The organism is Xanthomonas sp. GPE 39 (assembly GCF_000963005.1).
Taxonomy (GTDB): Bacteria; Pseudomonadota; Gammaproteobacteria; order Xanthomonadales; family Xanthomonadaceae; genus Xanthomonas_A.
This window is the reverse complement of record NZ_JZHZ01000007.1, coordinates 2,959,216-3,015,703: the sequence shown is the minus strand read 5'-3', so window position 1 is coordinate 3,015,703 and position 56,488 is coordinate 2,959,216. Positions and strand designations below refer to the sequence as shown.

Below are 56,488 nucleotides of genomic sequence, written 5' to 3'. Positions count from 1 at the left end.
TACGCTGCTGGCGCAAGCCGAAGCGGCGGTCGCCGCGGCCGAGCGGATCGCACCGCTGCGCTGGGACACCTTCGTGACGCCGCTGGACGATGCCACCGAGCGTCTGTCACGGGCCTGGGGTGTAGTGACCCACTTGCAGGCGGTGGTCAACACGCCGTCGTTGCGCGAGGCCTATAACGCCAATCTGCCCAAGGTGACGCGCTTTTCCAGTGCGCTAGGACAGAACCTGGCGCTGTTCGCACAGTACCGCGCGCTGGCGGATGCGCCAGCCGCCGAACTGGATCCGGCACAGCGCAAGGTGCTGGACAACGCGTTGCGTGATTTCCGCTTGGGCGGCGCGGAACTGGGCGAGGCCGATAAGCAACGCTTCGCCGCGATCCAGGAGGAATTGTCCGCGCTTTCGGCCACGTTCTCGGAGCATGTGCTCGATGCGACCGATGCCTGGTCGTTACTGATCGAGGATCCGGCACGCCTGGCTGGCTTGCCCGAAGAGGTCGTCATGGCCGCGCGCGCGGCTGCGGCGCAAGACGATGTGTCAGGCTGGAAACTCACCTTGCAGATGCCGTGCTATCTGCCGGTGCAGATGTACGCTGAAGATCGCGCATTGCGCGAGACCTTGTACCGAGCCAATGCGATCCGTGCCTCGGAATTAGGCGATCCGGCGCTGGATAACAGTGCGGCGATTGCCCGCATCCTGGCCTTGCGCAGTGAACTGGCCGCTCTGCTGGGGTTCGCCAGCTATGCCGAGTACTCGCTGGCGACCAAGATGGCGCGCACGCCGGAGGAAGTGCTGGGATTCCTGCACGATCTCGCTGCACGCGCCAAGCCCTACGCACAGCGCGACCGTGCCGAGCTGGAAGCTTTCGCACGCGAGCACCTGGGGCTGGAGACGCTGGAGGCTTGGGATCTGGCCTATGCCAGTGAGCAGCTCAAGCAGGCGCGCTACAGTTTTTCCGAGCAAGAAGTGAAGCGCTATTTCACCGAGCCGAAGGTGTTGGAAGGCTTGTTCGGCGTCATCCATGACCTCTACGGCTTGCGTGTGGAAGCCGACAGCGCGCCGCTGTGGCATCCGGATGTGCGCTTTTTCCGCATCAGTGATGCGCAGGGGCGTTTGGTTGGTCAGTTCTATCTGGACCTGTACGCGCGCGAAGGCAAGCGCGGCGGCGCCTGGATGGACGATGGCCGTAACCGTCGTGATCGCGCCGATGGTGTGCAGACGCCGTTGGTGTATCTGGTATGCAATTTCGGTCGCGGCAGCGACGGCAAGCCGGCGACGTTCACTCACAACGAGGTCGTCACTCTTTTTCACGAGATGGGGCATGGCTTGCACCAGTTACTGACCCAGGTCGGCGAACTGAGCGTTGCCGGCATCAACGGCGTGGAGTGGGATGCCGTGGAGCTTCCGAGCCAGTTCATGGAGAACTTCTGCTGGGAATGGTCGCGGGTACAGGCGATGAGCGCGCACGTGGATAGCGGCGCAGCGCTGCCGCGTGCGCTGTTCGACAAGATGTTGGCGGCAAAGAATTACCAAAGCGGTATGTTTGCCGTGCGCCAGTTGGAATTTGCGTTGTTCGACATGCAGTTGCACAACAGTGCTCCCGTCGATGCGGCCGGCGTGCTGCAACTGCTCGAACGCGTGCGTGATGCGGTGGCGGTGAATCGGCCGCCGGCGTGGAATCGTTTCCCGCATCACTTCAGCCATATCTTCGCTGGCGGCTATGCGGCGGGGTATTACAGCTACAAGTGGGCCGAAGTGCTCAGCGCCGATGCCTATGCCGCGTTCGAGGAGGCGCCGGATCAGTTGGCTGCGATCGGTGCGCGCTTTTTGCGCGAGATTCTGGCGCGTGGCGGCAGTCGTCCGGCGCTGGAGAACTTCACCGCGTTTCGCGGCCGTGCGCCAGAACTGGATGCGCTGCTGCGGCACAACGGGATGGCGGGCTGAGTGCGGCGTTCGCTTCGCAGGCATGTCATCGCCACGCCGATGTGTTGCTGCGGCGTTCGTTCCTGATGCTGGCTATTGCCGCTGGCGGTGCGGGAACGTGGAGGCAGCGGCAAGCGTGGCGAGGTCTGCCGCGAATCGGAAGAAAGACGGCGCAGCTTTCGTATCGTGTCCGCCAGCCGCCTCCGGGTTGCGCTGGGGTGGATCGAGTGATGCAGTCTTCCTCCATGCGCGGGGCTTGCGCGTATCATGCCGCCACCATCCGTAGGGGGAGGGTGTAGGGCCGATGCGCAAGATCATTCACGTGGACATGGATGCGTTCTACGCGTCCGTGGAGCAGCGTGACGATCCCGCATTGCGTGGCAAGCCGGTGGTGGTGGCGTGGCGCGGCATGCGCTCGGTGGTGTGCGCCGCATCCTACGAAGCCCGCGTATTTGGCGTGCGTTCGGCGATGCCGGCGCTGCGTGCAGAACGGTTATGTCCGGATGCGATTTTCGTGCCGCCGGATTTCGCTCGCTACAAGGCGGTGTCGCGCCAGGTGCGGGAGATCTTCCAGCGGCATACCGATCTGATCGAGCCGCTGTCGCTGGACGAGGCATATCTGGACGTGACCACGCCCAAGGACGGGCCTGCCGCCGCGACCGAGATCGCCCAGACCATCCGCGCACAGATTCGCGAAGAAACCGCATTGACCGCATCGGCGGGCATTGCACCGAACAAATTCCTGGCCAAGATCGCCTCTGACTGGCGTAAGCCCGATGGTCAGTTCGTGATTCAACCGCATCGCGTGGAAGCCTTCCTGACCCCACTGCCGGTGAACAAGGTGCCGGGCGTGGGCAAGGTCATGCAGAGCAAGTTGGCGGCGCTGGGGATCGTCACCGTTGGCGACCTGCGTGATTGCAGCGAAGCGGAACTGGAAGCGCGTTTCGGCAGTTTCGGCCTGCGCTTGTACCAGCGTGCGCGTGGCATCGACGAGCGTGCTGTGGAATCGGACCAGCCGGTGCAATCGATCTCTTCCGAGGACACCTTCGCCGAAGATCTGCCTCTTGAAGCGCTGGAGCCGGCGATCCGGCGTCTGGCGGAAAAAACCTGGAACGCCACCCGTCGCACCGACCGTGTTGCCCGCACCGTCGTGCTGAAACTCAAGACCGCGCAGTTTCGTATTCTCACCCGCAGTTTTACTCCGGAGCAGCCGCCAGAGTCGTTGCAGTCGCTGATCGATATCGCGCTGGCGCTGCGCCAGCGTGTGGACTTGCCCGCATCCACGCGCTATCGCCTGGTGGGAGTGGGATTATCCGGTTTCCATGAGCGTGAGCCGGGGCAGATGCAGGGGCAGTTGTTTGCCTGATCTGGGCGTGCGGTGTATTGCACGTCACCCGGCTGCCGATGTACAGGTGAGTGTCGGTCGCAACATGGCCACGCCTACAATGCCTGCCTTCTTCGCGAGCACAGCAACCAGATGACGTTTCCTTATGCAGTGGTGGTGTTCGATCTGGACGGTACCTTGGTGGACAGCGGCGCCGACATCGCCGAAGCGCTCAATCGCACGCTGAGCGCGTTCGGCCTGACGCGCGTGGCTGAGGCCAGCGTGCTCGGCTGGATCGGCGAAGGTGTGCGCACGTTGGTCGAGCGTGCATGGCGGCACGCCCACGATGCCACGCCGATTGATGTGGTGATGCCGGTTTTCATGCGTCACTACGCGGACTGTCTGTTGCGCAGTCCGCGTTTGTATCCGGGCGTGGCCGAGGCGCTGGCGCAGTTGCGCGCAGCCGGTATCACGCTAGCGCTGTGCACTAACAAGCCGGTTGCCTTGGTATCGCCGTTGCTGGGTCATCTCGGCCTGGCCGATGCGTTTGCAGCGGTGCTCGGCGGCGATAGCCTGTCCGAGCGCAAGCCCAGCCCGGCACCGTTACTGCACCTGGCGCGACAGTTCGCGCAGCCGCCGTCGCGCTGCCTGATGGTGGGCGATTCCGCCACCGATGTGCAGGCAGCGCATGCCGCCGGCATGCCTGTGGCGTTGGTGCGTTATGGCTATCGGCGCGACTTGGATTTAGCCACGGTCGATGTCGTGCTGTTGATGGACGACCTGCGCGAATTATTGCGCTTGCGCTGAACCGTGAGGTTCGAGCGCATGCCTATCTCGCTCAGTCGCCGCGCGCGCTGCGGCATGGGCCGCAGCGCGTGGTGAGCGCTCAGCGTGCCGCTGGCGCGTAGCGCAGGGTCAGGCCGTACTCGCGGCCTAGTTGGTTGTACCAATTCACGGTCTGGTAGCTGCGGTCGAACACGTTGCTGGCCTTGGCCTGTAGTGTCCAGTCCGGCGCGAAGGCGTATTCCACACGCAGATCGACCGTGCCGTAGCCGCTCAGGCGCACCTGGTTGGCCGCGTCGTCGTAGCGGTGACCACTGCCGAATGCGGTGATGCCGAACTTGATCGGCCCGACGCCACGATCCACATCCAGTCGGCCGGTATTCTGCGCGCGCCGCGCCAGCCAGTTGTCGCGGTTGTCGCTGTCGCTGCGATTGCGTGGATCGGTATGGCTCAGTTGCGCCGACAGTTCCCAGCCTGCCAGTGCCGCATAACCGGTCAGCTCGGCACCGCGGATGCGTGCCTTGTCCACGTTCACCGGCAGGAAGGTAGCGGCGTCGTAGGAAATCAAGTCATCGACGCGGGTTTCGTAGGCGTTGAAGGTCCAGTTCCAGGTGTCGGCGTACTGCGCCACGCCCAGATTGCCGCTCTTGGACTTCTCCGGTTTCAGTGCTGGATTGCCGGCGAAGGGGAAATACAGGTCGTTGAAGGTCGGCGCCTTGAAGCCGGTGCCGATGCTGGCGGTGAGCTTGACCCCGCCGCCCAGGCCCAGGCCCCAGCCGAGGCTACCGGTGGTGTGTTCGCCAAATTGTTGGTTGTCGTCGCTGCGCACGCTGGCCTGTAGCTGTTGTGCGCCGAAATGGCCTTGGTATTCGGCGAACACGCCGGTGTTGCGGCGGCTGTCGACGTCGAAGGCGGTGGTGCTGGTCACTTGTTCGCGCTGCCAGTCGCTGCCGACGCTGAGCAGGTGGCCTTCGCTCAGGGTGATGTCGCCCTGTGCCGCTGCGGTATCGCGGCGGCTGTCGAAGGTGCTGACGAAATCGCGCGTGCGGCTGCCCGGGGCGCGGTAGTAGCTGTGGGCATCGTCGACATTGCGGCCGAGTTGCGTGCTCAGGTGTAGGCGCTCGGATGGCGTCCAGTCCAGGGTGCCGCCGAACACCTGCTGAGTGTTGTCGGCCTCGTTGCCGGCGTATACCGGGTCGCCATCGTATTCATTGCGGCTGTCGATGTTCAGCGCCTGACCCGTGACTCGCAGCGTCTCGCTCAGCGCGTAGCCACCGCGTGCGCTCAGCGAGACGTTACGGTAGCCATCGCGGTCGGGCTGGTCGACGAAGCAGCCCGCGAACAGCGTGGCCGAGCCGTTGCAGGCGTTGATGCCGGTGGTCTTTTGGTAGCCGCTTTGTACGGCGAGCCAGCCGCGGTTGCCACGGTTGCTGAAGCCGGCGCTGGCTTCGCGTAGGCCATCGCTGCCGCCGCCCAGGCTCAGGTTCTGTTGGAAGCCTTGGCCGGCGTGGCGGGTGAAAATCTGGATGACACCGCCGATGGCGTCGGAGCCGTACAGGCTTGAACGCGGGCCGCGCACGATCTCGATGCGTTCGATCTGGCTCAGCGGCAAGTCCTGGAATGCAGCCAGGCCGGCGCTCGCCGAGCCGATGCGCACGCCGTCCACCAGCACCAGCACGTGGTCGGATTCGCTGCCGCGCAGGTTCAGGGTGGTCAACTTGCCCAGTCCGCCCTGGTTGGAGATGCCAATGCCGGCACGCCCCTGCAGCAACTGCGCCAGCGAATCGGCCTGGCTGCGTTCGATCTCGGCGCGGTCGATGACCTGTGCCGGCACCACGCTGTCTTCCACTGCGATCTGGGTGCGGGTGGCGGTGACTAGGACCTGATCGAGATCGTTGGCGGCATCGGCAGCAAGCGCCAGCGCAGGTAGGAACAGGGCGGACACGACCGCGACCGAAAGCAAGTGGGACGACATGGGCAGCAACTCCGGCGCGCGAGCACGCGCTGTGACAGCAAGGGAGTCACGAATCGGAGAGGCAAACGGACAGCGCCAAACACGGCGCGGCACGCGCGACGCCCCCCGCATCGCAACCAGTGAACTGCAAGGACGGTCTGCGGGCTGGCGATGGCGAACCTCCCGGCTGCGACGCTTGCCATGCCATGGCACAGCGGTGCGGGTCGTCGTCGGGGCGGGTCGTCAGCGCGGATCGCTTACCGTGGCGAGGACAGCGCCGATGTTGTCGCAAGACGCACCGGTTTCCCGTTTCAACCTGCGGGCCGGAGCCAGCGGGTTACCTTGAAGCGGCCCGATTGTACGCCATTGTGGCGCGGTTCAGTCGATCGCGCTGGTGCCAGCCTGGCATGTGGGGTCCTCGTCGTCCGCAGTGCTGTCGTGGGCGTCGTCGTCGTCGTGAGCGAAACCGGTGGTCGCCACTGGCGCGGCCATTGGTCGGCCATGGGCGGCCGGCAATGCGCTTGTGGCGGTTTCCAGCTCGCTCAGCAACTGCGTGCGCCGGGCTGCGGGCAGTTCCTGCCAATGGCAGTCGCGTAACGCGCCTTCCAGCGAGTACAGCAGGTTGAGGCTGGGTTTGAAGCCGGCACGCTTGACCTTGAGGAAGACACCAATCGCGCCGATCGCTGCCAGATCCTGCGGTGTATGCACGCCCACCTGACGCAGCCAGGCGGTGCTCTTGGGGCCGATGTTGCGCAGCTTGGTCGGACCCATCGCGACGTGCTTATCCCAGGCTGTCGACGAAGACTTGTGCGATGGCTTCCAGGCCGCATTGGTCGTCTGCGTCGAAGCGGGCCAAGTCTGGGCTATCCAGATCGAACACGCCGATCAGAGTGCCATGGCGTAGCAGCGGTACGACCAGTTCCGAGCGCGAGGCCGCATCGCAGGCGATGTGCCCGGGGAATGCTTCCACATCGTCGATGCGCTGAGTTTGCCCGCTGCTGGCGGCAGCCCCGCACACGCCCTTGTGCAATGGAATGCGCACGCACGCCGGCAGGCCCTGGAATGGCCCGACCACCAGCTCCTTGCCATCGTAGAGGTAGAAACCGACCCAGTTCAGTCGTGGCAACGCGTGGTACACCAGCGCTGCCAGATTGGCGGCATTGGCGATGCGATCGGGTTCGCCGGCGACCAGTGCACGCGCCTGAGCGAGTAACTGGGCGTACTGTTCCGGCTTGCTGCCGGTGAGCGAGGAGGACGCGAACATCCGCCGAGTCTAGCAGTGCGACCTGCCTCGGCAAGTCGTCGTCGCAGGGCTGACGCCGGCTGCGTTGCCGGCTATCCTGCGCGCCGCCGCGCGTTTTGCCGGTCAATCCACAGGCTTTCGTCATGCGTTTTCCCGCCTTCTACGTGACCGGCACCGATACCGGCATCGGCAAGACCATCGCCAGCACCGCGCTGCTGCATGCTTTGCGCGCGCGCGGTCAACGCGCGGTCGGCATGAAGCCGGTCGCCAGCGGCTGCGAGCCTCACGCCGACGGTTGGCGCAACGAAGATGCGTTGGCGCTGCAGGCGGCCAGTGTGCCGTGCCCGACGTATCACGACCTCAATCCCTACGCCTTGCCATTGCCGTTGGCGCCGGAACTCGCCGCTGCCGATGCCGGCGTGCAACTGTCATTGCAGCCGATCACCGAGGCCTTCGCCCGCCTGCGTGCCCTGGCGGATGTGGTGGTGGTGGAAGGCGTCGGTGGCTGGGCGGCGCCGCTATCGGCGACGTTGGACCAGGCTGACCTGGCGCGCGCGCTGGGGTTGCCGGTGGTGTTGGTGGTGGGTCTGCGCCTGGGCTGTCTCAATCACGCCCGACTGAGCGCTGCGGCGATTGCCGCCGATGGCCTGCAGTGCATCGGCTGGATCGGCAACGAGATCGACCCGGCGATGGAGCGTATCGACGACAACATGGCAATGCTGCGCGAACGGCTGCCGATGCCGTGCTGGGGACGTCTGCCGTATCGGCCGCAACCGCAGGCCGAACAACTGGCAACGTTCCTGCGGCCGTGGTCTGGTGAGCAGACGGGGCCGGGGTGAGGTCGCGTCGTCGCGCAATGGGCTGGTGACGAACGCGCTGTACTTGCAGCCGGACGGTACCCTTGCCAGAGAGGGGCTGAATCCGGCGCATAAAAAAGCCCGGTGGAGGGAGGGATCCACCGGGCCTGGGGTTGCATGGGGGGAGGGACCCATGCAGACCATCGGGTGCGCCGCGCGGCATGGCCGCAGCGACGTAGAGCGAGAGATTACTTGACGTTGGTTTTCGGCTTCGGCACGGCTTGTTCGGTGGCCGCTTCGAACTGATGCTTGGCCAACTGGCCGATGGCTTCGGAGGTCTTCAGGCCGAGGCCGAACACTTCCTGGTTGGCCGTGGCCAAGCGCTCGAAGCTGTCGCGGGCCAACTGCAAGCCCTTCGGCCACAGTGCCTGCATGCTGCCAAGATCGCGCGCTTCAGTCAGCTCGCTGAGGAAGCTGGCGGTGGCCGAGACGTTCTTCTCGAAGGTTTTCAATTGCACGCCGAACACGCCTTCTGCGCCTTCCAGCGCCAGACGATTGGCACGTGCTGCGGTAGCGGCGAACTGCTGGGTATAGCTGCTGAACTGATCGTTGAATTGGGCGGACATCATGCAACTCCGTTGGAATGCTGATTGGCTGTTGCAGCGCAACATACGCCGATCCTGTTGCATTGCAACATGATTTTTCTGAAGCCGCTCAGGCTTCGTTCAAGTTTATTTAAAATCAATGCGTTGGATTAAAATCGGACGCTTCCGATGCACTCGGGATGCGTTCGCGGGTTGGGGCGTCTGCGACGCCCCGTCGGACTCAGGCGGCAGGGCCGCGATAGCGGCAGCCGGAGGTGCAGGTCTCGTGCACCACCACTTCGCTGAGGATGGGCAGGACTGGCTTGAGCCGCTCCCAGATCCACACGGCCAGACGCTCGCTGGTCGGATTCTCCAGGCCCTCGATGTCGTTGAGGTAGTGGTGGTCGAGTTGCTCGTAGAGCGGCAGGAACGCGGCCTTGATGTCGCCGAAATCGACGAGCCACCCGGTTTCGGGATCGGGCTCTCCGCTGACGTGCAATTCGACCCGGAACGAATGTCCGTGCAGGCGCGCGCATTTGTGACCGGGCGGCACGTTGGGTAGGCGGTGTGCCGCTTCTAGGGTGAAAACTTTGAAGATATCCATCGTGGCATTTTACGAGGAGAAAGCGCGATGTCAGTGGCGTGATATCTGGCGCACTGGCTGCGGCGATGAAGGGATGGGCCAAGCCGTATGCCGCCCCGAAGGGCGGCATTGTTGGTGACGCCTGCGCTGGTTGGCAGGCTGTGCCCTGGCTCAGTGCGGAGCGCTGCTGGGTGGACGGTTGCCGCCATTGCCCTGACGGCGTCCCTGGCCCTGGCGGCGGGCACCGTCGGCGTGGTGGCCGCCGGGCTTCTTGCTGCCCGCGTGCGCGTGCGACGGCGCATCGCCGTGTCCGCGTCGTGCATGGCTGCCGCGGCGCGGTGGACGATTGCCGCCCGGACGCTCGTCCGGCGGGTTGTTGTTGCCCCAACGGATCGGTGTGGCTGGCTCGAAACCCGGCACGTCGCGAATGTCCATGTCGCGCTTGAGCAGGCGCGCAATCGCGCGCAGCAGCTTGGCTTCGTCCTGCGCCACCAGCGAGACTGCCTCGCCTTGGGCGCCGTTGCGGCCGGTACGGCCGATGCGGTGCACGTAGTCCTCGGCGACCATCGGCAGGTCGTAGTTGATGACTTGCGGCAACTGATCGATGTCGATGCCACGCGCGGCAATGTCGGTTGCCACCAGGACGGTGATCCTGTTGGATTTGAAGTCACCCAGCGCGCGCAGGCGCTGACCCTGGCTCTTGTTGCCGTGGATCGCCGCCGCTTTGATTCCGGACTTGTCCAGGAACGTCGTCAGCTTGTCTGCGCCGTGCTTGGTGCGTGCGAACACCAGTGTCTGCTTGCGCGAGTCGGCCGCCAGCAGGTGCAGCAGCAGTTCGCGCTTGCGCGCGCCATCGACCGGATGCACACGGTGGGTGATTGTGTCGGCGACGGTGTTGCTTGGAGTGGCCTGGATTTCCTGCGGGTTGTGCATGAACTCGCGGGCCAACTGCTTGATGCCCTCTTCGAAGGTGGCCGAGAACAACAGGGTCTGGCGGTTCTGCTTGGGCAGCTTGGTCAAGATGCGTTTGATCGACGGCAGGAAACCCATGTCGAGCATGCGGTCGGCCTCGTCTAGGACCAGGATCTCGATGCCGGATAGATCCACGCTGCGGCGTTCGAGATGGTCGAGCAGGCGGCCCGGGCAGGCGATCAGCAGGTCCACGCCCCGGCGCAGTGTGTCGAGCTGGTTGCCCATACCCACGCCGCCGTAGATGGTGGCGCTGGGAATGCGCAGATACTTGCTGTAGCCGCGCAGGCTGTCGTGGACCTGGGTGGCCAGTTCGCGGGTCGGGGTCAGGATCAGTGCGCGCGGCTTGCGTGGGCCAGCGCCCACTGTCTGCGGCGAGGTGCCCAGGTGTTGCAGCAGCGGCAGGCCGAACGCGGCGGTTTTGCCGGTGCCGGTCTGCGCGCCGGCCATCAGGTCGTGGCCTTGCAGTGCCACAGGAATTGCCTGCGACTGGATCGGGGTAGGGGTTTCATAGCCCTGCTCGGCCAGCGCACGCAGCAGGAAGGGCGCAAGGCCCAGGGATTCAAACGACATCAGGATGCTCCAGGTCACACGTCGACGCCGGGACCAGCCCGGCGCGCAGACGCAAGTAGGTGAGGCTCGGAGCGTTCCCGTGAACCGCGCTGCGAGATGGTGTGGATCAACCCGGAGCGCAAGGCTCGGATTTGTCGGCACCACGAAAGGCGTCGGGTGGAGCGGGCGAGCGGATTGGATGATCCTGGCCTCGCCGGCGGTCCTTAAGGGAAACGGACGACCGCATGCAGACTGACGTAGCATACTCTGAATTGGCGTTGCGCACAAAATGCGGTTTAAGTTTCCCATGAAACCAATTGGGCTTCTGGTCGTATACTTTGCCGATTAGCCCCCGCAATGGACGGACATGAAGCTAGGTTCACTAAAGGAAGGCGGTCGTGACGGCACCTTGATCGTCGTATCGCGCGACCTCACCCGCGCGGTGCGCGCCATTGGCATCGCACCGACCTTGCAGCGTGCGCTGGAGGACTGGAGCACGCTGGCCCCGCGGCTGAACGCGTTGTCCGAATCGCTCAATGCGGGCAGCGCCGATGGGCAGTTCGATCTGGATATGGTGGCGCTGGCCGCGCCGCTGCCCCGCGCCTACGAGTTCCTCGATGGAAGCGCGTATCTGCCGCACGTGGAGCGGGTGCGGCGCGCGCGTGGTGCCGAGGTGCCGGAAAGCTTCTACACCGATCCGCTGATGTACCAAGCGGTGAGTGCAGGTTTCTATGGCCCGCGCGATGCGGTCAAGGTCATCAGCGAGGAGCACGGCATCGATCTGGAGGCGGAGATCGTGGTGGTGACCGATGATGTGCCGATGGCGGTGGATGTGGCGCAAGCCGCCACGCACATCCAGTTGATCGGTCTGGTCAACGATATTTCGCTGCGCAATCTGATCCCGTCCGAGTTGGCCAAGGGCTTTGGTTTTGTGCAGTCCAAGCCGCGCTCGGCGCTGTCGCCGGTGTTCGTCACCCCGGACGAACTGGGTGAGGCCTGGCGCGACAGCAAAGTCCACCTGCCGCTGGTGACGCATATCAACGGCGACTGGTTCGGTGCGCCGGAAGCCGGCGAGGACATGCAATTCGACTTCGCTCAACTGCTCGCGCATGCGGCCAGGACCCGGCCGTTGTCGGCGGGCACGGTGATCGGCTCGGGCACCATCGCCAACCACGACACCACGCGCGGCGCGTCCTGTCTGGCCGAGCAGCGCACCGTGGAAACCTTGCGCGACGGCAAGCCAAGCACGCCCTATATGTCCTTCGGTGACATCGTGCGGATCGAGATGCTGGATCGTGACGGCGGCAGCATCTTCGGTGCGATCCAGCAGCGCATCCAGCAGGCCCCGCGGCCCTGAGCCGGCCAGCGGCGCTGTCCGGGCGACCGGTGGCGTCGCGGCGAGCGTGTGCATCGGTATCGTTGTCGCCTGTGCAGACGAAGGGTGGACATGGAAGAGGCATTGCAGCTTTACACCTACTGGCGTTCCAGTGCCGCTTACCGGGTGCGCATCGGGTTGCAACTCAAACGGCTGAGCTACCAGACGCTGCCGGTTCATCTGTTGCGCGACGGTGGCCAGCAGCATTGCTCGGAATATGCGCGGCTTAACCCGCAGGAGCTGGTGCCGACGCTGTGCCACGATGGTCAGCCGATCCGTCAGTCGCTGGCGATTCTGGAATACCTGGATGAGCGCTGGCCGGAGCCGCCGCTGTTGCCCGATGCGCCGATCGACCGCGCACGCGTGCGCGGGTTGGCGCAACTAATCGCCTGCGATATCCATCCGCTCAATAACCTGCGCGTGAGCCAGTTCTTCGAGCGCGGCTGGAATGTGCCGCAGCCCGAGCGCGAAGAATGGACACGGCATTGGATCATGTGCGGATTCGATGCGTTGGAGCAGTTGCTCGCCGAGTCGACCGACACCGGTACCTTCTGCCACGGTGAGCAACCTGGGCTGGCTGACTGCTGTCTGGTGCCGCAGCTCTACAATGCGCGTCGCTTTGGGGTGGATATGCAGGCGTATCCCACGCTGCAACGGATCGAGCGCGCATGCCTTGCGCTGCCGGCTTTCGACGCCGCCCGGCCGGAGCGCCAGCCGGACGCGCAAGGCTGAGCGCGTCCGGTTGGTGCCGTTGTGTGGCGTCGGCCGGCGCTGGCCGAGGTTCAGATGAAGCCGTGTGTGATCTGCGACGAGGCGTCGGTGTCGTTTTCGTAGTCGGCGTAGGGATTGTGCTCGCCGCTGCTTCCCTCGGACAGGCGGAATTTCAGTGCCAGGCCGTCGCGCGAGTCGGCCGCGCGCAGTGCCGCTTCCTGATCGATCTTGTCTTCCTTGACCATCCGGAACAAGCACTGATCGAAGGTCTCCATGCCTTCTTCAAGTGACTCCTCCATCGCCTGCTTGATCTCGTGGACCTGGCCGCGGCGCAGCAGATCGCGAATCATCGGGGTGTTCAGCAGCACTTCCGAGGCAGGGCGACGACGCCCCTCTTTGTCCTTGACCAGCCGTTGCGAGATCACGGCGCGTAGATTCAGCGACAGGTTCATCAGTACGTTCTTATGCGCGCTCTCGGGGAAGAAATTGAGAATGCGTTCGATCGTCTGGTCGGCGTTGTTGGAGTGTAAGGTCGCCAGGCACAGGTGGCCGGTCTCGGCGAAGGCGATGGCCGCCTCCATCGTCTCAGCGTCCAGAATTTCGCCGATCAGGATCACATCCGGCGCTTCGCGCATCGCATTCTTCAACGCGTTCTGGAAGGCATGGGTGTCCAGGCCGACCTCGCGCTGATTGACGATGGATAGCTTGTGTTTGTGCAGGTACTCGATCGGGTCCTCGATGGTGAGGATATGCCCGGTGGTGGTGCTGTTGCGGAAATCGATCATCGATGCCAGCGAGGTGGACTTGCCCGAGCCGGTCGAGCCAACCACCAGGACCAACCCGCGCGGGGTCATGATGACGTCCTTCAGGACCTGCGGCAGGTGCAGCTCCTCGATGCTGGGAATCTTGCTGCGAATGGCCCGGATCACCATGCCGACCTCGCCACGCTGCTTGAAGGCGTTGACGCGGAAGCGTCCTGCGTCCTGTACGGCGACGGCCATATTGAGTTCCAGATCGCGTTCGAACTGGGGTACCTGTCCCTCGTCCATCAGCGAGTAGGCGATTTTTTTGACCATGCCCGGTGGCAGGCCAGTGGCGCCCAGTGGATACAATTTGCCTTCGATCTTGATATAGATCGGTGCTCCTGTTGTCAGGAACATGTCCGAGGCGTTCTTTTCGGTCATCAGCTTCAGAAAGTAGCCGATATCCATGCGCAATAATTCCCAAAAAATCCTGTGCCGCCTGTTGCAAGTTGCAAGCGTGTCACAGGCTTCAGACAATAGCCGCGATTGACGTCTCCGTCCACGGCCCCCCTTAATGAAAACTAGCTTCGCACACTTCTCTTGTCAGCAGTATGTAATGGCGGGCGTCCTGGCGCTTTTTGCTGTACCCACTGTCTTCGCTCAAGTCGCCTCGCCCGAATTGATGGCGGCGCAGCAGGCGGTTCAGCGCGCAATCCAGGCCGATGCCGATCAGTACGCCCCGGACCTGATCGCCAGTGCCCGCCAGGGCCTGGAGCAGGCGCAGCGGGCGGTGTCGGACCGCCGTCAGCGCAAGATTGCGCCACAGTTGGCGCTGCGCGTGGCGGCCGATGCCGACCTGGCGCGTGCGCGCAGCGAGGAGGCGGTGGCCAATGCTCAGCTCAAGCAGCGTCAGGCGGAAGTGGCGCAACTGGAACACACGCTCGGTACCGGGGAGGCACATCCATGAGCCGTCGTTTGACAGGGGGATGGTGCTCGGCCGCGCTGGTGCTGCTGCTGACGCCGCTGATTGCCGTGGCTGCCGACGATCCGGAGCTGGCAGTGTTGAATCAGCGTCTGGTGGCGTTGCAGGCCGATCCGCTCACTGCCGGCGTCGCCGCCTATGAACGTTTGCAGGCGCAGCAAGCGCTTGCCGCGTTCGCCAATGCCAAGCGCAACGAGCGCGACGAGGCGCGTTACCTGGCCGAGCGTCGGGTCGAGATCGCCGAGACCATGGCGCGTGCGGAGCTGACGCGGCGTCAGGTCGACCAGTTGGAGAAAACCCGCGGCGACCTGTTGATCGAGGCTAGCCGCCGCGAGGCGGCGCGTGCGCGTCAGGAGGCCGAACGCCTGCGGGTGCAGGCGCAGATCCAGGCCGAGGAGACCCAGAGCCTGCGTCAGGCCGCCGAGGCCGAGCAGCAGGCGCGGCAGGATGCGGAGCAGGCGCTGACCAGCGTCGCCGGGCAGCAGACCGCCAAGCTCAGCGCCGTGCAGCAGAAATCGGCCAAGCTGGCCCGTGAGGAGGCTGAACTGGTGGCCGGGGCCAAGCTGCCGGCCTCGCGCTTTGAGGGGCGTGGCGAGGTGTTCACCTTCACTGGGGCCAGCTTTGGCGCTGGCAAGGCGGGGTTGTCGGCCGATGCCGTGAGCCAAGCCAAGGCCCTGGCGCAATATCTGCAGATCGGCGCCAAGGGGCGGGTTCGGATCGAGGCCTACGACGCCGATGCCGGGATAGCGCAGAAGCGCGCCGATGCGCTGCGCGACGCCTTGGTCAAGGGGGGAATTGATGCCGGCCGGTTGCAGGCAGTGGGCAAGAAGGGCGCGGCGACCAAGGTGCGTGCCGCCGAGGTGGTGATTGCACCTTGAGCGGAAGTGCCTGTTTAACGTGTTTTTTCTCTGGGCCTGAGTGCTGAACAACGGAATGCAGAATCCTGCATCGGTCGCTCTTGTCGACGGCGGCGGGGAAGCGTAGGGTCGATGTTCCAGGCGGCGCTTCGGCTGCCTGGTTCCAAACGGAGAGCCAAGCCGATGATGCAGTTGCACGCACCGCAGTATGGCGTCGCCGGGGCCATGGTCCCGGACGTTGCGGTGGGCCTGCTGTCGGTCTATGTGCTTCCGTTCCCAGGCAACGCACCGTGCCGTCGCGGTCGGGGCGTTCCTGCTTTCAGATGAAGGAGGCAATTCCTATGTTCGAAGGGCAACCGCAGACCGAAATCGACGCGTTGATCAAGTCCGATCCGGAGTTCAAGCAGCTTTACCAGCGCCATAAAACCTTAGACAAGAAGTGTATGGACGCCGAACTCGGCGTGCTGCCGATCGACGATGTCACCTTGGCCCAGATGAAGCGGGAAAAGCTCGCGGCCAAGCAAAAGCTGCTGCGCCTGTACGAGCAGAAGCCGCACTGAGTCCCTGACAGGTTCCATTGTCGCGGGCGGTGGCAGGCCTCCTCGTCGGCCTGCCACCGCCCGCGTCATCTTGATTGAAGCCACGAACACAGTTTTTTGGTCTTTTTTCTGACTTTCGCTGTCCGAACGCGGATAATCAACGATCCAGCCGCCATCGCGGCGCGACGTCCCCGAATTCGATGGCCATTCATTCCTCCGTCCTCGACCTGATTGGCGATACTCCGATCATCAAGGCCAGCAAGCTCGATACCGGTGTATGCGAGCTGTACTTGAAGCTGGAAAGCGCCAATCCCGGCGGTTCGATCAAGGATCGTATCGGCCTTTCCATGATCGAAGCGGCCGAGCGGCGTGGCGATCTGCGTCCTGGCGCGGTACTGGTTGAGGGCACGGCGGGCAATACCGGCATCGGTCTGGCGTTGGTCGCCCAGCAAAAGGGCTACAAGCTGATCCTGGTGGTGCCGGACAAAATGAGCCGGGAAAAGATCTTCAACCTCAAGGCAATGGGCGCCGAGGTCGTGTTGACCCGCTCCGACGTTGCCAAGGGCCACCCCGAGTACTACCAGGATTTGGCCGCGCGTATCGCCGCCGAAACCCCCAATGCCTATTTCATCAATCAGTTCGGCAACCCCGACAACCCGGCCGCGCACGAATTCGGCACTGGCCCGGAGATCCTGCGACAGATGGACGGACGGCTGGACGCGATCGTGTTCGGCTGTGGCAGTTCCGGCACGGTGACCGGGCTTTCCCGCGCCTTCGCCGCCGCCTCGCCGCAGACCGAACTGGTACTGGCTGACCCGGTTGGTTCGATCCTGACCGAGTACATCGAGCATGGCACGCTGAGCGAGAAATCGGCTACCTGGCTGGTGGAGGGGATCGGCGAGGACTTCCTGCCGGAGATTTCCGATTTCAGCCGGGTCAAGCAGGCGTATTCGATCAGCGATGCGGAAAGCTTCCACACTGCGCGCGAACTCCTGGCCAAGGAGGGCATCCTCGGTGGCTCCTCCACGGGGACGTTGCTGGCCGCTGCGTTGAAATATTGCCGCGCGCAGAGCGAGCCCAAGCGCGTGCTGGTGTTCGTTTGCGACACCGGCAACAAATACCTGTCGAAGATGTACAACGACTATTGGATGCTGGATAACGGCTTCCTGGAGCGCCCGCAGTACGGCGATCTGCGCGATTTGATCCTGCGCCCGTACAGCCAGCGCGACACCGTGGTGGTCGCTCCGGGGGATCTGCTGACTACGGCTTACCAGCGCATGAAGTTGTACGATGTGTCGCAGTTGCCGGTGATGGAGGGCAGCCAGTTGGTCGGCATCGTTGACGAAAGCGATGTGCTGTTGCACGTGTACGGTGACGAGGCGCGGTTCCGCGATCCTGTGTCCACGGCGATGGTTAGCAAGCTCGACCGGCTTGACGTCAAATCGCCAATCGAAGCATTGCTGCCCGTGTTTGATCGTGGTCAGGTTGCCATCGTCATGAACGAAGGCGCCTTCCTCGGCCTTATCACCCGTATCGACCTGCTCAACTACCTGCGTCGACGCGTGCAGTGACACGCACGTCGGTGTGGCCTCTGTGACGTGAGGCCATTCAGGCCTTCCTGCTACCATCACGCCCTTATTTCTCGGAACCCTGCATGACGGATCACACGTCGAACCCGCATGACACCAGCGCTGTGCTGGCGTTGGCGACACTTGCCATCCATGGCGGTCAGTTCCCGGATCCGTCCACTGGTGCGGTGATGCCACCGATTTACGCCACCTCCACCTATGCCCAGTCCAGCCCTGGTGAACACCAGGGGTTCGAGTATTCGCGTACGCATAACCCGACCCGGTTCGCTTACGAGCGCTGTGTGGCGGCATTGGAGGGTGGTAGCCGTGGTTTCGCCTTCGCTTCCGGGATGGCTGCCACCGCCACGGTGATGGAACTGCTCGATAGCGGCAGCCACGTGGTGGCGATGGACGATTTGTACGGCGGCAGCTATCGCCTGTTTGAGCGCGTGCGTAAGCGCACCGCGGCCCTGGAGTTCAGCTTCGTCGACCTGACCGACCCGGCCGCGTTCGCCGCGGCGATCACCCCGGCCACGAAGATGGTGTGGATCGAGACGCCGACGAATCCGATGTTGAAGATCGTCGATATCGCCGCGATTGCGGTGATCGCGCGCAAGCACGGCCTGTTGGTGGTGGTCGACAACACCTTTGCCTCGCCGATGCTGCAGCGCCCGCTGAGCCTGGGCGCGGACATCGTGGTGCATTCAGCGACCAAATACCTCAACGGCCATTCCGACATGGTGGGTGGCATCGCCGTGGTCGGCGACAACGCCGATCTGGCTGAGCAACTGGCGTTCCTGCAGAACTCGGTGGGCGGCGTGCAGGGGCCGTTCGACAGCTTCCTGGCGCTGCGCGGGCTCAAGACGCTGCCGCTACGCATGCGCGCGCACTGCGATAACGCCTTGGTGCTCGCGCAGTGGCTGCAAGCGCACCCGGCGGTGGAACAGGTGATTTACCCGGGCCTGGCGTCGCATCCGCAACACGCCCTGGCGAGCCGGCAGATGGCCGGTTACGGCGGCATCGTCTCGATTGTGCTCAAGGGTGGTTTCGCTGCGGCCAAGCGCTTCTGCGAACGGACTCAGCTGTTTACCCTGGCCGAATCGCTGGGCGGTGTCGAAAGCCTGGTCAATCACCCTGCGGTGATGACCCATGCTTCGGTGCCGGTGCAGCGTCGCCAACAGCTCGGCATCAGCGATGCGCTGGTGCGGTTGAGCGTGGGGGTGGAGGAGGTGGGGGATTTGCAGCAAGACCTGGAGCGGGCTTTGACATGATCGGGCAGCGGCTGGAGTCCTGCCGGTGAAGGAGCTTCGTCGGCGCGGGCCGAAGGGTCTGTTTTTGCTCAATCTGTCTGCTTGGATCAGGCAGCGCAGCGGGATGGGTGTGTTGTATAGGAGGTTGCCTCTTTCCTGGCGCGTGGGCGCAGCTCGGCTGCTGTCAGCGCCCTCTGCCGAAAGTGTGCGCTTTGCGCGGACGCCTGCATGGGATGGTCCGTTGCCCTCGGCTGTCGCTGGCCCAGTTGCGCCGATGCAAGCCACTGTCGGTCCGGGGGTCAATATTCTCGGCTATGTACGCGGACAGTTCGGCCTGGGTGAGAGCTTGCGCATGTACGCACGTGCGCTGATCGAAGCTGCGGTACCAGTGCGATTGTTCGACATCGATCTCGGTCTGCCGCACGGTTGGGACGACCATAGCTTGGATGCTTGGATTGGCGATGATCTGCCGCATCCAGTCAGCATTATTTTTGTCAATCCCGATTATCTGAAGTCGGCGCTTGAGCTCGTGGGCGTCGAGCGTCTGGCAGGAAAACATTTGATCGCCTGCTGGTTCTGGGAGCTTGAGCGCGTCCCCAGCACATGGCTTCCCGCCATTGCCTTGGTCGACGAAATCATGGTCGCCTCCCGTTTCATTGAAAACGCATTTTCCATGGTCACTGATAAGCCAGTCTTGCGTGTGCCGCAGCCACTTTCAGCCATTGGCGACAGCGGCCTGCAACGCGCGGATTTTGGACTCGAAGAAGATAAGTTTATCTTTCTGATAACCTTCGACTTTAATTCTTGGGTCGAGCGCAAGAATCCCTATGCCGCGATTGCGGCGTTCAAGCGTGCTTTTCCAGAGGGGCGTGATGATGTGCGGTTGTTGGTGAAATCCAGCAATGGGCATCGATACCAAGATTGGTTTCGTCGCCTGCTCAACGAGGCCGCCACCGACCCACGCATTGTCGTGCGCGACGAGGTGATCGAGCGCGCTCACGTTTATGCCTTGCAACGCTGCTGCGATGCTTATGTTTCGCTGCATCGGGCGGAGGGCTTCGGTTTGGGATTGGCGGAGTGTATGGCGATGGGCAAGCCCGTCATTGCCACAGCCTGGTCGGGAAACCTGGATTTCATGGAGGCCGACAATGCCATGCTGGTGGGATATCGGTTGGTCCCTGTGGGCGAGGGTGAGTATCCACACGAACATGGCGATGTCTGGGCCGAGCCCAACGTGGAAGAGGCCGCCGCGTTCATGCAAATGCTCGCCGATGACCCTGTTCGAGCGCGGAAACTCGGCCAGCGGGCGGCGGAATCTGTCGGTGCGCTCCTCTCGCCGCAGCATGCGGGCCGCGCCATCGATGTTCGTTTGCGCCAGCTCAACGTTAGCCCAGCGCTACACTCTCAACACGATTGAGGAACTTCATGTCACCATTGATTGCGGCCGCATGGCGCTACAGAGGCTTCATCGCTTCGTCGATTGCTAACGATTTCCGCTCCAAGCTTGCGCGGAGCAAACTGGGGACGCTCTGGATCGTTCTGCAGCCATTGGCACAGGCATTGATTTTTGCGGTCGTGTTGTCGAACGTATTGGCCGCCAAGCTACCGGGCGTCGAAAACCACTTCGCTTTCGCGGTCTATCTGCTTTCCGGTCTGTTGTGCTGGTCTGCGTTCGCGGAGATCGTGCAGCGTTGCCTCACAGTCTTCATTGACAATGGCTCGCTACTGAAGAAGATGCAGTTTCCAAGAATCAGCCTACCTTTAGTCGCGGTAGGTTCGGCAATGGTAACCAATGTTGCCTTGCTCGCGGTCATCATGGTGCTTGTGCCGATCTTGGGTATCTCGCTGACGCCAGCGCTGGTTTGGTTGCCGTTGTTGTTGTCGATTACCGTGGCATTGGCGACTGGAATCGGCCTGCTTCTGGGTACGCTCAATGTGTTCGCACGTGATATCGGACAGATCATGGCGGTGGCGATGCAGTTCTGGTTCTGGATGACACCGATTGCTTATCCCGCACAGGTTGTCCCTGAAAGGTTCCAGGCGATTTTGCGACTGAATCCTGTCGCCGCACTGGCGACTGGATATCACGACATCTTCCTTTACGGTCGTGCGCCGCAGAACTCACTGGTCTATCCGGCGGTGTTTGCATTGGTGGCGCTGGCCCTTTCGTTCTTCGTTTTTCGGCGCGCCTCTGCCGAGATGGTTGATGCTCTATGAGTAATTCCGTACTGGTCGTCGATGGTGTGGGCAAGTGCTACCGAAGTTATCGGAGTGAGTTACAACGCTTTGCCAGTTGGTTCGGTGTTCCTATCAGGCCGCAGTCCGAGCACTGGGTGTTGCGGCATATTTCATTCCGGATAGGACGTGGCGAAGCTGTCGGCTTGGTCGGGCAGAACGGCGCCGGCAAGAGCACGCTGCTCAAGATCATCACTGGCACGGTCCGCCCCAACGAAGGTTCGGTGGCGGCCATCGGCCGCATCTCTGCGCTTCTGGAGCTTGGGCTCGGCTTCAATGCAGAGCTAACCGGTCGCGAGAACGCACGTCATGCTCTCGGCCTGATGGGCGCGGCGAGTCACGAGATCGAACCAATGCTCGAATTGATAGAGGATTTCGCCGAGATTGGCGATTATTTCGACCAGCCGATCCGCGCCTACTCAAGCGGCATGCAAATGCGCGTGGCCTTCAGCGTGGCGACTGCGGTGCGGCCGGAAACCCTGATCGTTGACGAAGCGCTATCAGTGGGGGACTCGTACTTCGTACACAAGTGTTTCAAGCGGATACGTGAATTCCGAGAGGCTGGTACGACCCTTCTGATCGTTTCCCATGATGCGGGTGCCATCCAGGCCTTGTGCGATCGTGCGCTGTTGATCGAGGGGGGGCGGCTGATCAGAGACGGCGATCCGCAGGAAGTCATGGATTACTACAACGCTCTGATTGCCGAAAAGGAGAACGCGAGTGTCAGGACTGCAAGTACCGAGGATGGCCGAATAGCGACCGAGTCCGGTACTGGCGAGGCGGTTTTTGATTCGATTCAACTTCTTGACGAAACCGGAAATCCAGTTGAGTACGTTGGCGTAGGCGATGCGGTAACCCTGCGTTGCAAGATTCGGGTTAACGAGTCGATTGATCGACTCGTGCTCGGCTACATGATCAAAGATAGGCTGGGTCAGCCTGTTTTTGGCACGAATACCCACCACACTGGTCAGATGCGAGAGCACTTGCAGGCAGGTGACCAGTTGATCGCCAATGCCAGTTTCCCGATGAATCTCGGTCCGGGGACTTATTCGGTGTCGGTGGCCTTGTGCAGTGCTGAGACGCATCTGGTCAGAAATTACCAGTGGCGTGACTTGGCACTGGTTTTCAATGTTGCCAATATCCGCCACGAAACCTTCGTTGGTACGGCTTGGATTCCACCGGTCCTGTCGATTGAAGTCCCGCACGGAGGTCGCTTGCCGTGACGACTCAGCCAAAAATCGTCCCCACATCCTCGCCGGTGCTGATGGAAATGAGCGTGGGCGATATCCTGCGTAATATTAATGCAGCCGTGCTAAAGAGAAAGGCAAAGAACGTAACTGGCGTCGATTCCCCGCTCTGGCCGGAAAATTTTGAGATATGGACCGCGGCTGCACCTGCAACGCCGCAACGCGAAGTCTATGACTTGGGTGATCTGCTTTCTCAGGACGATGCCGACTTTGTCAGCAACGCGTATCGTGTGCTGCTGCGTCGTGCACCTGATTCGGTCGGGTTTCTCGAGAATATAGAGGCGCTGCGTCGAGGTGCGCAGAACAAGTTGGACGTCATCGCTTCAATGCGTTTTTCACCTGAGGGCATGGCTGTCGGCGTACCGGTACGAGGATTGCGCCTGGCGTGGCTACTGCATCGCTGGAAGCGCAAGCGTCTGGTGGGTCCCGTCCTCTCCTGGGCCCATGCGCTGCTCCGCCTCGGGCGTCGCGAAAGCCAAATAGATTGGCTGGAGGTTCGTTGCGCACGCGAGGTTCATCGATTGGGGCGGCATGTCAATCAGGTGGTGCTCGAGGCTGGCAGCCGGCTCGAAGCAATCGAGCATCAACTTTCAGGTTTGCAAACGCGTGAAAGACGATTGCTTGAGGAGGAGGGGCGTCGTGCCGCTCTTGCGCCAAAGTTGGACGCGCTGTATTCAGCATTCGAAGATCGCTTCCGTGGACCAGAGTCACTGATCCAGGCGCGCGCACGTCCCTACTTGCAATTCGTTCGCGAGTGCGGTGCGGGAACCTTAGACGCTCCAGTCGTCGACGTTGGCTGTGGTCGTGGGGAGTGGCTTGCGTTGTTGCGTGACGAAGGGCTGCATGCGCGCGGCGTCGATCTTAATTCCCGTTTTGTCAGTGATGCGACTTTGCGGGGTATGGAGGTGATCGAGGGGGACGCGATCGAGGTGCTGCGAATGATGCCTGCAGGCAGTGTTGGCGCGATTACCTCGATGCATCTGGTCGAGCACTTGCCGTTCGACCGCGTTGTGGAACTCATTGACGCATGCCATCACGTATTGCGACCCGGCGGCGTATTGATCCTCGAAACTCCGAATCCGGAAAACTTGGATGTGGCGACGATCTATTTCTACATGGATCCTACCCATCGCAATCCGCTGCCGCCGCAGATGCTGCGTTGGGTCGTCGAGGCGCGTGGTTATTCGGATGCAAGGATCGAGCGCCTCACTGAAGAGCGCGATCTGACTGCCCCAGCCTTGTTGCCCGATGATCTGCCAGGATCATCCTCGATCAATAATCTGCTTGCTCGTACGCACGTCGCTCCCGATTACGCGATCGTTGCCCATCGTGGGGAAGTTCCGCATGAATGATGGGCCGAAAAAGCTTCTTGTGACGGGTGCCGGTGGGTTCGTCGGAAAGCATTTGCTGGACGCGGTGGCGCAGGGGCAGTTCGGTCATGTCGAGGCTGTGCCATTGCCAGCCGGTACTGATTTGCGCGATATGGCTGCAATCGAAAGTGCGCTGGGCGATGCGTGTCCTGACGCGGTAGTCCACCTTGCTGCACAGAGTTTCGTACCCCAGTCGTTCGACGACCCTGATGAGACGTTGCAGGTCAACTTGATTGGGACCCTGCATCTGCTTCAGGCGCTTGCGCGGAAAGGCTTCTCCGGACGCTTTCTGTACGTCAGCTCCGGTGATATTTACGGACGCGTTCCCGATGGCGCTCTCCCTGTCGATGAGACCCTTCTGCCGGAACCTCGCAGCCCGTATGCCGTCAGTAAATGGGCTGCTGAGCAGCTCTGCATGCAGTGGCATCGAAGCGAGAAGCTCGACGTAGTGATCGCGCGCCCGTTCAATCACGTAGGCGCTGGCCAGGGAAGTCGTTTCGTGCTTTCTTCTCTTGCCGGGCAGGTAGTCGCCATTGCCGAGGGACGGCAGCCCGCGGTGATTGAGGCGGGGGATATCGATACGACGCGCGATTTCAGTGACGTGCGCGATGTCGTCGCCGCTTATGCTGCTCTGCTGGCGCGCGGCAGGTCTGGCGAAACCTATATCGTTGCCTCTGGCGTAGAGCGCCGCGTCCGCGATTTGCTCCTTGAAATGTGCCGTCTCACTGGCATTGAGGTGGAAGTCCGCCAAGATCCTGCCAAGATGCGCCCTGCCGAGCAGCGGCGCATGGTGGCTAGTCCCGCGAAGCTCCAGCGCGATACCGGCTGGATGCAGGCTTTCGACATACAATCAACGCTTTCCGAAATTCTCGAACATGCAAGGAAAAATCAATGAGTAAGAACGCCCTGATCACTGGCATTACCGGCCAGGATGGCGCCTACCTCTCTCGGCTTTTACTGTCCAAAGGCTACAAGGTGCATGGCATCCTTGCTCGCCGCAGCAGCGACACGCTGTGGCGCCTGCGCGAATTGGACATCGCCGATGATGTCGTCCTGCTTGATGGCGATCTGACTGATCTTTCGTCACTCATCCGCGCCATGCATGTATCCAAGGCGGACGAAGTTTACAACCTTGGCGCTCAGAGCTTTGTCGGTTCGTCTTGGCAACAGCCGATTCTGACGGCTCAAGTCGATGGCGTAGGTGCGCTCAACGTGCTTGAGGCAGTACGCATCGTCAATGACAAGGCCCACTTCTACCAGGCATCCACCAGTGAGATGTTCGGTTTGATTCAGGCCGAGATGCAGAGCGAGTCGACGCCCTTCTATCCGCGCAGTCCCTACGGTGTGGCGAAGTTGATGGCGCACTGGGCGACGGTGAACTATCGAGAGAGCTTCGGAATGCACGCTTCGAGCGGCATCCTGTTCAATCATGAGTCACCGCTGCGGGGTATTGAGTTCGTGACCCGTAAGGTCACCGACGCTGTGGCCCGTATCAAGCTGGGCAAGCAGCGGGAGCTGCGCCTGGGTAACATCGATTCAAAGCGTGACTGGGGCTTTGCCGGTGACTACGTTGAGGCGATGTGGTTGATGACCCAGCAGGCGGAAGGCGGTGATTATGTGGTTGCCACCGGTCTCACCACGACGGTGCGCGACATGTGCAAGATTGCCTTTGGCCACGTGGGCCTGAATATGGATGATCACTTGGTGATCGACGAGAAATTTTTCCGTCCGGCCGAAGTGGATGTGTTGCTCGGAAACCCCGGTAAAGCGATGGAAAAGCTTGGCTGGAAGCCCAAGACGTCCCTGGAACAGCTAATCACGATGATGGTAGACGCGGATATGCGTCGACATTCGATCTGAATGACGGAGTAGGGGGATACGGTGCGTCTTGCTATCGACATGCAGGCGTGCCTGACCGATTCGCGCGACCGCGGGATCGGCAGGTATGCTGACAACTTGGTTACTGAGATGGTGCGTCAGCGCCAGGACGATGAGATCCTGTTGGCGCTGGATAGTGCGGACCCTATGCGTCTGCGCCAGGCGCGGTCGCGTCTGCGCCATCAGTGTGTGCCTACAGCAACGACAGTGATGCACTACCCTGCAAGCGCTTTCGTCGATCATGACGCGCTACGCATGCAAAGTGCTGCGCGCCTGCGTGGTAGATTCTTTGAATCCTTAGGGCTGGATGCATTTCTGCATACGAGTTACTTTGAAACGGGTGGCAGTTATACAACCGAAATCAACTGGGCGGCGGATTCGCGGCCGAAGACGGCGGTCATTGCATACGATTTGATACCGCTACTGTATCCGGAGCGCTACCTGGCGCCGCATCCGTTCATGGCTGAGTGGTATCCGCGTAAATGTGAGAGCTTCAGTAAATTCGATTGCTTCCTGGCGATATCCCAAGCGACGCGAGTCGACCTGATCGAGCAACTTGGTATTTCTCCTGAAAAGATTCATGTGATCAATGCGGGACTTGATCCGGATATGTTGGCCATTGCGCAGGCTGACTCGCCTATTGACGAGGGAATTCTTGCGCGGCGCGGGATTGACGCGCCCTTCGTGCTAATGGTGGGCAATGGTGACTGGCGCAAAAATACCCTAGGTGCACTAGAGGCTTTTGCACGACTACCACGTAGCCTTCAGAAGAAGTATCTGCTTGTGCTCACCCAAGTCGGTACAGATGTTAAAGAGGCACTCGCTGGTTCCTTCTCGCATATCGCTTCGCGGGTGCGCGTGCTTGGTCGTGTCGATGATGTCGAGTTGGCCACTTTGTACCGGGCTTGCCGAGTGTTTTATTTTCCCTCCTTTTATGAGGGATTTGGCCTTCCTGTGCTTGAGGCAATGGCATTTGGCGCGCCCGTTCTAAGCGCCGACACCGGCAGTTTGCCTGAAGTTGTGCACGATCCGCGTTGCCTGTTCAACCCGCATGACCTTGACGCGGCTGCATCGCTTCTTGAAGCCGCCTTGGAAGATGTAGCCTTTCGTGAGGTATTGGTTTCCGGGGTCAAGGCGCATGCTTGGACCTACAATTGGAAATCATGCGCTGAAAGCGCACTCGCTGCGATGCGAACTCTGGCAGGCGACGCCAAGGCGGTGCAGCCACAGTTTGGCAAAGTCGGCGATTTTGATCGTGTACGGGTGACTCAGGAGGACATCGATGCCTGGTCAGGGCTGTTGATTGATGCCCCCGATGCAGTTGGTCATTTGGAGCAGGGTCTAGCCGCCGCTGCCGCGCGCGGTCGACGCCGCATCCTGGTTGATGTCAGTGAGGTAGTGCGACTGGACGCACGTAGCGGCGTTCAGCGCGTTGTGCGCAATTATTGTGCAGGCCTGCACGTATTAGCTGACGAGGTGGGGGTGGAAGTACAGCCCATCTGTTGGACCGAGCACGGCATCTTATATGCCAGTGATTACGCCGCCAACCACCTGGGTATGTCCATCGAAACCGCCAACGCGGGCGTGCGAGTCACGGTAAAGCCGAATGACCTGCTGCTGATGCTCGACTCATCGTGGTGGAGTCCCGAACGATTTGATGCCCTGCACGCTCAGGTGGCCGCCGCAGGCGGCGAGGTGGTCTGGATGGTCTATGATCTTATCCCCTTGCTAGTGCCGCATACCTGCGATCCCGTCATGCCGCCAGTGTTCCGGGGATGGCTTGAGCATGCCGCAGCCACTGCAGATGGATTTGTCTGTATTTCCGAGGCGACGAAGCAGGATCTTGAGCGTTTCCTGGATGAGCAGCCCGCACATCCGGTGGCCAGACCCTGGACGCGCGCCATGCACCTGGGGAGCGATCTGGAGTCTGGCCAGATCGCCGGCCAGGCGTCAGGCGCGATTGCGTCGCTGCTGGAAGGGCTGGGTGCCAGGCCGCTAGTCTTGGCAATTGGTACAGTCGAACCACGCAAGGACTACGCGACCATTCTGGCAGCCTTCGAAACAATATGGGCACGTGGTGGTGATGTCGCACTGGCCATCGTCGGTAAACATGGATGGAACGTTGAAGAGCTTGTGCAAAAACTCCAGGCACATCCGCAATTGGGCACACGACTTTTCTGGTTGCAGGGGATGTCTGATACCGACCTGCATCACTTGATGGACAGGGTCGATGTATTGGTCCAGGCATCGGTTGCGGAAGGATTTGGTTTGCCCGTGGTGGAGGCAGGCAGTCGTGGCAAGCCACTTTTGCTTAGCGATCTTGCCGTTTTCAGGGAGATCGCGGGTGAAGAGGCAAGCTATTTCCCTGTAGGCGATGCAGATGCGCTTGCAGCTGAAATCGAACGTGGCGTAGCGCTCGGATGGAAGGTGCCGGCCAATATCCGGACTTTGACCTGGCGCGAATCGTCGCGCGGATTGATGGAGAAATTGTTGTACTAGAGCGCATCGACGCCTGAGGAGTTGCGTGGCACTCCTGCTGATTTCATGTTGATTCTGTGTCGATTTCTGCCGGTGATGATTGCCAAGCGTATTGCTTGGCAATCTTGCCAAAATGCAAGCCGATGGTTGGCGACGACTGACTCCGTCATTATCTTGGGGTCCATCTCAACCGTTTCTCCTACTCTGGCACTGGACGGTCCCAACTTGCAGTCGTCTTGCTCGTCATGCAAATGACGTCGGCATGCGGTGCAGAGGTAGGCAACCGCCCCGCCGTCATTGTGATCAGTTGCCTGGCCTAATGGCGAGTCGCTGCAGAGCAAAGCCCAGTTCTCGCCCATCAGCGCTTATCCCCTCAGAAACAGGACTGAACGCATTGGGTGTTCTGATTTCTAGGGTGCACAAGTCGCAATCGAGTTCGGCTTCCACGGAAGCCGAATTTTTCAGCGTAGCGGAGTAGATCTGCTTACCAGAGAGAAGAACTTCAATATGTTGTTCCTTGATGTTTCCTCCAAGGAAGGGCGAAAGTTGCAACGTCATGCGATCGCTTCGATTTGCCTTGAATTGCAAAGCGGCTCCACGTCCCAAAGAAAAAACGAAATCACCGCTCGGTTCAGCGGTTGAAAACGAAGCGAGGGAGCAGTCCCTAAGTGCCTCGCCTATGGAATGATCTCCCACATACTTCCTCTGTGCCATTGCTGGTATGCAGAATGCATTTAGGCCGAGCGGCGATTGCTTGGGCGGATTTTCACCCTGGCGTGCATTGATGAATATGGGGTTCGAAATGGTATTGAGTGACAAGACATCAAGGGAGTGTTGCTTTCCAAACATAAAATCCCATTCTTTGCTGACGTGTACGGATGCTCCCTCGCGCTCTAGTTCAAGAGTGAGCGCAGTCGTCATCGGCCATGACTCTGTTGTCACAGAGATCAGGAAGGATTTACCTCGTGAGGAAGGCATGATTGGAGAAGGAAGTGCATATGTTTCACCGCTTGAGAATGCAGTGTGAGGCCGGTAAGTCATAATTATGAACGTGCCAGCCAGCAAAAAAGTCGAGGGTGCGATCAGTTTTGCGTAATTTTGCAGCAGCGCGGCGAGCCCTTCCATGATTAAGAAGAGGGAAATGGCAACTAGGGCGTAGACATAAAACGAATTGAATTCGTAAAGGGGCCCAGTGATACGCGTAGCCCAGAATATGGACATGGCCAGTGCGAGAAATGCGGCGAGGAAGATATTCCTGTATCCGGAAGTTCGTTGGCCTAGTGGCGTAAAGAAGACGGCCAAAGTAGACAAGCATAGAAAGAGAGAGGCATGCCACGCACTTGCTAATGTGGCACCGTGTTCTGCCGTTATTTCTGGATACGGATCAAATAACCAGAAGCCCAGAATATAGCGCAATGCCACATGAAAGGATGGGCGCGGATCCTGGTTTGCATGAAGGTAGCCAAGAATCTCCTGGATATTAGAGGGTCGTACAAAAGCCGCATTGATGAGTATGGGGAGTGCAAAAACAAAACCTATCGCAAGCAACCAGATCAGCGTCCGGAGGTGCGGTCGCCAATTCCTGTCCGTGCTGAGGACCCAACCCATTGCACCATAAGTGGCCACGGGAACGGTCAGTGCAGCTTGCGCTACGTGTCCGTGGATACAGAATCCGGATGCAAGGGTCAACGCAACCAAGCCCGAGTCTTGTCCCCTTGAGGCAGCAGCTGCAGCAATGACCAGCAAAAGAAACGGCCCGAACAGAACGTGAGGTGGCCAAATGCTGGAGAGACTTCCGAAGCTTGTCAGGCCCAACACGACAATGACCGCGAGTACAAGGCTGCTTGCTGCCCTCTTGGAGTCGCATGTAAGCGCACAAAGGCATGCTGAGAGTGCGACAAAAAAGCTCTGGAGGATTATTCCTGCTAGTACATGGGCTTGATGCGGACTCTTTACTATGTGCAAGACCTTGAAAAAGATCGACTCGCCGAGTGCATATGCATAAAAAAATGCCGGGCCAGGATGATGGAAATGCCAGCGCGAGTAATTTCCGAGCAATTCCTTCATTTTTCCTGCATTGGAAATCTGCAGCGCATTCGCGGCGAAGTCACCGGATTCAAGAACTGCGGGGCCAAAAATGAAGTGAAACGTTCCAATGAACTGGGAGAGTAGAATTACTACGTATGCAGTAAAGAAGATGGTCGGCAGATCTGGCTTTTTTAAGCTGCAAGTAGATGAGCCTTTGGGGAAAAGAAGGGATGTTGTGTATTTCATGAGCATCGTATATTTGATATCCGTGAATGTAAATTCAACGAGGCGCTTTTTGCGGGGCTGCAATCTTGAAGCTCAGATGCTTGTGTCCAATAAAGCTGGTGAAAATCGGAGTGATCACGCCGGCGGCATGTGCAATGGTTTCGGGATAAAAATGAAACCCGATTAATGGGAAAATCCAATGAGCCAGCAGTAAGCTTATTGCGATCGTCTGTAATATGGCTATCATATTAACTGTCACGAACCAGAAGGCTTGTTTATGTAGCGCGGTTGCCGATTTTTCGAACACGAACTGGCGGTTCAGCACGAACGCGATAGTCATTCCAATTAGGTAGGCCAGTGCGATAGCTGGAACATAAGCAAGCCAGTGGCTAAGAAGGATTCGCGAGGAAAAGTTAGCTGCGGCAGCAATGCCTCCCGCAGCGACAAAGCCGATGAACTGCCGGTTGATCATATTTTCGACAGAGCCGTTCGAGCGATCTCGCATCCTACCGAAATACTCTCATTGATCGAGCGATCTTCCGGGTAGTAATACGCCGTATCCGCCATGAAGAAGCCGCGTAGCGGCGTCTTCATCGGCGGTAGCATGTCCTGGAATCCAGGCGGGCAGATCGTTTGTGCATACTCGTAGCGATGGCAATGGGTGGCGCGGATCCATTCCGGCTTGAAGTCGGGATTGATCATTGGCAGGTAGCTAATCACTTCATCGATCAGTTGCTGGTTGCTCCACTGCCACTTTGGATGTGTTTTGGGCATGTAATAGGGCGCGTATACGATGTGCTCGCCGGGGCCCTTGCCTGGGTTGAGGTTGCTGTACTCGATCAGGCCCGGGATGGCGATCCGGTCGTCGCTGATGTTCATCCAGAAGTTTTCGCTGACCGGTTTGGAGAGTTTGAGGATTACGCAGGCGACCGGAATGTTTTCGATCGCAGTGATCTGGTCGGCGAATGCCTGCGGTAGGCCGGGAACCATTTCCGGCACATATTGGATCGGTGCAGTGGATACTACGCCATCGTAGGCATGGTGGCCGCTGGACGTGCGAATACCGGTGATATTGCCGTCGGCGGATGTGACCTCGTCGATTGGTTGGGATAGCAGAATGCGGCCTCCCAGACGCGCGACTTCCGTCGCCATTCGATCGAGAAGTACCGCTGAGCCACCTTGCAGATAGCCCATGCTTTCGTTGAAGAGATTACGCCGCGACAGCGCCACGCGCTTGATACGGGTACCGATCCACGAGGCTGACAGGGCGTTCTGGTATTCGAAGAATTTCAGTGCAAACGCTTTTTCCCACATCACCTGATAGGCCTTGGGCCCGATCCAGCGTATGATCCAGTCGCGCGCGTTCTCCTTGTCCAGCGCGGTCCAGTCGCTGATGCCCTTGGTGTGCATGACGTGCAGGGCATAGCGAATCTTGTCGACCAGCCCCAGGTGCGGGAAGCCAAGCAGGGCGAAGGGGGTCCCCCACTTGTGCAGCTTGCCTTGGTAGTAGTACCCCATTTTGGTATCCGTCCAGTGCAGGCGGTCCGATAGTTTCAACTCGTCGAGAAGTTTGAACAGCGGGAAATCGGTCTTGCAGATGAAGTGGTAATAGCGTTCGATGCGCAGGCCATCGAAATCGAAATCCGCGGACATGCCGCCGATGCGGTCGTCGCGTTCGTACACGTCGACCTGATGGCCTTTCTTCAGGAGTTCCATGGCAGCCATCAGGCCCATTGGGCCGCTGCCGACAATCGCGAAATTACTCATGTCATCTCTCGTGGTGACGGTTCAGCGCTTGAGCACGATGTGGCTGTAGCGCGGGTCGGTATAGCTTTCGCGGATCGCATCTTCGAACGGCGTCTGGCGCACGCCGAACACCGTCTTGGTGTCCACGCCCTTGAAGTCGTCACCGGCGCTGAGCGCTTTGAGCTGGTCGGCAGTGAACGGAGGCTTGGTGCTGAATAGCGAGTACACGCGCAGCAGGAAGGCGAAAAAGCTGATCGGGATATGCACGATCAAGGTGTGCAGGCGTTTGACTCGCTTGATCGTCTTGATGATATCGACGTAGTCGACGCGGGTGTCTCCGACGATGTCGTAGATGTCGCCATCGGGTTCGCGCTCGATGCATTTGGCGATGCAGCGGCAGAAATCGCGCTCGTATAGCGGTTGACGCATGAACTTGCCGTTGCCGGGAATTGGAAACACCGGTGTCTTGGCCATGAAGCGCGATAGCCAACCCAGGTGTTTGGGATCGAACCAGCCGAACATCAGGGTCGGACGCAGCACGCAGTGGCGCAGGCCGCTAGCGACCACCATGGCTTCCTGTACGCGCTTGGTCTCGGTGTAGTCATCCTTGGCGACCGAGTTCACCACCGAGGAGCTGATGTGCACCAGATACGGCACGTCCGCCGCGCGGCAGGCGTCGAGCACGTGGGCAGTCGCAGTGAGATTGTTGCGGGTGAACAGGTCGCTGGTCTTGCCGGTGATCTGCGCGTGCAACTGGGCGACGCAGGCCGCGTCCGCGAATTCGCGCGTCCAGTCGCCGGGCTCGGCCAGGTCCGCCTGCACCACGCGCACGGCCGGATGCAGCTCGCGCAGGATCTGCAGGTTGTGCGCGTGTTTGTCTATCGCTACCAGCTGGGTGTAGCCCTGCTGCTCGAGTTCGACGATCAGGTTCTGTCCGACCAGGCCCGCAGCGCCGGTGATGACGATCTTGGCGTGTTTGTCGGTCATGTCAGAGCTTGATCCTGCGGAAAACGCATTCGGGAATGGATTTGATGATGAACATGATGGCCCACCAGAAACCGGGCAGGTAGGCGATTGCGCGGCCACCATCGACCGCGCGCAGGATGCCCTTGGCGATGTGGTCGGGCTTGGCCCACAGCGCGCCCTTCTTGAAAGCGGCGGTCATTGGCGTGTCGACGAATCCTGGTTTGATCGTGAGTACGTTGATTCCTTGCTGATGCAGGCGCTGGCCCAGGCCACTCAGATAGGCGCTGACCGCAGCCTTGGCGCTGCCGTACAGGTAGTTGCTGGCGCGGCCGCGATCACCGGCCACCGATGAAATCACCGCTAGCGTCGCACCGGCATGCAGGCGCGGCACCAGCGCGGCGCACAGGGCGATGGTCGAGGTGCCGTTGGTGGCGAATTCGTGCAACGCCAGCGCGACGGAAGCTTCGCATGCTGCCTGGTCAGGAAGTGTGCCGTGGGCGATCAGTACCACGTCCACGCTACCCAGTGCAGCCCAAGCGGTGTCGAACGCCGCAGCGTGGCCGGCGGTATCGTTGACGTCGAGCACCCCGTAACTGGCGTTGGCCCCGCGCACCGAAAGATCCGCTGCGATTGCTTCTAAGCGTGTGGCTTGGCGACCGAGCAGATGAATCGCCGCACCGCGGGCAGCGTAATGACGGGCGGTGGCTTCGGCGATGGCGGAGGTCGCACCGATGATGAGGACGCGTTGCATGTTCACTCCGTGACCCGGCGCCAGAAGCCGGATGAAAAACGTGGATCGAGATAGCGGCTGAATGCTTGCCAGCGGCTGTAGGCGTGTTGGAACGAGTGAGCGCTCATGCGCGCATCCTTGGCAGGGTACAGAGCGCCGCCGGCTTCGTCGACGATGCGGTCCAGCCGTTCCAGCAGGCGCAGCACTTCGGTGCCGTTATTGGGGAAATCCAGGGCGAGCGTGGTGCCTGGGCGCGGAAAAGACAGCATGCCGGGCGAGGCGATGTCGCCGAATTCCTTCAGCACAGCGAGGAAGGAGCCGCTGCCGCTGCGTGCGATTTCCGCCAACAATGCGTCTACGCCCTCGCGCGCGGTGGTCGGTGGCAACACGCATTGGTATTGCAAAAAGCCGCGTGGGCCGTACATGCGGTTCCAGTGGCCGATACCATCAAGTGGGTAGAAGAACGGCAGCACATGGCTGAGCCGGCGTTTGCGCAGTGCAGGCTGGCGCCAGTAGTACAGTGTATTGAACGGTCGCAGCGATAGGCGGTTGACCAGAGAAAATGGCGGGGTCATTGGCATGACCATGCCGTTGCCGGGCGTACTCGGACGTTCTTCGGGCAGGCCGGCGCAGTGATCGGCACGGGTGAAATGACCGCGTCCGCGTGCGCGCCCGCTGGCCAGGCAATCGATCCACGCGACGCTATATTCGTGGCTTTTGGCCGATGTGGCGGACAGGGCGAAGAACTCGTCGAGCGAGCCGAAGCGAATATTCTCCGTCTCCAGCACGGGACCGGCGACGCGGCGCAATTGGATCTCCGCCCAGGTGATCAGCCCGGTCAGGCCGAGTCCGCCCACCGTCGCCGCAAACCAGCCCTCGGCATCGTCGTGCGCGGTGCACAGACGGCGGTTGCCGTCGCTACGCAGCAGTTCGAAGGCGCACACGTGATGGCCGAAGGTGCCGGTGCGGTGATGGTTCTTGCCGTGTACGTCGTTGGCGATAGCGCCGGCCACGGTGACGTAACGTGTGCCTGGTGTCACCGGTAGGAACCAGCCTTGCGGCAAGGCCAGGTCGATGATGTCGGCGAGGGTGACGCCAGCCTCGCAGCGTAGCCGACCGGATTGCGGATCGAAGTCGATGAAGCGGTCCAGGCCGCGTGCGCATAGCAAGGTGCCGTCCGGATTGAGGCAACTGTCGCCGTAGCTGCGGCCATTGCCGCGTGGTAATGCACTGCCTGCGAAGGCGGGCAATGCGGCGGTCCGGTCGAGGATCGTTAGCAGCGTTTGCGTTGCCCGAGGATAGCGTCCCCAAGAATGCCCGGCATCTGTCATCAGATGGCGCTCAGCGCGAACAGACCGCATAGCGCCACGACCACCTGGCTGACGCGATCGGTGGCAGCGAAGACGATCGGGTCGTCGTGCATGTCGCCGCGATGCGCCACGATCCAGACCCGGCTGACCCAGTACAGCAGCACTGGGCAGATCAGCCACAGCAGTTGCGGATGGTGGTATAGGTGCACGCTTTCCGGGCTGTTGATGTACAGCGCCATGACCAGCACCGCGATGTAGCCGGCGGCGGCACCCATCGATTGCAACAACACTAGGTCTTCCACGGAGTAGGCGCGACCGCTGGCCTTGGTCTTGCCGCTGTTGAGCATTGCGTGCAGTTCGGTGTATCGCTTGAGTAGCGCCAGTGACAAAAAGATAAACATCGAGAACGCTAGCAGCCAGAACGACAGGTCCAGGTGGATGGCCACTGCGCCGCCGATGATCCGCACGGTATACAGCGCCGCCAGCAGTACAACGTCGATCATCACGATGCGCTTGAGACGCAGCGAGTAGGCCAGGGTCATCGTGTAATAGGCCAGCAAGACCAGGGTGAATTGCGGCGTGCAGGCGAGCGACAGTGCAAGTCCGGCAAGAGTCAATGCGGGCGCAGCGAACAGTCCTTGCAGAAGCGGTAGCCGACCGGCGGCGAATGGACGTTTGCGTTTGCGTGGATGATGTCGATCGGGGGTGAGGTCGAGCAGGTCGTTGAGGACATACACACCCGAGGCGCACAGCCCGAACGCGACCATGGCGATAACCGACTGTAGGATCGATTCGCCCTCCATGAAACGATGCGCAGTCAGTAGCGGCACGAACACCAGCAAGTTCTTCAACCACTGGTGCAGACGCAGCGCCTTCAGCCAGGCGCGGGTACGCGGTGGCGCCGGCCAGTGTGCGTGGACGGTGGTGCGTTGTGCCGCTGCCGCGCGCAGCCCGTTGCCGTTGTTGACCACCCAGGCACCGCCGGCCTTGTCCCAGACGTGAAGGTCTACGCGGCCATTGCCTGCATAGTCAAAGTTGCCTGCGCCGAAGCGCTCCACCAGGACGTCGGCCTTGTTGCGGCCGGACAGGTTGCGCTGGCCGTCGCTGGCGATGACCTCTTCGAACAGGCCCAGGTGTGCGGCAATTGGTGCGACCAGTAATTCATCGGAAGCCGTGCAAAGCACGCGTGGACGCTGTGGCGTGGTGCGAAGCAGTTCCAGCACATCCGCGTTGTAGGGCAGTGTTTCTGCTGGAAGCGACACGCGCTTGGCGAGTTCGCGCTTCAATGCGGCTTTGCCGTGCAGTAGCCACAGCGGCAACAGGAACAGGTACAGCGGATTACGTGCCAGCAGCGCGAGCAGAGACTCGTAGAGAATGTCCGAATTCAGCAGCGTGCCGTCCAGATCCACACAGAGTGCATGCCCTGAAACACCTGGGCGGTCTGCTGGAAAACTGGATGTAAGTGGCATTACGCAACCTGATGATCGAAAGCTGAATCGCGATTATAACCCGCTCTGTTCAGTAGGCTGGGCGAGTCCGTAGGAGCTGGTTACGTAAACAGCCAGCGTACCGGCCCAGATGGCAATATCAACCATTGTTCACGGCTCAGCCAAGCGCCTTTTCCAACTCCGGCAGCACGGTGAACAGATCCCCGACCAAGCCGATATCGGCGATCTCGAAGATCGGTGATTCCGGATCCTTGTTGATCGCCACGATGGTGCCAGCGTCCTTGATCCCGGTCAGGTGCTGGATCGCGCCACTGATGCCGATGGCTACGTACAAGTCAGGTGCGATGATCTTGCCGGTTTGCCCAACCTGCAGCTCGTTCGGCACGTAACCGGCGTCGACCGCCGCGCGCGAGGCGCCGACCGCCGCGCCGAGTTTGTCGGCCAGTTGGTAGACGATTTGGAAGTTTTCCGCCGAGCCGACGCCGCGCCCGCCGGACACCACGCGCTTGGCGCTTTGCAGATCGGGGCGGTCGGAACTACCGGCGGCCAAGCCGATGAAGCGAGTGTGGTTGGGCAGCGCGACGTCGACGCTGATCGCTTCAATTGCAGCGTTGCCGCCTTGCGCCGCTTCGGGCCAGGATGCGTTGCGCACGGTGGCGACCACGATCTGATCGGCTGGCGCCTGCACGCTGATGATGGCGTTGCCGGCATAGATCGGGCGCTTGAACGCGTACTCGCCGTCCACCGCCATCAGGTCGGAGATCTGGTTGACGCCGAGCAGCGCGGCCACCACCGGCATCAGATCCTTGCCGAAGGTGGTGGAGGGGCCGAATACGTGGGTGTAGCCCTTTGCCAACGCAGCGATCTGCGGGCCCAGCACCTGCGCAATGGTGTGCGCATTGGCCGGGTTGGCGACCGTGAGTACACGGGTGACGCCGGCGATTTGCGCAGCCTGCGCGGCCACCGGGGTCGGATCGGTGGCGAGCACGACGATGTCGATGGTGGCGGGCGACAGCGCTTGCGCGGCGCTGACGGTTTTGGCGGTGGCGGCGTTGAGCTGCCCGTTGAGGTGTTCGGCGACGATGAGGATCTTGGCCATTACAGCAACCCTTTTTGCTTGAGTGCGGCCACCAGTTCGGCGGCGTCCTTGACCATCACGCCGCGGCTGCGCTTGGCGGGTGGGGCGTAATGAGTGATGGCGAGGCTGTCGTTGGCCTGCACGCCCAGGTCGGCGAAGGCCAGGGTCTGCAGCGGCTTGCTTTTTGCCTTCATGATGTCCGGCAGTTTGATGAAGCGTGGTTCGTTCAGGCGCAGGTCGGTGGTGATCACCGCCGGCAGATCCACTTCCACTGTTTCCAGGCCGGCATCGACCTCGCGGGTCACCGTGGCCTTGCCGTCGGCCACGACCAGCTTGCTGGCGAAGGTGGCCTGTGGTCGGCCCCACAGTGTGGCCAGCATCTGCCCGGTCTGGTTGGCATCGTCGTCGATGGCCTGTTTGCCGAGGATCACCAGATCCGGCTGCTCCTGCTCGACCAGCTTGAGCAAGGTGCGTGCGGCGGTCAGCGGCTGGATCGCGGCGTCGGTCACCACGTGGATGGCGCGGTTGGCACCCATCGCCAGGCCGTTGCGCAGGTGCGCGGCGGCGTCGGCCGGCGCGATGGTGGCGACCACCACCTCGCTGGCGATGCCGGCGTCGCGTAGGCGCAGCGCCTCTTCCAGGGCGATCTCGTCGAATGGATTGGCGGAGAGCTTGACGCCCTCGGTGACCACGCCGGAGCCGTCCGGTTTGACCTGGATGCGGACGTTGTAGTCCACCACGCGCTTGTAGGCGACGAGGATTTTCATCGTGTACGTGATCCTTCAGTAGTGCGGGAAGCCTCGGCTGCAACGGCAGGCGCGGGGCAGTCGGAGGATTCTAACCGGGTGCGGGGTGCCATGCGATGGCGTATGGAGGGCGCAATCAGCGGGCCGCGATCGCCCGGTGCGGCGACCACGACCGATTCATATAAAGCGTATATTCTGTGCGGTTTGGGCATTGGGTGCCGACGGCGTCCGATCAGGAGAGACACAACAGTGGCGACTTGGCTCGTGACCGGCGGTGCCGGTTTCATCGGCGGCAATTTCGTGCTTGAGGCAGTGGCGCGCGGCGCGCGGGTGATCAACCTGGATGCGCTGACGTATGCCGGCAATCTGCACACCTTGGCTGCGCTGCAGGGGAATCCGGACCATGTCTTCGCGCATGGCGATATCGGCGACCGCGCCCTTGTGACTCGCTTGCTGACCGAACATCAGCCAGATGCGGTGCTCAATTTCGCTGCCGAAAGCCATGTGGATCGTTCGATCGATGGCCCGGGAGCGTTCATCCAGACCAATGTCGTCGGCACCCTTGGCCTGCTGGAGGCGGTACGCGATTACTGGAAAGCCTTGCCGGACACACGCCGCGAAGGTTTCCGCTTCCTGCATGTGTCCACCGACGAGGTCTATGGCACGCTCGGCGAGACCGGTAAGTTCACCGAAACCACGCCGTATGCGCCGAACTCGCCATATTCCGCGTCCAAGGCCGCTTCCGATCACCTGGTGCGTGCGTTCCACCACACCTATGGGTTGCCGGTGCTGACCACCAACTGCTCCAACAATTACGGCCCGTATCACTTCCCGGAGAAACTCATCCCGCTGGTGATCGCCAAGGCGCTGGCCGGCGAACCGCTGCCAGTCTATGGCGATGGCAAGCAGGTGCGCGATTGGTTGTTCGTCGGCGACCACTGCGAAGCGATTCGCACCGTGCTGGCCAAGGGCAAGGTCGGCGAGACCTACAACGTCGGTGGTAACGCCGAGAAGCAGAATATCGAGGTGGTGCAGGCAATCTGCGCACTGCTGGACGCGCGGCGTCCGCGCGAGGACGGCAAACCCCGCGCCAGTCAGATCACCCACGTCGCCGACCGGCCGGGTCACGACCGACGCTACGCGATCGATGCGTCCAAATTGAAGAACGAACTGGGCTGGGAGCCGACGTATAGCTTCGAGCAGGGAATTGCGGTCACTGTGGACTGGTATTTGAACCATCAAGACTGGGTGCAGGGCGTACTCGACGGCAGCTATCGCCTGGAACGGATCGGGACGGCGGCATAACCCGCGTCCCTCGTAACGTGCGTGCCGCTTGGGCGGTGCTGACATGCAAAGGAAAGACCTCATGACGCAACGCAAGGGCATTATTCTCGCAGGCGGCTCCGGCACGCGGCTGTATCCGATCACCAAGGGTGTGAGCAAGCAGTTGCTGCCTGTTTACGACAAGCCGATGATCTATTACCCGCTCAGTGTGCTGATGCTGGCTGGGATTCGCGAGGTGCTGATTATCAATACGCCACACGAGCAGGCGCTATTCCAAGCGTTGCTCGGTGATGGTGCGCAGTGGGGAATGAATATCGCCTATGCGGTGCAACCGAGTCCGGATGGATTGGCGCAAGCGTATCTGATCGGGCGCCAGTTCGTTGCCGGAAAGCCGAGTTGTCTGGTATTGGGCGACAATATCTTTCATGGTCATGGTCTGACCGAGACCTTGCGTCGTGCCGATGCGCGGCAACGCGGCGCCACTGTCTTCGGCTACTGGGTCAACGATCCCGGGCGCTATGGTGTCGCCGCGTTCGATGCAGCCGGCAAGGTTATCGATTTGGAGGAGAAGCCGCTCAAGCCGCGCTCCAACTACGCTGTCACCGGCTTGTATTTCTACGATGGTCAGGCTAGCGATCATGCGGCGGAATTGAAGCCGTCGCCGCGTGGCGAACTGGAGATCACCGATCTTAATCGCCGTTACCTGGAGGCCGGTGAACTGCATCTGGAGGCATTGGGGCGTGGCTACGCCTGGCTGGATACAGGCACCCATCAGTCGCTGCACGAAGCGTCCAACTTCATCGAGACCATCCAGGCGCGGCAAGGTTTGCAAGTGTGCTGCCCGGAAGAAATCGCGTTCGGGCAGGGCTGGATCGACGCGGCGCAGCTGGAGAAACTTGCCGCTCCACTGCTGAAAAACAACTACGGCAAATACCTGCATGAACTGGCTGTCAGAGGAATCGTTCTGTGAAAGTGATTGAAACCAGTCTGCCCGGTTGCGTTGCGATCGAGCCGGCGGTGTTCGGCGACGCGCGTGGCTACTTTTTCGAGGCGTGGAATGCCGAACGTTTCGCTCAACATGGACTCCCCACCCATTTCGTACAGAGTAATGTCTCCACCTCCGCCAAGGGGGTGTTACGCGGTTTGCATTACCAGTGGCCGCGGCCACAGGGCAAGCTGGTCAGTGTGCTGGAGGGGGAGGTCTACGATGTTGCCGTGGATATCCGCCATGGTTCGCCGCATTTTGGGCGCTGGGCGGCGGTGGTGCTGAGCGAGGAGAATAAGCGGCAGTTGTGGATTCCTGAGGGTTTTGCCCACGGTTTCGCCGTGCTTTCCGAGCGCGCGGTGTTCAGCTATCTGTGTACCGATGTGTATGTCAAGGAAGTCGATGCGGGGGTGCGCTGGGACGACCCGGCCATCGCGGTGGACTGGCCGATCAGCGCGCCGGTGTTATCGCAGAAGGATGCCGTTGCGCCGTGTCTGGCCGAAATCCCTGTTGAGCGTCTGCCGGTCTATCGGCCATGACGGTGCTTGTATTCGGCGCCAATGGCCAGCTCGGGCAGGAACTGTTGCGCGTGCTGGCAACGCAGGGGCCAGTGTTAGCGACTACCCGTAGCGGTCGCTTGCCCGATGGTCGCGTCTGCGAGCGCGTCGATTTTGATCGGCCACAAGATCTCGACGTATTATTGGATCGTCTGCAGCCATCGGTTGTCGTCAATGCGGCGGCCTACACGGCGGTGGATCGCGCCGAGCAGGATGCCGACGCAGCGCATCGTGCCAATGCTCAGTCGCCTGGGAGTATCGCGCGCTGGTGCGCGGCGCATGGCGTGCCGCTGGTGCATTACTCCACCGATTATGTGTTCGACGGCCAGGGCACGTGGCCCTATCCCGAAGATGCGCCGACCGCGCCGCTAGGCGTGTACGGCGCGACCAAGCTGGCGGGCGAGGAGGCGATCCGTGCCTCTGGGGCACATCACCTGATTTTCCGCACCGCCTGGGTGTATGCCGCGCATGGACACAACTTCCTGCGCACCATGCTGCGAGTAGGTGCCGAGCGCGATGAGGTGCGCGTGGTCGCCGACCAAGTCGGCACGCCGACGCCAGCGGCGTTGATCGCGCAGGTCACCGCGCACGCATTGGCACAAGGTGCGACGCTGCCATCGGGTATCTGGCACCTGACCGCGGCGGGCGAGACTACGTGGCATGGTTTCGCCGAGGCGATCTTTGCCGATGCGGTGGCAGCAGGCTTACTGCCGCGCGCGCCGCGTCTGCTGCCGATTGCCACCACGGAGTATCCGACGCCCGCCAAACGTCCGGCCTATTCGCGTCTTGATGTGTCCAAGCTGCAGTGCGATTTTTCGCTGGAACTGCCGCAGTGGCGCGACGGTCTGCGCCAGGTAATCGGCGAACTCGTCGCACAGGCTTCCGACACTTAACATGCCGGATGCGCGAGTGGAAAAACCAAAGAGCCGGGCGATGCCCGGCTCTTTGCGTTCAATGGTGCATTGAACTTAGGTGCGCCCGTAGGTGTCCTCGAAACGCACGATATCGTCTTCGCCCAGATAACTGCCGGATTGCACTTCGATCAATTCCAGTGGCAACTTGCCCGGATTCTTCAGCCGATGGGTCACGCCCAATGGGATGTAGGTACTCTGGTTTTCAGTGAGCAACAGTACCTCCTCGCCACGCGTCACTTCGGCCGTGCCGCTGACCACGATCCAATGCTCTGCGCGGTGGTGATGCATCTGCAGGCTCAGCGTCGCACCGGGTTTGACCGTGATGCGCTTGACCTGAAAGCGCTGGCCGTTGTCGATGGAATCGTAGGCGCCCCATGGCCGATAGACCTTGCGGTGCCAGGTTGCTTCGGTGCGCCCACTGGCCTTGATCCTGCCCACGATGTCCTTGACCTCCTGGATGCGTTCGCGATGCCCGACCAGCACCGCGTCGTCGGTCTCCACCACGACCACGTCCTGTAGCCCGACCATGGCGATCAATCGCCTGCCGTAGGCATAGGTGTTGCGGCAGTCGATTTCGATCACGTCGCCGTGGTGTGCGTTGCCGTTGCTGTCGCGCGGCGACACCTCCAGCAGCGCGGACCAAGAACCCACGTCGCTCCACTTGGCGTCGAGCGGCACCACGACCGCGTCTGCGGTCTTTTCCATCACCGCGTAGTCGATGGAATCGGATGGGCTGGCGGCGAACGCATCTTTTTCCAGACGAATGAAGTCGCTGTCGCGCTTGGCTGTTTGCCATGCCTTGTCGCACGCATCGGTGATCGCAGGTTGGAAACGCCGGAGTTCTTCCAGATAACGCGAGGCGCGGAACAGGAACATGCCGCTGTTCCAGTAGTATTGGCCCGAAGCCAGATAATCCTGTGCCGTAGCCAGGTCGGGCTTCTCGACAAAACGTTCCACCGCACGGGCGCCATCGCCGGCAGCGGCCTTGATGTAGCCGTAGCCGGTTTCCGGTGCAGTCGGCTGGATTCCGAATGTCACTAACTTGCCGGCTGTCGCTGCGGTGGCAGCACTTTTTACGGCTGTCTGGAACGCGGCTTCGTCCAGGATCACATGGTCCGACGGCAGTACCAGCAGCAGCGGATCGCTGCCATTACGTATCGCTTCCAGTGCGGCCACCGCAATGGCGGGCGCGGTGTTGCGACCCTTGGGTTCGAGCAGGATCGCTCCCGGCTTGACCCCGAGTTGCTGCAACTGCTCGGCGACGATGAACCGATGTTCTTCGTTGGCGACCACGATGGGCGAGTGATCGGCAATCGGGGCGGCACGCAGCCAGGTCGATTGCAGCATGCTGCTGTCCCCGACCAAGGGCAGGAACTGCTTGGGATAGGTCTCGCGCGACAGTGGCCACAGGCGGGTGCCGGAACCACCGGACAAGATGATGGGGAGAATATCGCTCATGAACAGAGAAATTCCATGTGGACGTTGAAGGATTTGTGCGAAGAAGAATTCACAATCAGGCGTTCAATAGAGCAGAAATTTCCCGCGTGCGTTGTTCCAGTAGCGCCGCATCGCCGCGTGTTTCTACGTTCAGCCGCAGCAGCGGTTCGGTATTGGAGCTGCGCAGGTTGAAACGCCATTGCGCGAATTCGGCGCTGACGCCGTCGGTGTAATCCAGCGCGGGCGACTGCGCCGCGTAGTGCTGCATCACCCGCGCCACCGACGCTTTGGCGTCGGCGACTTTGAAGTTGATCTCACCGCTGCACGGGAATTTCTGCATCCGCGCTTCCACCAGGTCGGCCAGTGAACGTCCCGATTGCGACACCAGTTCGGCGATGAGCAGCCATGGGATCATGCCCGAGTCGGCGTAGGCGAACTCGCGGAAATAATGATGCGCACTCATCTCCCCGCCGTACACGGCATTTTCGCTGCGCATCTTCTCTTTGATGAAGGCGTGCCCGCTCTTGCACAGTACCGGGATACCGCCGGCGTCTTCGACCATTTCGATCGTGTTCCAGGTCAGGCGTGGGTCGTGCACGATCTTGCCGCCGGGCTGCTTGGCCAGGATCGCCTGTGCCAGCAGGCCCACTAAATAGTAGCCCTCGATGAAGCGGCCATTTGCGTCGAAGAAGAAACAGCGGTCGAAATCACCATCCCAGGCGATGCCGAAATCCGCACCGTGCTGTTTGACCGCGTTGGCGGTGGCCGCGCGGTTTTCCGACAGCAGCGGGTTGGGAATGCCGTTGGGGAAATTGCCGTCCGGTTCGTGAAACACGCGGACGAATTCGAATGGGAGATGCGGCGCCAACAGATCGACAATGGCACCGGCACCGCCGTTGCCGGCGTTGACTACCAGCTTCAAGGGTTTGAGCGAGGTGCGGTCGACGTAGCTGAGCAGGTGCGCGATGTAGGCGGACTTGTCCGGGTTGTGGTGCTCGGCGGCAGTCGGCGTGCCAGCAGGTGCGGTGTCGGCAGCCACGGTATCGCGGATGGCGAACAGACCAGTGTCGGAACTGATCGGACGCGCGTGCTCGCGCACCAGCTTCATGCCGTTGTAGTCCATTGGGTTATGGCTGGCGGTGACCATCACGCCGCCAGCGGCCTGCAGGTGGTCGGTCTGGAAATAGACTTCCTCGGTGCCGCACAGGCCGATATCGATCACCTCGCGGCCGCTGGCGCGCAGGCCTGCGGACAGTGCCGCCTGCAGCGACGGGCTCGCCAGGCGCACATCGTGCCCTACCACCACCGGCCCGCTCTGCAACTGTCCTGCCAATGCCACGCCGATGCGGCGCGCCAGGTCCTCGTTCAGTTCGTCGGGTACGCGACCACGGATGTCGTAGGCCTTGAATGCGGGAAGCGACATGTGAAGAAGGTCCTGAGTCATATAGAAAGGAGATTGTAACGTTCCTGCGCTTAATCGCTCGCTGCGGCGCTCACTCCAACGTGCAGCACACGCTCTAAACTACCCACCTACAGTGCAATGCGGAGCTGGCGAATGGGCGACATCTCTCCCGGGGCAACCGGGCAGCGCGGCAAGCGTTTCCCCGATGCGGCCACGGCGCTGGCCGATGTGCTGGCCGATGGTCAGACCCTGGCGGTCGGTGGGTTCGGTCTGTGCGGTATCCCCGAGGCATTGATTGCCGCATTGCGTGATAGCGGCGTGCGTGGACTCACGGTGATCTCCAATAATGCCGGCGTCGACGGTTTCGGCCTCGGGCAACTGCTGACGACCCGGCAGATCCGCAAGATGATCTCGTCTTATGTTGGCGAGAACAAGGAATTCGAACGCCAATACCTGGCGGGCGAGTTGGAGTTGGAATTCAATCCCCAAGGAACCTTGGCCGAGCGCCTGCGCGCTGGCGGTGCTGGCATTCCCGCGTTCTTCACCGCCACCGGCTATGGCACCGTGGTTGCCGAAGGCAAGGAGACGCGCGAATTCGATGGCAAGCATTATGTGCTGGAAACCGCGCTGCGCGCCGACGTGGCCCTGGTCAAGGCATGGAAGGCCGATGCTGCCGGGAACCTGGTGTTCCGCAAGACCGCGCGCAACTTCAATCCTGCCTGTGCGATGGCCGGCAAGGTCTGCATCGCCGAGGTCGAGCAGGTGGTGGAGATCGGCAGCATCGATCCCGATCAGGTGCATCTGCCAGGCATCTATGTGGACCGCATCGTGCACAACGGGCATCCGGAAAAACGCATCGAACAGCGCACCCTGCGCCAGAAGGAGGCCTGACATGGCCTGGACCCGCGACGACATGGCGCAGCGCGCCGCCCGCGAACTCACCGACGGTGCCTACGTGAACCTTGGGATCGGCCTGCCGACGCTGGTCGCCAACCACATCCCCGAGGGCATGGAGGTGTGGTTGCAATCGGAGAACGGTCTACTCGGCATTGGCCCGTTCCCGAGCGAGGACGAAGTGGATGCGGACCTGATCAACGCGGGCAAGCAAACCGTTACCGCACGGCCTGGCGCCAGCTATTTCGGCAGCCACGATTCCTTCGCGATGATCCGTGGTGGCCATATCGATCTGGCGATCCTCGGCGCGATGCAGGTCAGCGCACGCGGCGATCTTGCCAACTGGATGGTGCCGGGCAAGATGGTCAAAGGGATGGGCGGGGCGATGGACTTGGTAGCGGGGGTCAAGCGCGTGGTGGTGTTGATGGAACACGTGGCCAAGGATGGCAGCCACAAGATCCTGCCCGCTTGCGACCTGCCACTGACTGGCGTCGGCGTGGTCGACCGCATCATTACCGACCTGGCGGTGTTCGATGTGACGATAGACGGATTGGTGCTGGTGGAGATTGCCGAGGGTGTGGACGAGGCGGAGTTGGTTGCTAAGACTGGTGTGCTGTTCCGGATTTGAATTAACGGCTTGGTTGTGCGTAGGGATAGGCGGCGGCTGTTCTGCTACCAGTGTCGGTTTCAGCTAGACGATAGCCAGCGTGCCGCACTACAGCACCAAATGTGCGTTCCAGTGCATGTGCAAGCGTCCCGTCGGTTTGTGCTTGCTCTGGCTGGAAATCATCGGGTGACAGATGCGCGTCCAGCACAGGGCGGAGCGCCTGCAGGCGTGCCCAGAACATCGTGCCTGCGGGAAACCGCAAATCTTCACCGCGGGTGGCGATGCCAAGGCGCGTGGCCAGGAAATCCAATTCGTCGGCATTGCTGCCGAGATAGGTTTCCAGTGGAAGCAGGTGCCCGCGCGGGGCGAGCAGGCCGAGGTCGGGCTGTTCTATGAACTTGCGGATGCATGTCTCCGGTCCGTCGTCAGGGGGCGATAGACTCGCCAGCAGTTCCGTCGCCCAGCGCTCGCCGTCCCGGCGATGCAATGACCGCTTGGTATGCAGTTTCAAAACTAGGTCCACGCCCTCGTTGCACAGGCGGTCGGCCTCGTGCAGGAATGGCAACACGTCGCGCCCAAGGTTGGGATACACCCGCAATTCGGAGGCAAGGCCATGGGATGCCATGACCGATGCGCTTGCATCGGCATGCGCCGCGTCTGTGGTGACGATGATGCGTGGTGGTTGTGGCCAGCGTGCGATCGCAGCGGCTATCGCCACTAGTGCATCGACGTACCAAGCATGCACTACGACGGCGATGTGTGGTGTGGGGTTGGGGGAAGGCCTCAACAGCGCTTTGTGTGTTTGCTCCAGCCATGCGTGCCCAAGTCGTTGGTCCGGTTCCAGCACCGCACCCTCCGCCCATTCGTTCCAAGCGTTGATGAATACGATGCGGTGCGGTGGCGCGACATTGGCCAGACGTTCGTGGATGGTGCGGCGCAGCCAGTCGCCGTAGCCGCGCGGTGATGCATGCAGCAGCACCTGGCCACGGCCGGGCCGACGTGGTTCGTTGTCCCAACCCGGATTAACCCCAGGATACAGCCGGTATGCCGGCAACGGGCGTAAGGCGGCGGCGTTGGCGAGGGTGCGCCAGTCCAGCACAGAGCCGCAATAGTGCGGATTGATCAGGGTCTGCCGCGCCGATATCGAGGCTGCCGCACTCAGGTTGGGTGGGAATTCCACTGCCGCATCGAAACCGATCTCAGTAGGGTCGGTCCGTTCGAATCCCTGCACGTAGGCAAGGTGGATTTCGCCCACATCGTGCGCGTTGCACCACTGGCGCCAACGTGCGGCTGTCGCTGCAGGATCGGGCATCAGATGCGGGCGATACACCAGCAACATTGGTCTGCCGTCCACTCGTAGATAGCGGTGGTCGCGCAGGTAGGGTGCAATATATGCGATGAAGGCTAAATCGTCTTCGGCGCTGTGTTGTTGGGCGATGAGCACATCGTGGTCGCGTCCGTCCCAGCGCCGGCTCCAGTTTTCGTTGGCCCAGCACAGGCAGAACGGAAGCGTGATGTGTGCGTCGTCGAGCCACTGCCGCAGCGGCTGTTCCATCAGCGTTTTTCCGGCGAACCAATAGAAGTAGAAACAGAACGCGCCGATGCCGTATTCGGCCGCCAGACGTGCCTGTTCGCGCATTACTTTGACATTGCTCAGGTCATAGAAGCCCAGATCGGCCGGCAGTCGCGGCTGAGCATGCCCCACGAATTGTGGCAAAGCGCGGGTGACATTGCGCCATTCGGTGAAGCCTTTTCCCCACCACTGGTCGTTCTCGGCGAAGGGATGGAATTGTGGCAAATAGAATGCCACCAGGGTGGCCGGCAGCACTGTCGGCAATGTCTGTTGCTGGTAAGGCACGTAACCGATGGCTGGCTGGTTGCTGCTCACCCTGGGGCGGCGAATGTCGCCTCCTACCATGCGTCCACGTGGCTGCGGTGGCGCCCAATCTGCATGGCGGCTCAGAAAAGCGCTGCGCCAACGATCACGAATACTTTCATGAAGCGGCAGCAGTCGGAACGCGGTGCGCATCGTCGCATACAGTGCCGCGCGGATCATCTGGGAAAAGGTCCTCATTGGCGCTCACAAATTCTGGTAATTCGGGCCGGATCCGCCTTCCGGCGTGACCCAGTCGATGATCGCGTAGGGGTCTTTGATGTCGCAGGTCTTGCAGTGCACGCAGTTGGCGGCATTGATCTGCAAACGCTTGCCGGCTGCGTCGTCGACGATTTCGTACACCGAGGCTGGGCAGAAACGTGTGCAAGGATTGCCATATTCTTCGGTACAACGGGTGACGCAAATCTGCGGGTCACGCACGCGCAGGTGCACGGGCTGGTCCTCCTCGTGCTCGGTGGCGGCGAAGTAAACGCCCTGCAGGCGATCGCGTGGCGCCAGTTCGCGCTGCACGTAATCGCGTTTGGGCTGTGTGTGTTCACCCAGCCTGTCCAGGGTTTTCCAGTCGGCAACAACTTTGAGCGTCCATGGCGAGGCGCCCTTGACCAGCGTTTCCCAGGCCGCGTTGAACAAGCCGAACCACAGGCCCTTCTTGAAACCCGGTTTGATGTTGCGCACCTGGCGCAGTTCGGCCATCGCCGCCGAGTTGCGCAACTTGGCGTCGAAGCCGGTGGGATTCAACGCCGCGTCGGTCGCCAGGTGTTCGGCGGCCAGCATGCCGCTGCGGATCGCCTGATGGGTGCCCTTGATCTTGGGCACGTTGAGGAGCCCGGCGGTGTCGCCGATCAGCAGCGCGCCGGGCATCTCCACCTTCGGCAGCGACTGCCAGCCGCCGCTGGCGATGGCGCGTGCGCCTGCCGACAGAATCGTGCCGCCTTCCAGCAATGGCTTCATCATGGGGTGGTTCTTCCACTGCTGGAATGCCTCCCACGGCTGGTAGTCGGGATCGCGGTAATCCAAGCCGCTGACGTAACCCAGCGCTACCTGGTCGTGTTCCAGGTGATACAGGAAGCTGCCGCCGTAGGTCGTATTGTCGGCCGGCCAGCCCAGCGTGTGCACGATCTTGCCTGGGGTGACGCGGCCTGCCGGTAGTTGCCAAAGTTCCTTGATGCCGATCGAGAACGCTTGTGGGTCGTGACCGGCGTCGAGCGCGAAGCGCTGGATCAGGCGCTTGGTCAGATGCCCGCGCGCGCCTTCGGCCAGCACCGTGACCTTGGCGCGGATGTCGATGCCGGGGGTATAGCCGGGTTTGTGCGTGCCGTCCCTGGCCACGCCCATGTCGCCGATACGCACGCCGATGACGCTGCCGTCATCGGCGTGCAGGGTATCGGCGGCGGCGAAGCCGGGGTAAATCTCCACGCCCAGTGCTTCGGCCTGCGGCGCCAGCCACGCGCAGAGCGCGCCGAGGCTGACGATGAAGTTGCCGTGGTTGCGCATGCCCGGCGGCACGATCGGGAACTTGTGTGCGCGGTCTTTGCTCAGGTACCAGAACTCGTCCTCGCCGGCCGGCACGCAGATCGGCGGTGGAGCATTGCGCCAGCCCGGTAGCAGCGCGTCCAGCGGCGCCGGTTCGATCACCGCGCCGGACAGGATCTGCGCGCCCACGGTGCTGGCCTTCTCGATCACGCAAACCGAAATCTCGGGATTGAGTTGTTTGAGCCGGATGGCGAATGCCAGCCCGGCCGGGCCCGCGCCGACGGTGACCACGTCGTACTCCATGACGTCGCGTTCCACCGGCTCCGACGCACTGGTGCCGCCCTGCGTTCCCGTCATCGTGTTTTGCTCCCGCTCGCGTGTTCTGGCGACCGGCATTTTCAGTCTTTGCGCGTGAAGGGGCAAATGGCGAACATCTGCCGATGCCTGGGGCGCGACGTGCTAGCGTGGTGCGATGGAACTGCACTTGCCAGGCGCCGAGATCCGTTGGTTGCCCGATTGGTTGGCCCCCGAGGAAGCCACACTGCTATTTGCGCAGTTACTGGTTGAGGTGAGGTGGGAGGTGCATCGCATCCAGCTATTCGGGCGGCTGGTCGATTCGCCCCGGTTGAGTTGCTGGATCGGTGATCCGGAAGCGAGCTACCGCTATTCGGGAACCCGCTTCGCCCCGCATCCATGGCCCGCGGTACTGTTGCCATTACGCGAACGCCTGACGGCTGAAACCGGGGTGGCCTTCAATAGCGTGCTCGCCAACCGCTATCGCAATGGCCGCGACGCGATGGGCTGGCATAGCGACGACGAAAAGGAACTTGGCCCGAATCCGTTGATCGCGTCGTTGAGCCTGGGCGCGTCGCGTCGTTTTGTGTTGCGCCATCGCAGCGAGCCGAGGTTACGTCAGGCGCTGGAGTTGAGTTCGGGTGGATTGCTGCTCATGGCTGGGGACACTCAGCGTCTGTACCGGCATGCCTTGCCGCGTACCGCCAGGCCGGTCGGCGAGCGGATCAACCTGACGTTCCGTACGATCACCGCCGTGTAGGCGGTGGCACAGCACGCGCTGCATCGGCCTGACCCTCTTGCAAGGTCCAACCGACCACCGTGCGGCTCAACTGCGACAGCGCCTGACCGAAGGCGTCGACCACCTGTGCCTCGCCGGTGCCGCCAGCGGTTTGCGTCACCAGAAACGTGTGCGATGAGACCACACGCTGGTCGAGGTTGTGCAGCAGTTTGACGCTGAGTTCGATCGTGGCCGCAGGGACAGCGTGTCCGGCGTAATCCGATTCGAAGCGGCGCAGTTCCAGCAAAAGTTTGTAGTCTGCGCCAACGCCGCTGCCGAGCCGGGCCACGCCGGGGATGCGGCCGGAATCCTCGAACGCGCGCAGCAAGGTATCTTCGAGCATATCGGTGGCCGGCTGTGCCCAACTCGCCCCGCTGTAGACCTGCAATTCGTCGGGCGTGGGACGCACCACGATACGTTGGCTATCGACCATAAGCGCTGCGCTGGGCTTGGTGATTGCCAGTTGCCAGCTCACCTGCGGCCATGCCGGATCCGAGGTGACTTGCACGTGCGGTGCGTAGATCGTGACCGAGTCCTTGCTGCCGCCAGTCAGTGAGCAACCGGCGAGCAGCAGGGCATGGGCGGTGAGCAACAAAAAGAGGCGCATCGGCTTCATTTGGGTTTGAACTCCTTGGGTGCGTCGTGACCAAGCAGATAGCGCGCGGGATTTTTCTCCAAACGGTCGCTGACTTGGCGCAGGTCGCGGATCAGGCTGCGCAGCTCGGTCAGCGTCGGGCCGAGTTGGCCCAGGCCGTCGTTGGCGAAGCTGTTGATGGCCGAGCGGTTCTCGCCCAGGATGTTGTTGGCATTGCCTGCGGCCGAATCCAGCTTGCTCAGCGTGTCTTCCAGTTTGCTCAGCAGCGGTGGCAATTGCTTGACCAGATTCTGGTCCAGGTGCTGGATGGTGCCGTTGGTGGTCTTGAGTGTTTCATCGAGGTGGCGTGTGGCATCGCGTGCGCTGAGCATCAGCGACTGCACGCCATTGTCGCGGTCGGCCAGTGCGCCACTGATTTTCTCCAGGTTGTGCAGCGTGGCGGTGATGCTGGCCACGTTGCTGTCGCTGAGCACCTGGTCGAGGCGTTCGACGATGTGGTTGGCGGTATCGGTAATGTTCTGCAGCGCCGACGGCGTGGTTTGGATGATCGGCGCATCGTTGTTGTCGATCGCGGTCAGCTTCGGCGCCTCGGGAGTGCCCCCGGAGAGTTGGATGATCGTTGGACCGGTCAGGCTGGTGATGCCCAGTTTGGCGCGGGTGTCGCTCTTGACCGGCGTGGTCGAGTTCACTCGGATGCGTGCCACGACCTGGCGTGGGTCGTTCGGTGCCAGGGTCAATTCGGTGATCGAGCCGACCGCGATGCCGTTGTATTGCACCGGGCTGCCCACCGACAAGCCGGTCACCGCTTCGCGAAAGACCACGCGGTATTCCTGCCATGTGCGGTCGGACGAGTATTTGGCGGCCCATAGCCCGAACAGCAGCAGCGCGATTCCCACCACGATGGTGAAGGCGCCGATCAGGACGTAATTGGCTTTGGTTTCCATGACTCAGGTGTTCTCGATCCAGTGGGTTTTGGCATCGCGCGCGGCGCGGGCACGGGGGCCGTGGAAATAGTCCTGTATCCACGGGTGGTCCACCTGCTCGATCTCGGCCAGGGGCGCGTTGGCGATGACCTTGCCATCGGCCAGCACCGCGACGCGGTCGCAGATCGCGTACAAGGTGTCCAGATCGTGGGTGATCAGGAAGACGGTCAGGCCGAGCGCTTCTTGCAAGGTGCGGATCAGGCGGTCGAACGCCGCCGCGCCGATCGGGTCCAGCCCGGCGGTGGGTTCGTCGAGGAATAACAGCGGCGGATCGAGTGCCAGCGCGCGTGCCAGTCCGGCGCGTTTGCGCATGCCGCCGGACAATTGCGAGGGGAGTTTGTTCAGCGCATCGGCGGGCAGGCCAGCCAATTTCACCTTCAGTAGCGCCAGTTCGTAGTGCCAGCTGTCGGGCAGTTCGGCAAAATGTTCCTTGAGCGGCACTTGTACGTTCTCGCCCACGCTCAGCGAGGAAAACAGGGCGCCATCCTGGAACAGCACGCCGGTGTTGCGCTCCACGTGCAGTCGGTCTTCGCGGCGACCGGAGTCGGTGTCCACGCCCAGGACGCGGATCGTGCCGGCGTCGGCTTGGCGCAGACCGAGGATGGTGCGCATCAATACCGATTTGCCGGTGCCCGAACCGCCGACGACGCCGAGGATCTCGCCGCGACGTACGTCCAGATCCAGTGCCTCGTGCACGGTCTGGTTGCCGAACCGGTTGACCAGGCCACGCACCGAGATTGCGAATGTCTCGGCTGCCTCGGGAGAGCGGGAGTTGCTCAAGCTCCGCACTCCTGGCGGTCGGGCGCCGAACCGGACGTGTGCGGCATACGGTTGCGGTTTTCGCTATCCAATGCGGTCTTCATCATTACCATCCCATTTTCATGAACCACAGCGCGGCGAACGCGTCGAGGATGATCACCAGTGAGATGGTCTGTACCACGCTTGAGGTGGTGCGTTCGCCGACCGATTGCGCGGTGCCTTCCACCCGCAGCCCTTCCAGGCAGCCGATCAGGCCGATCACGACCGCGAAGATCGGCGCTTTGGCCAGGCCGACCAGCATGTGCTGCACATGGATGGTGTCGTGCATGCGCGCCAGGTACATCTGCGGCGGAATGCCAAGGTCGAACGCGCCCACGGTGACGCCGCCGGCCAGGCCGGCAATCATCGCCACGAAGGTCAGCAGGGGCAGCATCACGAGCAGTGCCAGCAGCCGTGGAATCACCAGCAGATCCATCGGGTCCAGTCCCAGGGTCTGGATCGCGTCGATTTCCTCGCGCGCTTTCATCGCGCCGATCTGTGCGGTGAACGCGCTGGCGGTGCGTCCGGCCAGCACGATGGCGGTCAGCAGCACCGCGAATTCGCGCAGGAATGCGATGCTGACCAGTTCCACCACGTAGATCTCGGCGCCGAAGTCGCGCAGAACGGTGGAGCCCAGGAACGCAATCACCGCGCCGACCAGATAGGACAACAAGGCCACCAATGGCACCGCGTCCAGGCCGACCTGTTCCATGTGATGGAAGGTGGAGGTGAGCCGGAAACGTCTCGGTGCGTGCATCAGACGCAACAACTTGACCAGGACTTCGCCGAGGAAGCCGACCAGTGCGACGATTTCCTTGCCGTTGCGATGCACGGTATAGCCAAGGCGTTCCAGTGCGGCGACAAAGCCATAATCGCGCTTGCGCTTGGGGCGGTCGTCGGCGACGTCCTCGATGGTCGAAACCAGCGCGCGGTGATCCTGGCGGAAATCCAGCCGCTCTTGGGCGATACCATTGCGTGTTGCGTAACGGATCAGTTGCAACACGCCAGCCGAATCCAATTGAGCGATGCCGCTGGCGTCGATGCCGGTCGTCCCCGCTGGCATGCTGCGTAGTACCTCGGAAGCGACCAAGGCGGTGGAAAGCGTCCAACTGCCGGTCAGCCGCACCCGCGAGGGGTCTCGGTCGTCTTGGCGCAATTGTGGCGGTTGTGGTTCGATCATAGGCACGTCAGTTGCGCGAGCATACCTGTTTCGCCTTTAGCGCAATGTGGTTGTGCATGACAGGTGGCTGGGAGCGGCGTTCGCGTCATACTAGCCGACATGCCAGCCGCTCCTCCGCTCATCAGCCCTTCCGCCAACGCGACCTACGCGCAGCGCATTGCCTTCGTCTCCGAGATCGCCGGGCGCCTGCATTCTTACGGCACCACGGCGCAGCGGCTGGAGGCGGCGGTGGTGGCGTTGTCGCAGCAACTGGACGTGGACTGCGAGCCCTGGTCCAACCCCACCGGTCTGATCCTCAGTTTCAGCGACCCCACCAAGGCGATCGGCTCCAGCGATATCACCCGTGTAGTACGTCTGGCGCCGGGCGACAACGACCTGCATAAGCTGAGCGTTGCCGACCGCATTGCCGATGATGTGGCCTGCGGGCGGATGAGCGTGGCACAGGGGCACACCGCGCTGCGCCAGTTGGACCAGCCGCCGGGGCGGCGCTGGATGGCGATGCAGGTGCTCGGCTTCGGCCTGGCCGCCGGCAGTGTGGCCGGGTTATGGCGGCTGCCGTGGCTGGACATCGCCACCGCTGCGGTCACTGGGCTGCTGATCGGTCTGCTCAGCCATTTCACGGACAAGCGGGCGGCAACCCGAGAGGCGCACGACGCGCTGGCGGCGCTGCTGGCCGGTTGCGTTGCGACCCTGGTGGCGACCTTTATCGCGCCGCTGAATCTCAATACGGTGATCATCGCCGCGCTGGTGGTGTTACTGCCCGGGATGGCGCTGACCAACGCCGTCAACGAATTGACCAGTCAACATTGGGGCTCGGGCACGGCGCGCTTTGCCGGCGCGGTCACGACGGTGGTCAAGTTGGCCGTGGGCGCGGTGAGCGCGGTGACGCTGGCGCAGTTGCTCGGGCTGCATCCGATGGTGCGAGCCTTGCGTCCCCAGTCTGATTGGGTGGAAGGCGCTTCGCTGCTGGTCGCGGCATATGCGTTCGCGCTGCTGTTCAAGGCCAGTGCGCGCGATTATCCATATGCGATGGCGGCGTCGGTGACCAGTTATGCCATCGCGCGCTTTGCTGGGGATGCCTGGGGCAGTCCGGTTGGCATCTTCATGTCGGCGATGCTGCTGACCGCCGCCGGCAATTTGTTTGGGCAGCTATTGCACCGGCCCGGTGCGTTGATCCGATTGCCGGGCATCATCATGCTGGTGCCCGGGAGTGCCAGCTTGCGGGGATTGCTCACCCTGGTCCAGCAGCAGGACGTGCTCGGTGGCAGGTCGGCATTGTTGACCGTGACCAATATCGTGATGGCCCTGGTCGGTGGCCTGTTGTTCGGTAATCTGCTCGTGCCGGCGCGCAAGAATCTTTAGCGCGTGTGAGGTACTTGCGCAGTGAATGCGTAGTCGCCTGGGGTCGTCAGACAACGCGCGCAATAGCCCATTCGCATGGTTAAGAGCAACGTCTCCGACGCCGAATTACATCGCGTGATTCAGCCTGCCGTTGCATTGGCGGGGCAATAAAAAACGCCGGCATAGGCCGGCGTTTCCGATTGGTCGGTTTTCCGACTCAAGCTTTCTTAGCGGCTGTCCTGCCTGCTTTCTTGACGATACGCTTGCCCACCTTCTTGGCGCCTTTCTTGGTCGCGGTGGACTTGGCGGTGGCACCGGCGATCAGGAAATCCTCGACCTTTTTGCCTTTGGCTACCAGATCGGCCAGCCAACGCGGCTGCTTACCGCGGCCGGTCCAGGTTTCGCTGGCATTTGCCGGGTTGCGATATTTCGGTGGCACCTTGCCCAACTTGCGGCCCGGCTTCGGCCCCGGCTTGCCGACCTTGGGACCGCGGGTCCCGGTCGTGACGGCGCCAGTGAAAATCTCATCGAGGCTGTAGCCGTGGCTCTTCGCCAGCCGTGCCAACTGGGCGCGGACCTTGAGGATGGGCGTGCGCTTGGCGACGATGGACTGCTGTTTCTTGGCGGTCTTGATGAGTGCGCCCAACTGTTTGGCCGACAGGCCGCTGAGATCGATGGTCATTTTTTCTCCGGAAATATATGGGATAGCCTATTTGCCATTCCCTGGCTGGGATCGAATCATAATCATGCTTTATGCAATTGACAAATACCCCGGTTATTCGCGTGAGTAGTCATTGCCCGCTGTGGGGGAGCTGATCGGCTTATCTTGTGATATCCATCGTACTCAACGGC

The 56,488-nt window shown here is 61.6% G+C and carries 51 protein-coding genes and 1 riboswitch (1 of these 52 cut by a window edge); of the genes, 26 read left to right on the top strand and 25 right to left on the bottom strand.

Annotation, left to right across the window (positions count from 1 at the left end; translation table 11 throughout):
* The 3 genes from XALGPE39_RS12660 to gph all read left to right on the top strand — a co-directional run.
* Positions 1 to 1,942, top strand: partial view of a M3 family metallopeptidase gene (locus XALGPE39_RS12660; RefSeq protein WP_045729197.1) — the 3' portion only. The gene continues 80 nt to the left of window position 1, outside the view; only the last 1,942 of its 2,022 coding nucleotides appear in the window; the start codon falls outside the window, past its left edge; the stop codon is at positions 1,940 to 1,942.
* 283 nt (positions 1,943 to 2,225) lie between these two features.
* Positions 2,226 to 3,287, top strand: a complete 1,062-nt coding sequence (dinB, locus tag XALGPE39_RS12655; protein WP_045728485.1) for a DNA polymerase IV — start codon at positions 2,226 to 2,228, stop codon at positions 3,285 to 3,287.
* Between the two features lie 111 nt (positions 3,288 to 3,398).
* On the top strand, positions 3,399 to 4,052 hold the full coding sequence (gph, locus tag XALGPE39_RS12650) for a phosphoglycolate phosphatase (protein ID WP_045728484.1): 654 nt from the start codon (positions 3,399 to 3,401) through the stop codon (positions 4,050 to 4,052).
* A 79-nt stretch (positions 4,053 to 4,131) separates the two neighbouring features.
* Here gph and btuB read toward each other — a convergent pair whose 3' ends face one another.
* From btuB to XALGPE39_RS12635, 3 genes are all read right to left on the bottom strand, one after another.
* Complete coding sequence (btuB, locus tag XALGPE39_RS12645; RefSeq protein ID WP_045728483.1) at positions 4,132 to 6,003, bottom strand: TonB-dependent vitamin B12 receptor; 1,872 nt, start codon at positions 6,001 to 6,003, stop codon at positions 4,132 to 4,134.
* Positions 6,004 to 6,115: 112 nt separating this feature from the next.
* Positions 6,116 to 6,342: riboswitch (cobalamin riboswitch) on the bottom strand.
* 18 nt (positions 6,343 to 6,360) lie between these two features.
* Positions 6,361 to 6,753, bottom strand: a complete 393-nt coding sequence (locus XALGPE39_RS12640) for a TfoX/Sxy family protein (RefSeq protein ID WP_045728482.1) — start codon at positions 6,751 to 6,753, stop codon at positions 6,361 to 6,363.
* Positions 6,754 to 6,763: 10 nt separating this feature from the next.
* A complete protein-coding gene (locus XALGPE39_RS12635; RefSeq protein ID WP_045728481.1) occupies positions 6,764 to 7,246 on the bottom strand; it encodes a GAF domain-containing protein in 483 nt (160 codons plus the stop codon).
* A gap of 122 nt (positions 7,247 to 7,368) precedes the next feature.
* Here XALGPE39_RS12635 and bioD point away from each other — a divergent pair, with 122 nt between their 5' ends.
* Entirely contained in the window at positions 7,369 to 8,064 is a 696-nt protein-coding gene (bioD, locus tag XALGPE39_RS12630; protein ID WP_045728480.1) for a dethiobiotin synthase, read from the top strand.
* Between the two features lie 206 nt (positions 8,065 to 8,270).
* Here the strand turns inward: bioD and XALGPE39_RS12625 are convergent, their stop codons facing one another.
* The 3 genes from XALGPE39_RS12625 to XALGPE39_RS12615 all read right to left on the bottom strand — a co-directional run bounded on the left by XALGPE39_RS12625 (position 8,271) and on the right by XALGPE39_RS12615 (position 10,731).
* Positions 8,271 to 8,648: a phasin family protein gene (locus tag XALGPE39_RS12625; RefSeq protein WP_045729196.1), complete on the bottom strand. Its 378-nt coding sequence runs from the start codon at positions 8,646 to 8,648 to the stop codon at positions 8,271 to 8,273.
* Positions 8,649 to 8,847: 199 nt separating this feature from the next.
* A complete protein-coding gene (gene queD, locus XALGPE39_RS12620; protein ID WP_012917191.1) occupies positions 8,848 to 9,210 on the bottom strand; it encodes a 6-carboxytetrahydropterin synthase QueD in 363 nt (120 codons plus the stop codon).
* A gap of 150 nt (positions 9,211 to 9,360) precedes the next feature.
* Complete coding sequence (locus XALGPE39_RS12615; RefSeq protein ID WP_045728479.1) at positions 9,361 to 10,731, bottom strand: DEAD/DEAH box helicase; 1,371 nt, start codon at positions 10,729 to 10,731, stop codon at positions 9,361 to 9,363.
* Positions 10,732 to 11,077: 346 nt separating this feature from the next.
* Here XALGPE39_RS12615 and XALGPE39_RS12610 point away from each other — a divergent pair, with 346 nt between their 5' ends.
* Positions 11,078 to 12,067 (top strand): fumarylacetoacetate hydrolase family protein, encoded by a 990-nt coding sequence (locus XALGPE39_RS12610; protein ID WP_045728478.1) that lies wholly within the window; start codon positions 11,078 to 11,080, stop codon positions 12,065 to 12,067.
* A 90-nt stretch (positions 12,068 to 12,157) separates the two neighbouring features.
* Entirely contained in the window at positions 12,158 to 12,817 is a 660-nt protein-coding gene (gene maiA / locus XALGPE39_RS12605; RefSeq protein ID WP_045728477.1) for a maleylacetoacetate isomerase, read from the top strand.
* A 50-nt stretch (positions 12,818 to 12,867) separates the two neighbouring features.
* Here maiA and XALGPE39_RS12600 read toward each other — a convergent pair whose 3' ends face one another.
* Positions 12,868 to 14,007: a PilT/PilU family type 4a pilus ATPase gene (locus XALGPE39_RS12600; protein ID WP_045728476.1), complete on the bottom strand. Its 1,140-nt coding sequence runs from the start codon at positions 14,005 to 14,007 to the stop codon at positions 12,868 to 12,870.
* A 148-nt stretch (positions 14,008 to 14,155) separates the two neighbouring features.
* On the opposite strand from XALGPE39_RS12600, the gene XALGPE39_RS12595 reads away from it, so the two are divergent.
* The 12 genes from XALGPE39_RS12595 (at position 14,156) to XALGPE39_RS12540 (ending at position 27,964) form a co-directional block, all read left to right on the top strand.
* Positions 14,156 to 14,506 (top strand): DUF4398 domain-containing protein, encoded by a 351-nt coding sequence (locus XALGPE39_RS12595; RefSeq protein ID WP_045728475.1) that lies wholly within the window; start codon positions 14,156 to 14,158, stop codon positions 14,504 to 14,506.
* Positions 14,503 to 15,399 (top strand): OmpA family protein, encoded by an 897-nt coding sequence (locus tag XALGPE39_RS12590; RefSeq protein ID WP_045728474.1) that lies wholly within the window; start codon positions 14,503 to 14,505, stop codon positions 15,397 to 15,399. Before XALGPE39_RS12595 ends, XALGPE39_RS12590 begins: the two co-directional genes overlap by 4 nt.
* A gap of 320 nt (positions 15,400 to 15,719) precedes the next feature.
* Positions 15,720 to 15,938, top strand: a complete 219-nt coding sequence (locus tag XALGPE39_RS12585; RefSeq protein WP_045728473.1) for a YdcH family protein — start codon at positions 15,720 to 15,722, stop codon at positions 15,936 to 15,938.
* A gap of 179 nt (positions 15,939 to 16,117) precedes the next feature.
* A complete protein-coding gene (locus XALGPE39_RS12580; RefSeq protein WP_045728472.1) occupies positions 16,118 to 17,488 on the top strand; it encodes a pyridoxal-phosphate dependent enzyme in 1,371 nt (456 codons plus the stop codon).
* 83 nt (positions 17,489 to 17,571) lie between these two features.
* Positions 17,572 to 18,756: a cystathionine gamma-synthase gene (locus XALGPE39_RS12575; protein WP_045728471.1), complete on the top strand. Its 1,185-nt coding sequence runs from the start codon at positions 17,572 to 17,574 to the stop codon at positions 18,754 to 18,756.
* 25 nt (positions 18,757 to 18,781) lie between these two features.
* A complete protein-coding gene (locus tag XALGPE39_RS12570) occupies positions 18,782 to 20,152 on the top strand; it encodes a glycosyltransferase family 4 protein (protein ID WP_045728470.1) in 1,371 nt (456 codons plus the stop codon).
* Positions 20,153 to 20,160: 8 nt separating this feature from the next.
* Entirely contained in the window at positions 20,161 to 20,952 is a 792-nt protein-coding gene (locus tag XALGPE39_RS12565) for an ABC transporter permease (RefSeq protein ID WP_045728469.1), read from the top strand.
* Complete coding sequence (locus XALGPE39_RS12560; protein WP_045728468.1) at positions 20,949 to 22,193, top strand: ABC transporter ATP-binding protein; 1,245 nt, start codon at positions 20,949 to 20,951, stop codon at positions 22,191 to 22,193. The genes XALGPE39_RS12565 and XALGPE39_RS12560 overlap by 4 nt, the downstream gene beginning before the upstream one ends.
* Positions 22,190 to 23,569 (top strand): class I SAM-dependent methyltransferase, encoded by a 1,380-nt coding sequence (locus XALGPE39_RS12555; protein WP_235429811.1) that lies wholly within the window; start codon positions 22,190 to 22,192, stop codon positions 23,567 to 23,569. Before XALGPE39_RS12560 ends, XALGPE39_RS12555 begins: the two co-directional genes overlap by 4 nt.
* Positions 23,562 to 24,482, top strand: a complete 921-nt coding sequence (locus XALGPE39_RS12550; RefSeq protein ID WP_045728467.1) for a GDP-mannose 4,6-dehydratase — start codon at positions 23,562 to 23,564, stop codon at positions 24,480 to 24,482. Before XALGPE39_RS12555 ends, XALGPE39_RS12550 begins: the two co-directional genes overlap by 8 nt.
* Positions 24,479 to 25,447, top strand: coding sequence for a GDP-mannose 4,6-dehydratase (gene gmd, locus XALGPE39_RS12545; protein WP_045728466.1), 969 nt, complete (start codon positions 24,479 to 24,481; stop codon positions 25,445 to 25,447). The genes XALGPE39_RS12550 and gmd overlap by 4 nt, the downstream gene beginning before the upstream one ends.
* Before the next feature lie 21 nt (positions 25,448 to 25,468).
* On the top strand, positions 25,469 to 27,964 hold the full coding sequence (locus XALGPE39_RS12540) for a glycosyltransferase family 1 protein (protein WP_235429810.1): 2,496 nt from the start codon (positions 25,469 to 25,471) through the stop codon (positions 27,962 to 27,964).
* Between the two features lie 282 nt (positions 27,965 to 28,246).
* Here XALGPE39_RS12540 and XALGPE39_RS12535 read toward each other — a convergent pair whose 3' ends face one another.
* The 9 genes from XALGPE39_RS12535 to XALGPE39_RS12495 all read right to left on the bottom strand — a co-directional run bounded on the left by XALGPE39_RS12535 (position 28,247) and on the right by XALGPE39_RS12495 (position 38,241).
* Positions 28,247 to 30,217 (bottom strand): hypothetical protein, encoded by a 1,971-nt coding sequence (locus tag XALGPE39_RS12535; RefSeq protein ID WP_235429809.1) that lies wholly within the window; start codon positions 30,215 to 30,217, stop codon positions 28,247 to 28,249.
* A 34-nt stretch (positions 30,218 to 30,251) separates the two neighbouring features.
* Complete coding sequence (locus XALGPE39_RS12530) at positions 30,252 to 30,668, bottom strand: GtrA family protein (RefSeq protein ID WP_045728464.1); 417 nt, start codon at positions 30,666 to 30,668, stop codon at positions 30,252 to 30,254.
* Entirely contained in the window at positions 30,665 to 31,963 is a 1,299-nt protein-coding gene (locus XALGPE39_RS12525) for an NAD(P)/FAD-dependent oxidoreductase (RefSeq protein WP_045728463.1), read from the bottom strand. Before XALGPE39_RS12525 ends, XALGPE39_RS12530 begins: the two co-directional genes overlap by 4 nt.
* A gap of 21 nt (positions 31,964 to 31,984) precedes the next feature.
* Complete coding sequence (locus XALGPE39_RS12520; protein WP_045728462.1) at positions 31,985 to 32,929, bottom strand: NAD-dependent epimerase/dehydratase family protein; 945 nt, start codon at positions 32,927 to 32,929, stop codon at positions 31,985 to 31,987.
* 1 nt (position 32,930) lies between these two features.
* Positions 32,931 to 33,659 carry an SDR family oxidoreductase gene (locus XALGPE39_RS12515; RefSeq protein WP_045728461.1) on the bottom strand — a complete coding sequence of 243 codons (729 nt, stop codon included), beginning with the start codon at positions 33,657 to 33,659 and terminating at the stop codon, positions 32,931 to 32,933.
* Positions 33,660 to 33,661: 2 nt separating this feature from the next.
* Entirely contained in the window at positions 33,662 to 34,969 is a 1,308-nt protein-coding gene (locus tag XALGPE39_RS12510) for an FAD-binding oxidoreductase (protein WP_045728460.1), read from the bottom strand.
* A complete protein-coding gene (locus XALGPE39_RS12505) occupies positions 34,969 to 36,357 on the bottom strand; it encodes a UbiA family prenyltransferase (protein WP_045728459.1) in 1,389 nt (462 codons plus the stop codon). Before XALGPE39_RS12505 ends, XALGPE39_RS12510 begins: the two co-directional genes overlap by 1 nt.
* Before the next feature lie 196 nt (positions 36,358 to 36,553).
* Positions 36,554 to 37,495, bottom strand: a complete 942-nt coding sequence (locus XALGPE39_RS12500; RefSeq protein ID WP_045728458.1) for an electron transfer flavoprotein subunit alpha/FixB family protein — start codon at positions 37,493 to 37,495, stop codon at positions 36,554 to 36,556.
* On the bottom strand, positions 37,495 to 38,241 hold the full coding sequence (locus XALGPE39_RS12495; protein ID WP_045728457.1) for an electron transfer flavoprotein subunit beta/FixA family protein: 747 nt from the start codon (positions 38,239 to 38,241) through the stop codon (positions 37,495 to 37,497). Before XALGPE39_RS12495 ends, XALGPE39_RS12500 begins: the two co-directional genes overlap by 1 nt.
* Positions 38,242 to 38,469: 228 nt before the next feature.
* On the opposite strand from XALGPE39_RS12495, the gene rfbB reads away from it, so the two are divergent.
* The 4 genes from rfbB to rfbD all read left to right on the top strand — a co-directional run bounded on the left by rfbB (position 38,470) and on the right by rfbD (position 41,939).
* Entirely contained in the window at positions 38,470 to 39,525 is a 1,056-nt protein-coding gene (gene rfbB / locus XALGPE39_RS12490; protein WP_045728456.1) for a dTDP-glucose 4,6-dehydratase, read from the top strand.
* 61 nt (positions 39,526 to 39,586) lie between these two features.
* Entirely contained in the window at positions 39,587 to 40,474 is an 888-nt protein-coding gene (gene rfbA, locus XALGPE39_RS12485; RefSeq protein ID WP_045728455.1) for a glucose-1-phosphate thymidylyltransferase RfbA, read from the top strand.
* Positions 40,471 to 41,028, top strand: coding sequence for a dTDP-4-dehydrorhamnose 3,5-epimerase (rfbC, locus tag XALGPE39_RS12480; RefSeq protein ID WP_045728454.1), 558 nt, complete (start codon positions 40,471 to 40,473; stop codon positions 41,026 to 41,028). Before rfbA ends, rfbC begins: the two co-directional genes overlap by 4 nt.
* Positions 41,025 to 41,939, top strand: coding sequence for a dTDP-4-dehydrorhamnose reductase (gene rfbD / locus XALGPE39_RS12475; RefSeq protein ID WP_045728453.1), 915 nt, complete (start codon positions 41,025 to 41,027; stop codon positions 41,937 to 41,939). Before rfbC ends, rfbD begins: the two co-directional genes overlap by 4 nt.
* Before the next feature lie 75 nt (positions 41,940 to 42,014).
* Here rfbD and XALGPE39_RS12470 read toward each other — a convergent pair whose 3' ends face one another.
* Both XALGPE39_RS12470 and XALGPE39_RS12465 read right to left on the bottom strand, forming a co-directional pair.
* Positions 42,015 to 43,418 (bottom strand): mannose-1-phosphate guanylyltransferase/mannose-6-phosphate isomerase, encoded by a 1,404-nt coding sequence (locus tag XALGPE39_RS12470; RefSeq protein WP_045728452.1) that lies wholly within the window; start codon positions 43,416 to 43,418, stop codon positions 42,015 to 42,017.
* Between the two features lie 55 nt (positions 43,419 to 43,473).
* On the bottom strand, positions 43,474 to 44,820 hold the full coding sequence (locus XALGPE39_RS12465) for a phosphomannomutase/phosphoglucomutase (RefSeq protein WP_045728451.1): 1,347 nt from the start codon (positions 44,818 to 44,820) through the stop codon (positions 43,474 to 43,476).
* 132 nt (positions 44,821 to 44,952) lie between these two features.
* On the opposite strand from XALGPE39_RS12465, the gene XALGPE39_RS12460 reads away from it, so the two are divergent.
* Positions 44,953 to 45,690, top strand: a complete 738-nt coding sequence (locus XALGPE39_RS12460; protein WP_045728450.1) for a CoA transferase subunit A — start codon at positions 44,953 to 44,955, stop codon at positions 45,688 to 45,690.
* Position 45,691: 1 nt separating this feature from the next.
* Complete coding sequence (locus XALGPE39_RS12455; protein WP_045728449.1) at positions 45,692 to 46,321, top strand: CoA transferase subunit B; 630 nt, start codon at positions 45,692 to 45,694, stop codon at positions 46,319 to 46,321.
* 1 nt (position 46,322) lies between these two features.
* Here XALGPE39_RS12455 and XALGPE39_RS12450 read toward each other — a convergent pair whose 3' ends face one another.
* On the bottom strand, positions 46,323 to 48,374 hold the full coding sequence (locus tag XALGPE39_RS12450; RefSeq protein WP_045728448.1) for a glycoside hydrolase family 99-like domain-containing protein: 2,052 nt from the start codon (positions 48,372 to 48,374) through the stop codon (positions 46,323 to 46,325).
* A 6-nt stretch (positions 48,375 to 48,380) separates the two neighbouring features.
* Entirely contained in the window at positions 48,381 to 50,024 is a 1,644-nt protein-coding gene (locus XALGPE39_RS12445) for an electron transfer flavoprotein-ubiquinone oxidoreductase (protein WP_045728447.1), read from the bottom strand.
* A 115-nt stretch (positions 50,025 to 50,139) separates the two neighbouring features.
* On the opposite strand from XALGPE39_RS12445, the gene XALGPE39_RS12440 reads away from it, so the two are divergent.
* Positions 50,140 to 50,721: an alpha-ketoglutarate-dependent dioxygenase AlkB gene (locus XALGPE39_RS12440; RefSeq protein ID WP_045728446.1), complete on the top strand. Its 582-nt coding sequence runs from the start codon at positions 50,140 to 50,142 to the stop codon at positions 50,719 to 50,721.
* Here the strand turns inward: XALGPE39_RS12440 and XALGPE39_RS12435 are convergent.
* From XALGPE39_RS12435 to XALGPE39_RS12420, 4 genes are all read right to left on the bottom strand, one after another.
* A complete protein-coding gene (locus XALGPE39_RS12435; RefSeq protein ID WP_045728445.1) occupies positions 50,708 to 51,355 on the bottom strand; it encodes an ABC-type transport auxiliary lipoprotein family protein in 648 nt (215 codons plus the stop codon). The genes XALGPE39_RS12440 and XALGPE39_RS12435 overlap by 14 nt on opposite strands.
* The gene (locus XALGPE39_RS12430; RefSeq protein WP_045728444.1) at positions 51,352 to 52,278 is read right to left on the bottom strand and encodes an MlaD family protein; all 927 of its coding nucleotides are present in this window, start codon (positions 52,276 to 52,278) and stop codon (positions 51,352 to 51,354) included. The genes XALGPE39_RS12435 and XALGPE39_RS12430 overlap by 4 nt, the downstream gene beginning before the upstream one ends.
* A 3-nt stretch (positions 52,279 to 52,281) precedes the next feature.
* The gene (locus XALGPE39_RS12425; RefSeq protein ID WP_045728443.1) at positions 52,282 to 53,097 is read right to left on the bottom strand and encodes an ABC transporter ATP-binding protein; all 816 of its coding nucleotides are present in this window, start codon (positions 53,095 to 53,097) and stop codon (positions 52,282 to 52,284) included.
* Between the two features lie 85 nt (positions 53,098 to 53,182).
* The gene (locus XALGPE39_RS12420) at positions 53,183 to 54,295 is read right to left on the bottom strand and encodes an ABC transporter permease (RefSeq protein ID WP_045728442.1); all 1,113 of its coding nucleotides are present in this window, start codon (positions 54,293 to 54,295) and stop codon (positions 53,183 to 53,185) included.
* Between the two features lie 99 nt (positions 54,296 to 54,394).
* On the opposite strand from XALGPE39_RS12420, the gene XALGPE39_RS12415 reads away from it, so the two are divergent.
* Positions 54,395 to 55,657, top strand: a complete 1,263-nt coding sequence (locus XALGPE39_RS12415; protein WP_045728441.1) for a threonine/serine exporter family protein — start codon at positions 54,395 to 54,397, stop codon at positions 55,655 to 55,657.
* Positions 55,658 to 55,853: 196 nt separating this feature from the next.
* Here the strand turns inward: XALGPE39_RS12415 and XALGPE39_RS12410 are convergent, their stop codons facing one another.
* The gene (locus XALGPE39_RS12410; protein WP_045728440.1) at positions 55,854 to 56,318 is read right to left on the bottom strand and encodes an H-NS histone family protein; all 465 of its coding nucleotides are present in this window, start codon (positions 56,316 to 56,318) and stop codon (positions 55,854 to 55,856) included.
* Positions 56,319 to 56,488: the final 170 nt, after the last annotated feature.

Excerpts from the sequence above, each read along its gene's own strand:
- dinB (WP_045728485.1), top strand. The coding sequence starts at position 2,226 with ATGCGCAAGATCATTCACGTGGACATGGATGCGTTCTACGCGTCCGTG.
- gph (WP_045728484.1), top strand. The coding sequence starts at position 3,399 with ATGACGTTTCCTTATGCAGTGGTGGTGTTCGATCTGGACGGTACCTTG.
- btuB (WP_045728483.1), bottom strand. The coding sequence starts at position 6,003 with ATGTCGTCCCACTTGCTTTCGGTCGCGGTCGTGTCCGCCCTGTTCCTA.
- XALGPE39_RS12640 (WP_045728482.1), bottom strand. The coding sequence starts at position 6,753 with ATGGGTCCGACCAAGCTGCGCAACATCGGCCCCAAGAGCACCGCCTGG.
- XALGPE39_RS12635 (WP_045728481.1), bottom strand. The coding sequence starts at position 7,246 with ATGTTCGCGTCCTCCTCGCTCACCGGCAGCAAGCCGGAACAGTACGCC.
- bioD (WP_045728480.1), top strand. The coding sequence starts at position 7,369 with ATGCGTTTTCCCGCCTTCTACGTGACCGGCACCGATACCGGCATCGGC.
- XALGPE39_RS12625 (WP_045729196.1), bottom strand. The coding sequence starts at position 8,648 with ATGTCCGCCCAATTCAACGATCAGTTCAGCAGCTATACCCAGCAGTTC.
- queD (WP_012917191.1), bottom strand. The coding sequence starts at position 9,210 with ATGGATATCTTCAAAGTTTTCACCCTAGAAGCGGCACACCGCCTACCC.
- XALGPE39_RS12615 (WP_045728479.1), bottom strand. The coding sequence starts at position 10,731 with ATGTCGTTTGAATCCCTGGGCCTTGCGCCCTTCCTGCTGCGTGCGCTG.
- XALGPE39_RS12610 (WP_045728478.1), top strand. The coding sequence starts at position 11,078 with ATGAAGCTAGGTTCACTAAAGGAAGGCGGTCGTGACGGCACCTTGATC.
- maiA (WP_045728477.1), top strand. The coding sequence starts at position 12,158 with ATGGAAGAGGCATTGCAGCTTTACACCTACTGGCGTTCCAGTGCCGCT.
- XALGPE39_RS12600 (WP_045728476.1), bottom strand. The coding sequence starts at position 14,007 with ATGGATATCGGCTACTTTCTGAAGCTGATGACCGAAAAGAACGCCTCG.
- XALGPE39_RS12595 (WP_045728475.1), top strand. The coding sequence starts at position 14,156 with ATGGCGGGCGTCCTGGCGCTTTTTGCTGTACCCACTGTCTTCGCTCAA.
- XALGPE39_RS12590 (WP_045728474.1), top strand. The coding sequence starts at position 14,503 with ATGAGCCGTCGTTTGACAGGGGGATGGTGCTCGGCCGCGCTGGTGCTG.
- XALGPE39_RS12585 (WP_045728473.1), top strand. The coding sequence starts at position 15,720 with ATGTTCGAAGGGCAACCGCAGACCGAAATCGACGCGTTGATCAAGTCC.
- XALGPE39_RS12580 (WP_045728472.1), top strand. The coding sequence starts at position 16,118 with ATGGCCATTCATTCCTCCGTCCTCGACCTGATTGGCGATACTCCGATC.
- XALGPE39_RS12575 (WP_045728471.1), top strand. The coding sequence starts at position 17,572 with ATGACGGATCACACGTCGAACCCGCATGACACCAGCGCTGTGCTGGCG.
- XALGPE39_RS12565 (WP_045728469.1), top strand. The coding sequence starts at position 20,161 with ATGTCACCATTGATTGCGGCCGCATGGCGCTACAGAGGCTTCATCGCT.
- XALGPE39_RS12560 (WP_045728468.1), top strand. The coding sequence starts at position 20,949 with ATGAGTAATTCCGTACTGGTCGTCGATGGTGTGGGCAAGTGCTACCGA.
- XALGPE39_RS12550 (WP_045728467.1), top strand. The coding sequence starts at position 23,562 with ATGAATGATGGGCCGAAAAAGCTTCTTGTGACGGGTGCCGGTGGGTTC.
- gmd (WP_045728466.1), top strand. The coding sequence starts at position 24,479 with ATGAGTAAGAACGCCCTGATCACTGGCATTACCGGCCAGGATGGCGCC.
- XALGPE39_RS12535 (WP_235429809.1), bottom strand. The coding sequence starts at position 30,217 with ATGAAATACACAACATCCCTTCTTTTCCCCAAAGGCTCATCTACTTGC.
- XALGPE39_RS12530 (WP_045728464.1), bottom strand. The coding sequence starts at position 30,668 with ATGATCAACCGGCAGTTCATCGGCTTTGTCGCTGCGGGAGGCATTGCT.
- XALGPE39_RS12525 (WP_045728463.1), bottom strand. The coding sequence starts at position 31,963 with ATGAGTAATTTCGCGATTGTCGGCAGCGGCCCAATGGGCCTGATGGCT.
- XALGPE39_RS12520 (WP_045728462.1), bottom strand. The coding sequence starts at position 32,929 with ATGACCGACAAACACGCCAAGATCGTCATCACCGGCGCTGCGGGCCTG.
- XALGPE39_RS12515 (WP_045728461.1), bottom strand. The coding sequence starts at position 33,659 with ATGCAACGCGTCCTCATCATCGGTGCGACCTCCGCCATCGCCGAAGCC.
- XALGPE39_RS12510 (WP_045728460.1), bottom strand. The coding sequence starts at position 34,969 with ATGACAGATGCCGGGCATTCTTGGGGACGCTATCCTCGGGCAACGCAA.
- XALGPE39_RS12500 (WP_045728458.1), bottom strand. The coding sequence starts at position 37,495 with ATGGCCAAGATCCTCATCGTCGCCGAACACCTCAACGGGCAGCTCAAC.
- XALGPE39_RS12495 (WP_045728457.1), bottom strand. The coding sequence starts at position 38,241 with ATGAAAATCCTCGTCGCCTACAAGCGCGTGGTGGACTACAACGTCCGC.
- rfbA (WP_045728455.1), top strand. The coding sequence starts at position 39,587 with ATGACGCAACGCAAGGGCATTATTCTCGCAGGCGGCTCCGGCACGCGG.
- rfbD (WP_045728453.1), top strand. The coding sequence starts at position 41,025 with ATGACGGTGCTTGTATTCGGCGCCAATGGCCAGCTCGGGCAGGAACTG.
- XALGPE39_RS12470 (WP_045728452.1), bottom strand. The coding sequence starts at position 43,418 with ATGAGCGATATTCTCCCCATCATCTTGTCCGGTGGTTCCGGCACCCGC.
- XALGPE39_RS12465 (WP_045728451.1), bottom strand. The coding sequence starts at position 44,820 with ATGTCGCTTCCCGCATTCAAGGCCTACGACATCCGTGGTCGCGTACCC.
- XALGPE39_RS12460 (WP_045728450.1), top strand. The coding sequence starts at position 44,953 with ATGGGCGACATCTCTCCCGGGGCAACCGGGCAGCGCGGCAAGCGTTTC.
- XALGPE39_RS12455 (WP_045728449.1), top strand. The coding sequence starts at position 45,692 with ATGGCCTGGACCCGCGACGACATGGCGCAGCGCGCCGCCCGCGAACTC.
- XALGPE39_RS12450 (WP_045728448.1), bottom strand. The coding sequence starts at position 48,374 with ATGAGGACCTTTTCCCAGATGATCCGCGCGGCACTGTATGCGACGATG.
- XALGPE39_RS12445 (WP_045728447.1), bottom strand. The coding sequence starts at position 50,024 with ATGACGGGAACGCAGGGCGGCACCAGTGCGTCGGAGCCGGTGGAACGC.
- XALGPE39_RS12440 (WP_045728446.1), top strand. The coding sequence starts at position 50,140 with ATGGAACTGCACTTGCCAGGCGCCGAGATCCGTTGGTTGCCCGATTGG.
- XALGPE39_RS12435 (WP_045728445.1), bottom strand. The coding sequence starts at position 51,355 with ATGAAGCCGATGCGCCTCTTTTTGTTGCTCACCGCCCATGCCCTGCTG.
- XALGPE39_RS12430 (WP_045728444.1), bottom strand. The coding sequence starts at position 52,278 with ATGGAAACCAAAGCCAATTACGTCCTGATCGGCGCCTTCACCATCGTG.
- XALGPE39_RS12420 (WP_045728442.1), bottom strand. The coding sequence starts at position 54,295 with ATGATCGAACCACAACCGCCACAATTGCGCCAAGACGACCGAGACCCC.
- XALGPE39_RS12415 (WP_045728441.1), top strand. The coding sequence starts at position 54,395 with ATGCCAGCCGCTCCTCCGCTCATCAGCCCTTCCGCCAACGCGACCTAC.
- XALGPE39_RS12410 (WP_045728440.1), bottom strand. The coding sequence starts at position 56,318 with ATGACCATCGATCTCAGCGGCCTGTCGGCCAAACAGTTGGGCGCACTC.